The organism is Clostridium sp. YIM B02500 (genome assembly GCF_022324665.1).
GTDB lineage: Bacteria > Bacillota > Clostridia > Clostridiales > Clostridiaceae > Clostridium > Clostridium beijerinckii.
The window spans coordinates 230686-288356 of sequence record NZ_JAKGTE010000001.1 but is presented as its reverse complement, the minus strand read 5'-3'; the positions used below and the strand labels follow the sequence as shown (position 1 = coordinate 288356).

Genomic DNA, 57671 nt, shown 5'->3' with positions numbered 1-57671 from the left:
CTATATATCTATTGAAGCAATGAAAGCTGATAAGAATGTTATGTGTGAAAAACCAATGGCTAAAACATACGCTGAAGCTAAAGCTATGCTTGAAGTAGCGCAAGAAACTGGCAAAATCCTAACTATAGGTTATCAAAATAGATACAGAGCAGATTCAAAATATTTAAAAGCTGCATGCGAAAATGGTGATTTAGGTGAGATTTATTATGCAAAAGGACATGCAATAAGACGTAGAGCTGTTCCAACTTGGGGAGTATTTTTAAATGAAGATGAACAAGGTGGAGGTCCATTAATCGATATAGGTACTCACGCTCTTGATTTAACACTTTGGATGATGGATAATTATGAACCAGAGTGTGTACTAGGATCTGTATACCACAAGTTAGGGGATCAAACATGTACAGGAAATGCTTGGGGCGATTGGGATAAAGAGATGTTTACAGTAGAGGATTCAGCTTTTGGATTTATCAAGATGAAAAATGGCGCTACAATAAATCTAGAATCAAGCTGGGCGCTAAATAGTCTTGATGTTGATGAAGCTAAAACTTCTTTATGTGGTACAAAAGCTGGTGCTGATATGAAAGATGGCTTGAGGATAAATTCTGTTAAGTATAATAAACAATGTATAGAAAAGCCTGAACTAGATGCTACTGGGGTTGCTTTTTATGATGGAGAAGAAGATAATGCTCCTGATATAGAACAAAGTACGTTCTATAATGCAATTATTAATGGTGATGAATTAGTGGTTAGGCCTGAACAAGCTTTAATAGTTACTCAAATATTAGAAGCAATATATGAGTCTGCTAAAACTGGTAAGGCTGTATATTTTAAATAATTAATAATATTATATTTTATGGAGATGAATTTATATGAAATTAGGTGTATTTAATCCAGTTTTACAAGATAGATCTTTTGAAGATGCTTGTTCTTTTTTGGCAAGTAAAGGTGTACAAACAATTGAAATCGGTTGCGGAGGTTATCCAGGGAAACACCATTGTGACCCAGTAATTTTATTAAAAGATGAAGAAAAGTTTGCCGAATTTAAATCTATTTTAGAAAGAAGCGGTTTAGAAATCAGTGGATTTAGTTGTCATGGCAATCCAATTCATCCAAATAAGGAAATAGCAAAAAAATTCGATGATGATTTGACTAATGCAATTTTAATGTGCGAAAAAATGGGAGTAAGAATATTAAACTGTTTCTCTGGCTGTCCTGGTGACAGTGAAACTTCCCAAAAACCAAATTGGGTTACTTGCCCATGGCCAGAGGATTTTATTGAAATATTAGATTATCAATGGAATAAAGTTTTAATTCCTTACTGGAAGGAAAAAGTGAAATTTGCAAAGGCTCATGGTGTAGATAAAATAGCTATTGAAATGCATCCTGGTTTTTGTGTATATAATCCTAAAAGTTTATTAAGATTGCGTGAAGCTGTAGGGCCAGAAATTGGTGCTAATTTTGATCCAAGTCACTTAATTTGGCAAGGAGTTAGTCCAGTGGCAGCAATTAGGGAGCTCGGAAAGCATAATGCTATTTTTCACTTTCATGCAAAGGATACAAAGATAGATGAAATAAATTGTCCAATAAACGGTGTGCTAGATGTAGGCCATTACGGTAAGGAAATTGAACGTTCTTGGATTTTTCGTTCTGTCGGCTATGGACATGATATTGGCTATTGGAAGGACATTGTTTCTGCATTGAGAATGGTTGGATATGATCATGCGTTGAGTATAGAACATGAGGATAGTTTGATGACAACAGAAGAAGGGTTGATAAAAGCAATAAATTGTTTAAAAGATGCAATTATTTTTGAAGCTAAAGGTGATATGTTTTGGGCATAATTATAAAAATTTGATAGGGAGAAATAAAACAATGTGTAATGAGATGTTCAATTTAGCAATAGTTGGATTGGGAGGCATGGGAAATTGGCATCGTGAGCTAATTGAAGGAATTGATAATTTGACTGTTTGCGGTACTTATGATATTAAAGAAGATAGACAAGCATTTGCTAGAGAGCATGAAATAAATCCGTATAATTCTTTTAAAGAGCTTTTAGAAGATGAGAAAGTAGATATTGTTTTATGTGCAACACCAAATGATGTACATAAAGAGATAGTAATCAGTTCATTAAAAGCTGGTAAAAATGTAATTTGTGAAAAACCAGCGGCAATGTCATCTTTAGAATTTAAAGAGATGGTAGATATAGCAGAAGAAATGGATAAAGTTTTGGTTGTTCATCAAAATAGACGTTGGGATGAGGATTTTTTAACTGTAAAAAGGATATATGATGAAGCTATCTTAGGAAATGTCTTTAGAATAGAGTCTAGAGTACATGGATCTCGTGGCATACCAGGTGATTGGAGACAAGAAGAAGAACATGGTGGTGGAATGCTTTTAGATTGGGGTGTTCACATTATTGACCAGGCATGCATGATGATTAATGAAAGGATAAAATCAGTATATGCTAGATTTACTCATGTTACCAATGAACTTGTGGATGATGGATTTACTGCTGAGTTAGAATTTGAAAGCGGATTAATTTACGTTGTAGAAGTTGGAACAAGTAATTTTATAAATTTACCGCGCTGGTATGTGTTAGGTCAAAATGGCACAGCTGTAATAGATGATTGGAATTTAAGAGGCAAAGTCGTTCGTATTACTGATAGCAGTAAAAATGATGCAATTCCTATTAGAACAGCTGCCGGATTAACAAAAACTATGGCGCCTAGGACAGAGGAAACAATTAAAGAAGAAGCACTTAAAATTGTTAATTCTGATGTTAAGGACTTTTATAGAAATGTTATTGGAGCTATAAGAGGAGAAGAAGAAATTCTTGTAAAGAATACAGAGGTAATGAGGGTTATTAAGCTTATGGAGAGTATTCGTGAATCAGTTATCAAGAAGAAAGTGATAGAGTTATAGAAGTTAATCAAGAAGCTTAATTGTAATTATTTTGGAGGAGATATTTATGCATGGGAGTTTTGAAAAAACAGTATTAGAACCTGAATTTCCTTTTAGATTGTTTTTTAATGATGGGTATTCTAATACACCACATCACTGGCATGAAGATATAGAAATTATTTATCTTGTGGAAGGTACACTAAAGGCATGTATTAACAGAGATACTTATGATTTAAAGCAAGGTGACATACTTATAATTGGTGGTGGAGAAATACATTGTTTTTTTAAAGAGAAAAAATTCAGTAATAGAGCTGTAATACAATTTAGAACTTCCATATATGACAATTTTCTTTCTGGAACGAAAGATACTAAAATAATAAAACCTATGTGGAATCAATCAATACATTTAACCATGGGGAATGAAATTCATGCACTAATGGAGAGGCACATAAATGAGATTATCAATGAATATAGTAAGGCTGAGGAAGGATATAAGTTAATAATAAAAGCTAGATTATATGATCTGGCAGGTATACTACTTAGATATATACCTAAGCAAGCATATTCATCTGAAGACTTAAGCCGTGAAAAGGAAAGATTAAAGAAAATGGATAGTGTATTTCAATATGTGGATACTAATTATCAAGAGCGTATTGATTTAGATGACATTTCAAAGTCTATAGGGTTTAGTAAATATTACTTTACAAAGTTTTTCAAAGAAAATACTGGGGTAACATTTTTAGATTATCTAAATAATTATAGAATTAAAAAAGCAGAGTGGCGTATAATTGAGGAAGATGAAACTATTGCAGAGATAGCCTATAACTGTGGATTTAATAGCATTAAAACTTTTAATAGACTATTTAAGAATATAGTAGGTTGCACTCCTATGAAATATAGAAGAGATAATAAAAACTAAATATTAAAGTTGAGAGGGAAAGGGTATGGGTGACAGAAAAATTGTAATTAAAAAAGATATAGTAAATGTGCTGCAACAACTTGGTGTAAAAAATGGACAAAATATTATAGTTCATACTTCAATGAAAAGTTTTGGATTTGTTTGTGGAGGCCCACAAATCATAATTGAAGCGTTAATAGAGTTAGTTGGAAAAGATGGAACTATAATTATGCCTACACAGACATGGAAAAACATGGACCCAGCATATGGTGTACATTGGGAGGAACCAATAGAGTGGTGGGATATTATAAGAGATAATTGGCCAGCATATGATAAGGATATTACTCCAACAAATACTATGGGAGCAGTAGCAGAAATGTTTAGAAAGTGGCCGGGTGTTTTAAGAAGTGATCATCCTGTAAGGTCTTTTGCTGCATGGGGAAAAAATGCACAATATTTAATAAACAACCATGATTTAAGCGATATTTTTGGAGGAAGTTCTCCAATTGGGAAATTATATGATTTAGATGGATATGTATTACTATTGGGAACTGGATATGATAAAAATACATCTATTCATTTAGCAGATGAAAGAGCTGATTATCCATCAAAGCATATGGAGAAAAACAGTTGTGCAATGATGAAAGATGGCGAGCGTAAATGGGTTACGTATTCAACGTTATATGTTGATGGTGAAGATTTTATAGATATAGGAATTGATTTTGAGAAAAAGTATAGAGTTGAAAATACAAAAATAGGGAATGCGGATGTAAGATTCATGAGACAACGAGAAATTGTAGATTTTGCAGTTGAATGGATTGAAAAAAATAGAAAATAATCATATAAAGTAATATTATAATGAGCAAATTAAAAAAATCACGACAATCAATAATCAAATGTCGTGATTTTCTATATTTAAAATAATAGCAGCTAAAATTTCTTATATGTTTAGTTAAATATTATTTCGCTCTCAATAATTATTTAATATCTAAAACAATGTCTCCAGCTTTAACATTACCAGTTTTCTTAAGGAGTATTACTTTTTCATTTTACAAAAAATAGTGCAAGACTAACTTCGGCTAAGATGAATTTATCCTTTCCGACAAGAAATTAACTTTTCATTTTATCAGATTTTTTTACTATATGTATTGACTTAGAGTTAACTCTAAAATCTATAATTAAATTAGTACATTAGCTTATAAATAATTGGGAGGGACTTAGAATGGAAAAATCGAAAGTATATTTTACTAATATGCAAGCAACAGCTAAGGAAAATTTATTGCAGAAGTTAAAACGTTTAATTAAGAGTGCAGGAATTGATCAAATTGATTTTGAGAAGAAATATGCAGCAATTAAGATTCACTTTGGCGAGCCAGGAAATGTAGCATTTTTGCGCCCTAATTTTGCTAAAGTTGTGGTAGATACTATTAAGGAATTAGGAGGAAATCCATTTTTAACAGACTGCAATACTCTATATGTAGGAGGCAGAAAGAATGCTTTAGATCATTTAAATTCAGCATATGAAAATGGATATAGTCCGTTTTCAACAGGTTGCCATATATTAATTGGAGATGGTTTAAAAGGAACTGATGAAGCTTTGGTTCCAGTTACCGGTGGGAAATATGTAAAAGAAGCTAAAATAGGTCATGCGATTATGGATGCAGATATATTCATATCATTAAATCATTTTAAAGGTCATGAGTTAACAGGCTTTGGAGGCGCTTTAAAAAATATAGGTATGGGATGCGGTTCGCGCGCAGGAAAAATGGAAATGCATAGTAGTGGAAAACCTAGCGTTTATGAAGATAAATGTGTTGGATGTGGTATGTGTGCTAAAAACTGTGCACATAGTGCAATAAGTTTAAAAGATAAAAAAGCACTCATCGATCACAGTAAATGTGTTGGGTGTGGTCGTTGCATAGGAATTTGTCCAATGGATGCAGTTATGCCAGCATCAGATGAATCAAATGATATTTTAAATAAAAAAATAGCTGAATATTCATGGGCAGTATTGAATGGAAGACCAAATTTTCATATCAGCTTGGTAATTGATGTATCACCATATTGTGATTGTCATGCGGAAAATGATGTACCGATTGTTCCAGATGTAGGTATGTTTGCATCCTTTGATCCAGTAGCATTAGATGTAGCCTGTGCAGACGCAGTAAATAAGCAGCCAGTTGTGAAAGGTAGCCTTCTTGAAAAGAGCGGTTGTAAGCACAATGATCACTTTACTAATGTTAGTCCAGAAACAGACTGGAAAGTTGCTATTGACTATGCTGTGGAATTAGGCTTAGGCAATAAGGAATATGAGTTGATAACAATTTAGAGATAAACATATTTCTGAAGCTTTAGAAATTATATGCTTTAATTTTAGTAAGCCACAAATAAAAAAATATAAATTTATACCTGCAGAGATGCGGGTATTTTTGTTTAATAAATTAAAAAAATACACATTAAATCAAGTAGAAAAGCGTTATATATTTTGTAATTTAGTTTCAGTATTGTAATTCTACTAAAAGTGATAACGTTCTAGAATACCAAATGTAAATTTATCACAGTTATGTATTTAGAGTTTTGAATAATAAGTATTGGATTATTAAATACTAACTTTGTAAATAATTTTAACTGAGATGAATGGAGGCAAGTACAATGTTTAAACACGAAAAACCATTACTTAGAGATGTAAAAGTAGAGAGACCAAATCCACAATATGCTGTATTAATGCAAGAACAGCTAGGTGGTGCAAATGGCGAGCTAAAGGCAGCACTTCAGTACCTTTCACAGAGTTTTAGGGTAAAAGATCCTGAAATTCATGATTTATTTTTAGATATTGCAGCTGAAGAATTAAGTCATATGGAAATGGTAGCACAAACTATAAATTTACTAAATGGACATGAAGTTGATTATACTAAAACTCCTGGAGGAGAAATAGAAACTCACGTATTGACAGGTCTTGCACCAGGACTTATTAATGCATCAGGACATCCTTGGACTGCAGATTATGTTAATGTTACAGGAGACATTGCAGCAGACTTATTATCTGATATAGCAGCTGAGCAAAGAGCAAAGGTTGTATATGAATATCTATATCGTCAAATTAATGATAAATACGTAAAAGAGACAATAGATTTTCTATTAAACAGAGAGGAAGCACACAATGCACTATTTAGAGAAGCATTAAATAAGGTGCAAGATAGAGCATCAAATAAAGATTTTGGTGTAACAAAGGATTCTAGATTATACTTTGACTTATCAACTCCTGGAAGGTATTTTGACAATCCTGAGCCAACACCTCCTAGCTTTAAAAACCCACGTGAAAATAGTAGGAAAACTACTAGGTCTTAGCAAATATAAAGATCCTATGCCGAAATTATGTATTATTAATTTTGCATAGGATTATTTTATTATATTGAAGTAAATGGATTATATTAAAAAATCCATATGTTGTACTTTGAAAAATTAATATATATTGCGATTAAGCTTATAAATTATATTAATAACGCAGCTTGTAGCTTACCAGAGACATAAATGTAAATTTACTATCACAACATATATAGGATAGTAGAGTTTTATAAAAGCGTATTAAATAATAATATTATTAAGTAAATGACATTACATTTCAAAATAAAAGTTATAAATTATATGGACAAGTGTAATAAGTTTGTGGTAGTCTAGAATTGTAAGTAGTCGTTAATAATAAGGATAGTATTTTGTTGAAAGAATTTTAATAAAGATATAATAGAAAGTTTGTTGGTAGGAGGATAAAGGAATGTATTTTAAAGAAAAGCATGGTTTTCCAGATGATTTTTTATGGGGAAGTGCATCTGCTGCATACCAAGTAGAAGGGGCTGCAGAAGAGGATGGAAAAGGAAGAAGTAATTGGGATGAGTTTGTAAGAATCCCAGGAAAAACATTCAAAGGAACAAATGGTGATGTAGCTGTTGATCATTATCATCGATATAAAGAAGATATTGCATTAATGGCGGAAATGGGATTAAAAACATATAGATTCTCTATATCTTGGCCAAGAATTTACCCAAAAGGAAGAGGCGAAGTTAATGAGAAGGGATTAGAATTCTATGACAATGTAATTGATGAATGTTTAAAATATGGAATAGAGCCAATGGTTACAATATATCATTGGGATTTACCTATAGCTTTACATGAAGAATATAATGGTTGGGAAAGTAGAAATATAATTGATGATTATGAGAATTATGCTATTACTTTATTTAAACGCTATAAAGATAAAGTAAAGTATTGGATAACATTAAATGAACAAAATATATTTACAAGTCTTGGATGGGTAATGGCAGTGCATCCACCAGGAAAGAAGAATGATTTAAAGATGTTCTATCAAGTAAATCATCATGCAAATTTAGCTCATGCAAAAGCAGTGCTTGCTTTTAGAAAAATAGTGCCAGATGGTAAGATAGGGGCAAGCTTTGCGTTTTCACCTAGCTATGCAATAGACTGCAATCCAGTAAATAATATAGCAAAAGTAGATTATGATGATTTACAATCATTTTGGTGGATGGATGTTTATGCATACGGAAGATATCCAAAAGCTGCATTAAAATATCTACAAGGTCAAGGGGTAGCACCTGTATTTGAAGATGGGGATGCGGAACTTATGAAGGCAGCAGCTCAAGTAGATTTTATGGGAGTTAATTACTACCAAACAGCAGTCGTTGAGTATAACCCAATTGATGGCGTTGGAATGGCTGAAATGAATACAACAGGAAAAAAAGGATCAGCACAAGTTAGTGGAACTCCTGGATTATTTAAAAATCCTCCAAACCCATATTTAAAAACTACAGACTGGGATTGGACAATAGATCCTATGGGTATAAGAATGTGCTGTAGAACTATTACAAGTAGATATGATTTACCAATAGTTATTTCTGAAAATGGATTAGGTGCATTTGACAAAAAGACTGAGGATAATAAAATTCATGATGACTATCGTATAGCGTACTTGAAGGCACATATAGAAGAATTAAAAGAAGCTATTAATGAGGGATCAGAAGTGATTGCATATTGTACATGGTCTATAACAGATTTATTAAGTTGGTTGAATGGCTATCAAAAAAGATATGGTTTCATTTACGTAGATCGTGAAGAAGAAGAAGGCGCTTCAATGAATCGTTATAAGAAGGATAGCTATTATTGGTATGAAAATGTCATAAAGACAAATGGAGAAGAATTATAAAATATGTAAGTTTATAGATAAGCTTAAAGGAGTTGTTGATTTTATCAATAACTCCTTTAAACTTATCTATTTTGTTTTATAAATTAATGTTAAAAAGAATTAGCTGATTAATAACTTTATATAAGATTATAAATACTAAATTTTTAAAATAGAATACAAAAATGGAAAGGAATTAGTAAGATTGTGTAGAATTTAATAACTATATTTTATTTCAATAATATTATTGTTGAAAAATAGAAGGAATTTGAAAATAAAAAATAAGAAATTTGTTGTTAAAGGGAGGGGATTTATTGAAGAATTTAAAGATTAGAACAAAATTGATGTTGATGGTAATAATACCATTGATTGCGGTTATATTTTTGTCTATAGAAGGAATACTAAAAATCACAAACACTTATGGAACATTAACAGATATGTATTATGAAAAATTATATAAGGTAAATAGCCTTATACTAAATGCAGATAGAGATATGTATCAGGCTCTTGTTGCTCAGAATAATTTAAGTGATACGAACATAAGTGAACCTGATAAGAATAAGAATATAAAAGATTTAAAAGATAACATAGGTCAGGCAAAAGATAGAACAAGCAATGCTATAAATATGTTACTTCCAATTAAGGCATCTTTACAAGATATTAAACATAATGAAAGCAACAAAAATGTGTTTGAACTTTATGATGAATTTCAAAGCAATTATCAAGGCTGGTTAGATAGTTTTGATGTAGATACAGGAGAGGTAAAAAATAAGGAACAGTTTAATAAAAAGTTTGCTGAATCTAGGGAGGATATAAATCAGATAACAGATGTAATGGAAAAAGCAGCAAGTGAAACTCAGGGCAACATGGAGAGATCTATAGATTTTACTAAAATTCAATTTATTGTGTTGGGAATTTTCTCTGTTTTAATAACTTTGTTTGTTGGAATAGCAATATCAAGAGATTCATCAAAAGTGTTATTTAAAATAAAGAATTTAGCAACTAGACTTTCGAATTACGATTTTTCAGAGGATTTAGTTTTAAAGAGATATGATGAATATGGACAAACAGCAGATACTTTGAATAAGGCACAGCAAAATGTACGTGAACTTATAAGTGCAATAACTGAAAATATACATAATGTAAATTCGTCCAGTGAAAATTTGACTATATCTGTAAATGAAATAAGTAATAATTTAATTGCAGTAAATGAAGAAACAAAGAAAATAAATACGAGTGTTCAAGAAAATAGTGCAATTGCAGAGGAGATATCTGCATCTGTAAAAGAAGTAAACTTGACCGTTAATATATTATCTGAAAAGGCAATGGATGGAACAAGTAATGTCACAAATATAAAAGCACGAGCAAATACCGTAGAGAATAGTAGTAATAAGGCAATTCAATCTATAAGTAAAGTATATCATGAGAAGGAAGAAAAGATTATTAAAGCTATTGAAGAAGGAAAGGTAGTGCATGAGATTGGGATTATGGCCAATGCTATTTCTGCAATAGCTGAGCAAATAAACTTGTTATCATTAAATGCTGCAATAGAAGCTGCGAGGGCAGGAGAACAAGGAAGAGGATTTGCTATAGTGGCAGAAGAAGTTAGAAAACTTGCAGATCAATCTTCAGAAGCAGTTGAAAATGTTAAAAAAGTTATTGGAAAAGTAGAAAAATCTTTCAATGACCTATCTTTAAGTAGTAATGAACTTTTACAGTTCATGGATATGGATGTAAATAAACAGTTTGAGGAATTTTCGCATATAGGAAAGCAGTATTATAAGGATGCAGACTTCGTAAATTCCATGTCCTCCGAATTAGCAAGGATGTCTGAGGAAATTAATGAAGTAATAAGTCAAGTATCAGATGCGGTTCAACATATGGCCCAAATGTCTCAAAGATCTTCTGAGAGCACTAACAGCATAGAAAATAGTTCGAGTAATTCAATCTCTTCTATGAAGAATATTTCAGTTAATGCAAAAGAACAGCTTACTCTAGCAAAGAAATTAGAAGAGACCATAGAGAAATTTAAAATATAATTTCTAGGAATTTTAGTTATTAAATATGAAGAAATAGATGTACAATTCATATAAAAGATTTTAATTGCTTGAAGTGATTATTAACCATAGATGAATTGTACATTAATTTATAATAGGGTAGTAATTAGTGTTTGATGAATTAGTAAAGTGCTCCAATACCTACTTTTTTGTTTAGTAAGGTTTGTAATTGTTTTATATTGAATAAAATTAGTATAGATTTTTAAATAATCCATGTATTAAAGCAGCATTTTTGTATTCATATAACAGAAAGCGAACTCTATTTCGACAATAAAGATAATGCTGATAAATAGATTTTAACTTAAATTTAGCATGTTTAACAAATTAAATGAATAATGGAAAATAAAGATGTGATAAGGTCAGAATATATAGAATTTATGTTATATAATATGTCAAAATATAGTTTTCGATTGTTCAAGATTATGGTATTATAGTTATAGGTTGTAGATTCCAAATGATTAAGAAAAACGACAAAAAATGTAATTATATGTTATATTGCTAATAAAAAGATAACATTTAATCATATGACGTGCGAAGAACAATAAAGGGGGACAAACATGGATATATTTTTAATTTTAGGTCTTATTGGAGGTTTGATAATCGTAGTTGCAGCCATGCTAGAAAAGGGAGCGAGCCTTCAAGTACTTATGAGTCTTGAAGCGTTGCTGGTAATTATTGGAGGTACTGTAATAGCCTTGCTAAATTCTTTTCCAAAAGGAGAATTTACTAAGATTCCTAAGATTTTTGGTGTTCTTTTTAGTGCTAAGGGGCAAGAAGATCCAGCTGAAATTATAGCACAGCTCGTAGAGATGTCTCAAACAACTAGAAGAGATGGATTATTATCTCTAGAAAGTACTATACAAGGCCTAGAAAATAAATTTATGAAAAAAGGATTAGAAATGGTGGTTGACGGTTTAGAACCAGATCTTATAAAAGAAGTTCTAGAAATAGAGATTGAAAGTATGGAAGATAGACACCGTCTTGGTGCTACAGCGTTTACAACAGCAGGTGGTACAGCGCCAACACTTGGAGTTTTAGGAGCTGTTATAGGATTAATAGGTGCTCTTGGAAATCTTAATGATATTGAAAAGCTTGGAGAAAGTATAAAATCAGCCTTTGTTGCAACTGTTTATGGTATCTTTACTGGATATTTAATATGGCATCCATTTGCAAATAGGTTAAAAAGAAAATCTCAAGAAGAAATAAAAAATATGAATATTATGCTTGAAGGAATTCTAGCTATTCAGGCAGGAAATAATCCAAAGAGTATTGAAAGAAAGTTAGTAGGAATGCTTGAACCAAAGCAAAGAGTAAGATTTGAAGAAAATAATAATGATAATTAGTTAAAAGGAGAAAAGTGATGAGTAAGAAAAAGCAACATCATGAAGAGCATGTAGATGAAGCATGGCTTCTTCCATATTCAGACATGTTAACACTTCTACTAGCACTATTTATCGTTATGTTTGCGATGGGACAAACAGATAAGGCAAAACTTCAGTCAATGGCTAAAGAATTTAATATAATATTTGCTGGTGGATCTGGTGTTATGCATCAAGATGGTAACTCTGCAATTCCTATGGAGGAGTCTGGTGTTAGTGATAATAAGGCTGAAGAAGACAAAATGACTGAAGTTAAAAAGATGATAGAAGAAGAAATTAAAAAAGAAGGCTATTCTGATAAAGTTAAAGTTGATCTTAATAGTGAGGGATTAGCAATTTCTATACAAGATGTTGTACTTTTTAATTCAGGTGAAGCAGATGTATTAAATAATGTATCACCATTGCTTCTAAAGATTTCACATATGCTTTATGGATTAGATAATGAAATTAAGGTTGCAGGATATACTGATAATGTGCCAATTAATAATGGGAAGTTTCGTTCCAATTGGGATTTAAGTGCTATGCGTGCTATAAATGTGTTGAATTATATGGTTAGTACAGGAGGTATTAATCAGGAGAAGATATCAATACAGGCTTATGGAGAACATATGCCTAAGGCATCTAATGCAACAGAGGATGGAAGAGCTAAAAATAGAAGAGTAGAAATCTTTGTGGTACGTAAATACCCAGTGCCTACAGAGGAGAAATCAAATTAACTAAATAACAGTTAAGAGATTAATAAGAAATTTTACATATAGATAATTCAGAGCATTTAATCCATAGAGATTGAATGCTCTTTTTATATAGAATTCAAGATATTTTGTGCAATTTGCATTTATATGTAGTATAGTAGTGCATTTTGCATCAAAATCAATGACTTAAGGGACTTAAAAGATTGCAATAAAAAATTTAATATAGAATATAGAGAGATTAACGTTTTATAGGAAATATGTAAAAAAAGGAGGGAATTAAGATGTCGGAAAGCTTTATAAATGAATCTATGTTAGATATGTATATTTTTGAAACAACTCAGCTTATAGAACAATTAGAGCAATTAGTTATTGATGGAGAAAAAGAAAATGGGTTCTCAAATTCGATAGATGAAATATTTAGAATTATGCATACAGTCAAAGGATCATCAGCTATGATGCTTTTTAATAACATTTCTGGACTCTCTCATTCTGTTGAAGATTTATTTTATTATCTTAGAGAAAATAATCCGGATGAAGTTGATAACAATATATTAAGCGATATTGTATTAGATTCAATTGATTTTATCAAAGGCGAAATTTCTAAAATTCAGCAAGGAAATACACCAGATGGAGATTGCGCAAATAAAATTACTAGCATAAAGGAGTTTTTAAATGAACTCAAAGGAATAGAAACAATTGATAGTGATACAGTTCCTAATGAGAATAATTTTGAGCAGCAAAAATTTTTTATAACCAGCGCAAAAAGTAAAAGGGACGCATCTAATCAAAAATACAAAGCTAAAATTCAGTTTTCAGAAGATTGCGGAATGGAAAACATAAGGTGCTTTGGCATTCTTCACAAACTATCAGAAGTAGCTGAAATAATATGTAGTTCACCAGAAAATATAATAGATGATGATGAAAAAGCCTGTGAAGAAATCAAGAAGAATGGGTTTAAAATATTCTTTTCTTCAGACTTAAATCTAGAAGATGTAAAAACAATTTTGAATGAAACTGTTTTTTTAAGTGCACTTGATATTAGATTAATGGGAGAAGATGATGATGAATTTTTAGACAATAAAGAAGTTATAGAAGAAGTAGCTATAGAAAAAGAGTGTAGCAAGAAGGAAGAAGAAAAGAAAGGTGAAAAAATATCTTCTCATCAAGGATTTATAAGTCTAAGTGTAGTTAAAGCGGATAGACTTATGGATCTTATTGGGGAGTTAGTAATTTCGGAATCAATGGTTACACAAAATCCGGATTTAATTGGGCTTGAAATTGATAATTTTCAAAAATCGGCAAGGCAACTTCGTAAGATTATAGCAGAGATGCAGGATACAGTAATGTCAATAAGAATGGTTCCACTTTCTGCAACATTTCAAAAGATGAATAGAATTGTTAGAGATATGAGTAAGAAAATGGATAAGGAAGTCAAATTAACGATCATAGGGGAAGAAACAGAGGTAGATAAAAATATAATTGAACATATATCAGACCCTTTAATGCATTTAGTTCGTAATTCCATTGATCATGGAATAGAGACAGTAGAAGAAAGAATTGATAAAGGAAAACAGCAAGTAGGAAATCTGGTGTTAGAAGCTAAAAATGCAGGTAGCGATGTCTTAATTATGGTAAAAGATGATGGCAAAGGCTTGAATGAAGAAAAGATACTAGAAAAAGCAAGAAAAAATGGATTACTTACTAAAGATGAAAGTGAAATGAGTAAAAAAGAAATATTTAATTTGATATTTTTACCGGGATTCTCCACTAAAGAAGCTGTATCAGAATTTAGTGGCAGAGGAGTAGGGATGGATGTTGTAGTAAAAAATATTGAAAAGATAGGGGGAACGGTTAGTATAGATAGTATGTTGGAATTTGGTACAAGTATCACCATTAAGATACCATTAACTCTTGCAATTATAGACGGAATGAATGTAAGAGTTGGAAATTCTAGATACACTCTTCCAACTAGTTCTATAAAAGAATTTTTTAGACCGAAAGAAAGTGATATTATAAAAGATCCAGATAATAATGAGATTATTATGGTTAGAGGTCAATGCTATCCTATACTTAGATTAAACGAGCATTTTTCTATAAGAACTGATACAGATAAATTGTCAGATGGAATTCTAATAATGATAGAGCAGGATGAAAAGTGGGTATGCATTTTAGTAGATGAGTTATTAGGACAACAACAAGTAGTTGTTAAAGCTCTCCCAGATTATATAAAGAATATTAGAAATATTAAGGATTTAGCTGGATGTACTCTTTTGGGAGATGGGAATATAAGCTTAATAATTGATATGGACGGATTAATGACAACAGTATAGATATTAGAAATTTAAGTTTAATTAAAATAAGTGGTTAATGGAGGGAAAGAATATGAGGTGGTTAAACAATATAAAGGTTGGAACAAAATTAATAATTGGATTTATAGTAGTGGCTTTATTAGCTGGAATAGTCGGTGTTATAGGAATTACAAAAATAAAAAAAGTAGATCAGAACTATACTAGCTTATATTTAGATTATGGAGTATCAATTGCTGATATTGCTAATGTATCTATATCATTTCAAAGACTTAAGATAAATTTGAATAATATTACAATGTATAGAGATGGAAGAGACATGAGTGACTATGTTAATAGAATAAAAAATTACGATGCAAAGATTCAGGAGAGTTTAAAAAAATTTGAAGAGTCAATTCAAGGTGAGGAAGCAAAAACTGAATTTTATAATCTTAATGCGATGTTAGATAAATATGATGGAATAAAAGATAAAATTATAGATTTATCTCTTTCAGGTAAAAATGATGAAGCGCTTGCTTTAATGGGGCAAGATTCAACTTTAAATCTATCTGATGAAATAAATAATTCTGTAGATAATTTATTTCAATTAAAAGAATCAGGGGGATTTAGTAAATCTAGTGAGTATTCAGCAGAGGTTAATAATGCTGTTGTAACTATGATTGTTGTAATAGTAGTAGCTATAATTATAGCCATATCACTTGGCATTATTATTTCAAAAGCTATAAGTAACTCTATAGCGAAGCTTATGACTGTAACAAGTGAAATTAGTAAAGGGAACTTAGATGTAGAGATTATTAATGACTCAAAAGATGAAATTGGAATATTATCAGAATCAATGAAAAGAATGAAATATAGATTAAATGAAGTAATTGGTCAGATAGGCTTTGCGGCAGAGCAAGTTACAGTTGGATCTAGACAAATAGCAGACTCAACTATAGCTTTATCGCAAGGGGCTACAGAGCAAGCAAGTGCTGTTGAAGAATTGACAGCTTCTATCGAAGAAATATCTTCTCAAATATCAGTAAATGCTGAAAATGCTAAAAAGGCCAATATTATAACAGATAGTACTAAAACAAATGCAGGAAAAAGAAATAATGAAATGAAATTAATGCTTAAGGCAATGGATGAAATTAATGTTTCTTCTAATAATATATCAAGAATTATTAAGGTGATTGATGAAATTGCATTTCAAACTAATATACTTGCTTTAAATGCTGCTGTAGAAGCCGCTAGAGCAGGTCAATATGGAAAAGGCTTTACTGTTGTAGCTGAAGAAGTTAGGAACTTAGCAGCAAGATCTGCAAAGGCAGCTAAAGAAACTACAGAAATAATAGAGGAATCAATTGTTAAAATTCAAGATGGAACCAATATAGCAAATCAAACTGCAGATGCGCTCGAAAGTATTGTTAGTGATATAGAAGAGGTTGCAAAAATAATTAATGGTATATCAGATGCATCTGAAGAACAAGCTACAGGAATTTCACAAATATCACAAGGAATAATACAGATATCACAAGTTGTACAAAGCAATTCAGCGACTTCAGAAGAAAGCGCAGCTGCAAGTGAGGAACTAGCAGGTCAGGCAGAAGTTTTAAAGGAACAAGTTCAAATGTTTAAATTAGCAAGTGCTAGAAGTTCAATGACTAGCTTGGACAATAGCTATATGAACCATAGTATTCATGATGATATTAGTAAAAACACAAGAGATTTAAGGGAAACAAGAGATAAAAACTTAGATAGAAAAGTATCAAATTCTAAAAAAATAATACTTAGTGATAACGAATTTGGAAAATATTAGAGATAAGGTGATTATATGATTTCAATTACGGAAAAAGAATTTGCTCAATTATCCAACTATATAAAAGAGAACTATGGGATTAATCTCAGGGAAGAAAAAAAAATGTTGGTAATTGGAAGGCTCCATAATGTGTTAGCAGAGCATAATATAGAAGATTTTTCTCAATATTATCAATATGTAGTTTCTGATAAGAGTGGAAAGGCAGTTAGTACACTGCTCAATAAAATTACAACAAATCATACATATTTTATGCGTGAGAAAACACATTTTGACTACTTGAAGGAGAAAGTACTTCCTTATTTGATTAATTCAGTAAGAGACAAAGATTTAAGAATATGGTCAGCAGGATGTTCCTCTGGAGAAGAGGCATACACCATTGCCATGATATTAAGCGAATTCTTTAAACAAGAAAAGTTATGGTGGGATAAAAAAATACTAGCCACAGATATATCCGAAAAGGTATTAAGCATTGCTAAAAATGGAATATATCATAAAGAACAAATCGCACCATTACCGGAGATGTGGAAGAAGAATTATTTAAAAAAATACGATGAGGAAAATTTCGTATTTTCAGAGAATATTAAAAATGAAATTATATATAGAAAATTTAATTTAATGGAAGATGTATTTCCGTTTAAGAAAAAGTTCCATGTTATTTTCTGTAGAAATGTAATGATTTATTTTGATAATAGAACAAAGAATGAGCTAATCCGTAAATTTTATAACAGCATGGAGTACGGTGGATATCTTTTTATAGGGCATTCGGAATCACTAAGTGGTGATACAGCTGGATTCAAGTATATAATGCCATCTGTATATAGAAAGGAATAGGGCTATCTTAAGATAATTTAAAGGGCTAAGAAGGTGAAGTTAATGAGATCAATTAGAGTTTTAATAGTTGATGACAGTATAGTATTTAGGGAAGCAATATCAAGAGGAATATCGACGGCACCTAATATAGAGGTTGTTGGAAAAGCAGTAGACCCATATGATGCTAGAGATAAACTATTAGAATTAAATCCTGATGTTATGATTTGTGATGTACAAATGCCAAAATTAAATGGTGTAGAATTTATTAAAAGGCTTCTTCCTCAATATAAAATTCCAATAATAGTTGTAAGTTCTATAAGCGATGTAGTCTTCGATGCTATGGATGCAGGAGCAGTAGACTTTTTAAGTAAGCCTGATGCTAGAACTCCTAATGGATTTGAAGTTTTTATTAATGAGCTAATAATTAAAATTAGAGGAGCAGCAAATGTAAATCTATCTGCTAATTTAGGTCAGATTTCAAAGAGTACTAGCAACAGAGGAATGGAAAAGAGCGTAAATGTTAAAAATAAAGTGATTGCTATAGGAGCATCTACTGGAGGAACAGAGGCTATCTATAACCTATTGAAAAATCTTCCAAAAGATATTCCAGGGATAATTATAGTGCAACATATTCCACCAGTGTTTTCTAAAATGTTTGCAGATAGATTAAATTTGCAAACACAATTTACTGTTAAAGAAGCTCAGACTGGAGATACTATTGAGCCAGGTAAGGTTTTGATAGCACCAGGAGATAAACATATGAAACTTAAGAAGGCTGCGGATAAGTACATTGTAGAAACTATTCAAGGTAATAAAGTTAATGGACATTGTCCATCTGTAGATGTGCTTTTCGAATCTGTGGCTAAGGTGGCATCGAAAAATGCTATAGGAGTTATTCTAACAGGAATGGGGCATGATGGAGCAGTGGGGCTTATGTCAATGCGAAGAGCAGGGGCAAGAACTATAGGACAGGATCAGAAATCCTCTGTTGTATATGGTATGCCAAAAGTTGCCTTTGAAATTGGAGCCGTTGAAAAGCAAGTGGCTATTTCAAATATACCTAGTGTTATTTGCGATATGTTAAAATAAAAATGGACTATTTATACTAGTCCATTTTTTACAGCATAAACTGCAAGTTGAGTACGATCTCTCAAACTAAGCTTTGAAATTATTTCTGTAATAATATTTTTAACAGTACCTTCAGCAATAAATAAAGATGATGCAATTTCTTTATTATCTTTTCCATCAACAATCATAGATACTATTTTTAGTTCTCTTTCAGTTAATGATATATTTATACCATTAATATCAATAATTTTTTTCTTAGCTTTTTTATTTTCCTTACGCAGATTTAGTATCATAGGACTTAAGATATCTTTAGTAATTATGCCAAGTCCTAGTGAGGTGCTTTTTATAGATAGTATAAGTTCCTCAGTACTTATATCTTTTAAGATATATCCATCAGCACCATTACTTATAGCATCTGTAACATCAGATTTATCATTAGATGCAGTTAAAACTAGCACCTTAACTGATGGAAGTTCTGCTTTTATTAGTTTTGTAGCTTCCGTACCATTACATATAGGCATAGACAGATCCATTAAAACAACATCAGGCATATATTCTTTACATAGATCATAAGCTTCATTTCCATTAGTAGCGCAAGCTACAACTTTTATATCACTGTTATTTTCAATTATGTTTTTAAAACTTTCTCGTAAAAGTTTCTGGTCTTCTGCAATAATTACTCTTGTCATATACGAACCCTCTCTTTACCCAAATAAGCAATATATTAAATTTTCGTGAAAAATAGACAAATAATATTTATTAAATCTAATGAAAACACAGATTAATCGTTTGTAGACTCTAATATAAATTATAACATTTTACAAATACATGAACAATGTATAAAGCTAATCTTAATAAACTAATAAAATTTTATGTGTAAAACTGTATTAATTTAATTTTTGAATTAAATTATAAAGGTTAGGTTACTATTCGTGGTGAAAATCGCTTATAAATGTCAACTATATGAAGTGGATTCTAAATAAAAATGCAATCAGCATATTTATACAAATTAATTGTGCAATTTGCATGATACTACATGACTTGTGGTACTACAAACCAATTTTAAAAACATTTAAAATAAAATTAAAGGAAAAGTGGTATTTTTATAGCATTTCATGGGGGTAAAATTATATGAAAAGAGTTTTAGTAGTAGATGATGCGGAATTTATGAGACTCGCTTTAAAATCTATTTTACAAAATTGCGGATTTGAGATCATAGGTGAAGCTGATACTGGTATAAAGGCCGTAAAACTATATAATTTATTAAAACCAGATATTGTGACAATGGATTTGACCATGCCAGAACTTGGGGGAGTAGAGGCAATAAAGATCATTAAGTCAATAGATGCAAATGCAAAGATTATAGTAATTTCGTCATTATCGCATGAAATCCAAGTTAAGGAGGCTATGCTAGCAGGAGCTATATCTTTTATAGTAAAACCTTTCAGGGAAGACATTGTATCTAAACAATTATTAAATATTGAAAGAAATATTAGAAAATAAAACTTTAAGATAAGCATGTAATTGAAAGCATTAGGAAATTAACTTGAAATTTAAGATAACATCATAAGAGTAAATTTTGTTAGATGGGATGGATTAAGATGTTTGAGGTAAGTAATCTGAAAATAAAAAATAAAATTGGGTTAATATTTACAGGTATTATAGCTATGGAAATTGCTTTGTTTGCCGCATTTAATATCGGAGTGGGAAACGTGGCAGATATAAAAGAAATGCGAATTAATATGATAATAATATTACTGTTTTCTATAATAATCACAGTAATCATGGGATTATTACTAATAAATTTCATCTACAAACATATAAGAAAAATTAATAATATTACAAGGAAAATTGCTAACGGAGAATTTGATGAAGATATACAGGTGGATTTTATTGATGAATTCGGGGATTTAGCTAATTCACTTAAACAGATACAAAAAAATATAAATAATCTGATCGATGATTCTAATTTAATTGAAGATTGCATTAAAAAAGGTAATTTTGATATAGCTTTAGATTTATCAAAATACTCAGGGGCATGGGGAAATGTACATAGGAAGAGTTTAGCAACAATGAATGTGTTTATAAAGAATATTAGAGCAACTTCACATTACATAGAAAAGATAAGTAAAGGAGAATTCAATGAGAAATACACTAGGGAGGAAATAGGGTCATTTAATGTTATGAAAATAAGCATTAATAAACTTATAGATAATCTCAATAATGTAATGGAAAATATTAATTGGTTCAAAGAAAGCTTTAGATTAGGGAATACAAGAGATAAAATAGATGCTACAAAATTTCAAGGCTCTTATAAAGAAATGTTGGAATGTATTAATGATACTACATGGATATCGATAGAAGTATTTATTAAGCTATTTGCAGTGCTTAAATCATATTCAAAAGGAGATTTTACAGTTGAGCTTGAAAAATTTCCAGGAAGGTATGGATTAGTAAATGAGCATATAGAAGACTTAAGAAATAATTTATTAAATATATCTAAGGAACAGATTAACATAGCCAATGAAATTAAATCAGGAAATTTAGCAAAAAGGATAGATTCATCCAAGTTTAATGGATCATGGGCTAAAATGATTGATGGAATTAATGATGTAATTGATGCGTTTGTTGAACCTATTAATATCACAGCTGATTACGTGAAAAGGATAAGTAATGGGGATGTACCAGAAAAGATTAAAAATGAATACCAAGGTGAATTTAATAAAATAAAGAACAATCTGAATACATTAATTGATACTTTAAATTTATTTGTTAAAGAAGTTAATTGGATGAATGATACATTTAAATTAGGTAATACAAGAGATAGAATAGATGTTTCAAAATTCGATGGGGTATATAGGCAAATGGCTCAAAGTGTTAATGATGGAATGTGGATATCTATAGATGTATTAATAAAAATATTTGCAGTATTAAAATCTTATTCAGAAGGAGATTTCTCAGTTGCGCTTGAAAAATTGCCAGGAAGATATGGAATTGCAAACGAAAGTCTGCATGGATTAAAATCTAATATTCTTAAAGTTGTTGATGAACAAATAATGGTTCTTTCAGCAGCGGCTGAAGGAAATTTAGATATTAGAGGTGAAAGTGAAAAATATACAGGAAGCTTTAAAGAACTCATAAGTATAATAAATAAAGCTGTTGATGCTTTTGCTAAGCCAATAGGAGAAATAAAAAGTATTTTAGAAGAGATGTCAAAAGGTAATCTCAATGTTCGCATTGAGAATTCTTATAAAGGTGATTATGGAAATATAATGAACGCTTTAAATTTATCTGTACAAGAAATTAATCAAGTACTTACTGATATAAATATATCAGCAAATGAGGTGGCTTCAGCATCAATACAAGTCTCAAATGCAAGCCAAAACCTATCGCAAGCATCTGCGGAACAAGCAAGCGCTGTGGAGGAAGTAACTGCTTCACTTTCAGAGATAGGAGAACAAACAAAATTAAATGCTATAAGTGCTAATGAAGCTAATGAGCTGGCTACAAAAGCCACAACTAATGCTATTAATGGAAATACAGAAATGAGTACTATGCTAAAGGCTATGAATGAGATTAATGAAGCATCTGAAAATATTTCTAAAATAATAAAAGTGATAGATGAAATAGCTTTCCAAACTAATATATTGGCTCTTAACGCAGCAGTAGAAGCCGCAAGGGCAGGACAGCATGGAAAGGGATTTGCGGTAGTTGCTGAAGAAGTTAGAAATCTTGCAGGTAGAAGTGCAAATGCGGCTAAAGAAACAACAGCTTTGATAGAAGGGTCAATAAGAAAAGTGAATTCTGGAACTCAAATAGCTAACAATACAGCAGAATCACTAAGTTCAATAGTTAACGATATTAGCAGCACTTCTGAGATAGTAAGAAAAATAGCAGCATCTTGTAATGAACAGGCAACTGCAGTATCACAAATAAATGAAGCGATTGAACAAATATCGAGAGTTACTCAGATAAATTCTGCGACATCAGAAGAAACTGCCTCTTCGAGTGAAGAGATGTCTAGTCAGGCAGAAACTTTGAAACAAAGGGTTGCTCAATTCAACCTAAAAAAGAGAAATTCAAATAAAATATTTTTAGATAGTATAGAAGAAAAGGAAGCATCAAGGCTAGAAAATGCCATAGATGATAGAAAATTTGGACAAGGCCCTAACATAAGAAAAAAAATTAGTATTAATTTAGATGACACAGAGTTTGGAAAGTATTAGTATTGATTTCTAGTAGAAGAGAGGAAGTGTTAGCATGAATACAAATATAATTAATGATAATTCAGATATGGAAGAAGATACTCAGAAGGGGAAATACCTTACATTTATACTTGATGATGAATCTTATGGTATAGGAATTAATAATGTCACAGAGATTATTGGAATACAACCTATAACTTTAGTTCCAGAACTTCCAGATTATATAAGAGGAATTATTAATTTAAGAGGAAAGATAATTCCGGTGATGGATGTGAGATTGAGATTTAAGAAGGATTTCAGGGAGTATAATGATAGGACTTGTATAATAGTAATAGATATTAATGACTTATCAATAGGTCTTATTGTTGATAGTGTTTCTGAGGTTCTAATAATACCAGATCAAGACATTGTACCTCCACCTAATCTAAGCAAAGTTAGCAATAAGTATATAAAGGGAATAGGAAAAATAGATAATCAAGTTAAATTAATTTTAGATTGTAATAAGTTAATAAACGATGAGGATGCTGAAACTCTAAATAACATTGAACAATAGATGGAGGACATTATTATGAAATGGTTCAAAGATATGAAAATAGGTTTAAAAATACTTCTGGGATTCTTATTTGCAGCTTTTATTGCAGGTATTACGGGCATTTATTGTATTTCTAATATAAATAAAATTAGCGATCTTGATACTAAATTATATGATAAAATGACTCAGCCATTGGGAGATGTTATTGAGATTTCTAATAACTTTAATAATATAAGAGCGAATACTAGAGATATCCTACTTACAGATAATGTATCAGAAATTCAAGATTATATGGGTCAAATTAAGGATAATAGTGATAAGTTTGATTATAGCTTAAATAAATTGTCAGAAACGACTTTAACTACTGAAGGAAAAAAGATTATTGAGGATTTAAAATTTTATAAGTCTGATTATATGAATCTCATAAGTAGAATAACTCAACTAAAGAACCAAAATAAAAATCAAGAAGCAATTAATATTTTATATTCAGAAGGAAAGCCAATTTTAGAAAAGCTTCAATCAAATTTAAAAGCATATACAGATATAAAACAAAACTTAGCTAAAGAAACTTCTGATAGTAATAGCAAAACAGCAGATAACACAACATTATTAACAACAATAATTTTAATAATAGAAGTAATTGTATCAGTATTAATAGGAGTATTTATCTCTTTATCAGTAAGTAGACCAGTTAACAAAATAATAAGAGTAGCAGATAAAATTGCTGATGGAGATTTTAATATAAATATTAATGTGGAGAGTAAAGATGAGATTGGATTATTAGCTCTTTCTTTTAGGAGAATGACTGAAAAATTAAACAATACTATCTGCAATATAAATTCAGCAACAGAACAAGTTTCAGCAGGGGCAAAACAAGTTTCTGATTCAAGTGTAGCACTTTCAGAAGGGGCTATGGAACAGGCTAGCTCTATTGAAGAATTAACAGCATCTATTGAAGAGATATCTGCCCAAACAAAAATGAATGCAGAGAACTCCACAAATGCTAATGAAATTGCTGTTAGCGCAAAAATAAATGCTCAAGAAGGCTATGAGCAAATGAAAGCAATGAAAATAGCGGTAGAAGATATAAACAATGCTTCAACAAGTATATATAAGATTATAAAAGTTATTGATGAAATTGCATTTCAAACTAATATTTTAGCTTTAAATGCGGCGGTTGAAGCGGCAAGGGCTGGACAGCATGGAAAAGGTTTTGCAGTGGTTGCAGAGGAAGTTAGAAACCTGGCAGCAAGATCTGCAAAAGCTGCAAAGGAAACTGCAGAGATGATTGAGGGCGCTATTAGAAAGGCAGAAATGGGAACTAAGATAGCAAAACAGACATCTGAAGCACTAAATAAAATTGTAGAAGATACTGTGAAGGTTGCTGAATTCATAAATCAAATAGCAGTAGCTTCAAATGAACAGGCAGAAGGAATATCTCAAATTAATCAAGGGGTTATTCAGATATCAGCAGTAGTGCAAACTAATTCAGCGACAGCAGAAGAAAGTGCATCTGCAAGCGAAGAGTTGGCATCTCAAGCAGAGATGTTGAAAGATCAAGTTTCAAAATTTAAATTAAGGGAAACTAAAAGCTGTTTAGTAAATAATTCAATTAAAAACATAGATTTTGATATGATGTAAAAATATGAATGATTTAAAATTAGTTCCATGGAGTGAAGCCTATGATAAATGATATTAGAGTTTTGATAATAGAAGATTCAAAAGCCTCTTTGAATTTTGAGGTAGCACAGCTTAAAAGAAGTGGTTTCAATGTAGACTATGAGCAAATAGAAAATGCAGAAGATTTAAGAAAGGCGTTAAATTGTAAGGAGTGGGACATAATTCTATCTGATCATGTAATGCCAAATTTTAATTCTATTGAAGCATTGAAAATATTAAATGAAACAAAGTTAGATATACCATTTATTATAGTATCAGGTGAAATTGGGGAGGAGACAGCTGTTGAAGCCATGCGTGCTGGATGCAAGGATTATATCATGAAGGATAAAATGGCACGTCTTGGAATGGTTGTAAAAAGAGAACTTAAGGATTTGCATGAAAGGGTTGAGAGAAAAAGAGTAGAGGAAGAGATGAGAAATCTTCTTATAAGGTCAAAGGAAGAAGCAGAAGCAGCAAATAAAGCAAAAAGTAATTTTCTTGCAAATATGAGTCATGAGATAAGGACGCCACTTAATGGTGTTATAGGGATGATTGAGCTTACATTAATGAATAGTGAGTTAAAAGATGAATTGAGAGAAAATCTTCTAATTGCAAAAGATAGTGCTTATTCATTGATTAATATTGTGAATGCGATACTGAATTTTTCAAAATCAGAAGCAGGAAAAATGGAATTGAGGGAATCGAATTTTAATCTTAAAAATCTAATACATAACACACTTAAAATCTATTCATACGATGTAAGAAAAAAAGGAATTACTTTAGAATATAATGATTCAGATGAAATTCCGGATTTATTGTATGGAGATTCTGAAAAGTTACAACAAATACTTAACAATTTGATAAGTAATGCAATAAAATTCACAGATGGAGGAAGAATTTCATTAATAATTAAGGCTGAGCAAATAATAGGAGAAAAGATTATTTTAAGGTTTTTAGTTAAAGATACCGGGATAGGAATTAATGAAGAAGATAAGAATTTATTATTTAAAAGTTTTAGTCAATTAAATAATTCTTATTCCCGTGAATATAATGGAACTGGATTAGGACTTGCATTGTCAAAACAATTGGTTGAAATATTAGGGGGAGGGATTTACGTTGAAAGTCATATGGGACTAGGAAGCACATTTAGTTTTACAGCGGCTTTCAGACTAGTAAAGAGAGGAAAAGTGAATATTAATTCATATGAATTACAAGAGAAAAGAAATTTCGAAAATTCGAATGAAATAAATAGAAGCACAGATTTAAACACAGAATTAAGAAGATTAGTTGAAAAAATGGACGAGGCAAATAATAATCTAATCAAAATTGAAAAGATAGCAGAGATTATAAATAACTCTATAGTTATTTCTAAATTTGATGAACTAGTGATGATGGGATTTAAGTTGAAAGCAAATGCACGAAGGGGAAATGAGGAAAAAGTAAAAGTGACTTTTGAGCAATTGAGAGAACGCATTATTAGTCTAATGCATATATAAAATTTGGGTGGAAAAGAGGTTGGTATATGAGAATTCTTATTGCGGAAGATGATTATGTAAATAGACGGTTTTTATTTAAGTTTTTTTCACAATATGGTGATTGCGATATGGTAGTTAACGGAGAGGAAGCTGTCCAGGCATTTATGTTTTCAGTGGAGGAGAAAGATCCATATGATGTTGTATGTCTTGACATAATGATGCCAAAGTTAGATGGGTTAAAAGCACTGAAGATGATTAATTCAATTGAGAAAGAAAAACAAATAACCTATGAAAATTTGTCTAAAAAGTTTGTGATTACGGCCTTAGATAATGCAAAAGATGTCCAAAATGCTTTTGAACTAGGGTGTGAAGTGTATGTAACTAAGCCAATAAATACTGATAAATTAATCGAAGTTATGAAGAAATTAAATTTAGATATAGATGATAAAAAATAATTTAAATTATATAGGTATCTGGTATAGGCAAGGGTGTTTTAAATTGTATTCGTACAGAAGATATCTTTATATAAAGAAAGCAACTTATTAAAAGTAATTTATGAGAGGGTGTTTTATTATGAATTTAAATTGGGACAATAATTTAGCAACGGGGATTGTAAATATTGACAATCAACACAAAGAACTATTTGATCGTATTAATAAACTATTGATTGCCATGAAAGAAGGAAAGGGTAAGGATGAGGTTATAGGAACTTTAAATTTCCTTGAAGATTATGTTATAAAGCATTTTACTGAGGAAGAAGAAATTCAAAAGAAAAATAATTATCCTAAATATAGCATTCAACATAAACAGCATGAAGAGTTTAAAGAAGAACTTAAAGAATTGAGAAGGACATTTGAAACTACTGGAACATCTGCATTATTTGTGATAAAGGTACAAAATAGAATGTCAACTTGGTGGAAGAGTCATATACGAGATCTAGATAAGGATTTAGGAAAATTTTTAATAGAAAATTCTAAATAATATTAAGATATTTTGGATAAGGGGGATACATATATGAGAAGTTGGGTTGTAAATTTAAATTTGAAGTTTGTAAATAAATATAATGTTCCATTCAATAGTTTTGTTATTAAGGCAGAAGAAAAGGAAGAATTTCTAGTAAAAATGGATAGGGTATTAATAAAGGTTATGGAGTTAGTCAAATTTGAAATTGATGATATATCACCATTTGATTACAGAGAATTACCAGAAGAAATTGTTAATGAATATATTTGTGTAGATTAATTATGCTAAACATTTAAAATTTTAGGGTGAGGATTATATATAGATAATGATATTTGGGTATAGAAGTATAAATTATGAGAGGGTGTATGAAATATGTATGAAGTATTGAAAAAGGATGAAAGAGGATTAATAAATAATAAAATAGCGTCATCAATGGTAAAGTTTACTCATGAAGATAATGAGTCGGTTATTATGGATATTAGCAGAATCAATATTAGTGGTGAGGTACTTATGCATTTTATGAATTCAAATTGGGATGCTGTGTTATCCACTGGAGTTGATAATATCGATAGACAGCATCAAGAATTATTTAGATTAATTAATAATTTGGTAAGTGCTATGAATGAAGAAAAAAGCAAGATAGAGATTATTAAGGCGTTGGATTCTCTTGAAGAACATGCAATTCGTCATATTAATGAAGAAGAAGCAATTCAAAAGGAAAATAACTATCCAGGATTAGAGATTCAGCAGATGCAGCACGAAGAATTCAAAGATTGCTTAAGGGACATAAGAAGCTTCTTAGAAACCAGAGAAATATCAACATTATTTATTATACATATGCAACAAAAAATATTTAAATGGTGTAGAAAACATATGCTAACCGCAGATAAAGATCTAGGAGAATTCCTAATAAATAGTCGTAGAAATTAGCTGATAATTTAAAAGGATAGTACTAAGAACGAAAATGGAACCTATGAAATAGATGCTCAGAAAAGAGCTATTTCATAGGTTCTATTTAAATAATAATTCTTTAGTACAGTCTTTTTTTATTATATATTTATATTAGTATAGATCTCTGATAAAAGAAGCTTCTGATTTTTTTTAAGGCTATGGAGATGACAGTAAGTAGATTACTTAAATGCGATTCGATATTATTATAATTGCTGTTTTTCAATAAATTATTAATTTTAGTAGTTTCCTCATAGAGATCAGCTATTCTATAATTTCCGGAAAGACCTTTCAAATTATGAATTATTTTTTGAATATTTTCTAAATCACTTCCAATCATGGCGGTCTTTAACTCTGATAGTGCTAGATTAAATTCATTAATCAATTCAGCATAAAGTTCTGACACTTGTTGAAGATTAAGTCCTAAATCATTTGAAAAACCAATTATGTCATAATTTTTGTCGTAATTCATAAATTATATAGCTCCTCTTTCTTAAAATATAGTATGTCCTATTAATTGATATCTTCTTTATTAATTCTAGCCAATAGGATGCATACCTTTTCGATAAAGTTTGGAATATCAATTGGTTTAGTAATATAATCAGAAAATCCTAATGATAATCCTTTTTCTATATCTCTAGGCATTGCATGAGCACTAACAGCGATGATTGGGATATCTTTAGTCTCTTTATGCATTTTGAGTCTTTTGAAGACTTCATAACCGTCTATTCCAGGTAAATTTATATCTAGTAATATAATATCTGGATTATGGGCAATGGCTAAATCTAAACACAGCTCACCAGAATTTGCTGAAAGCATTTTTAAATTACTAATTTGGGATAGAGCACGTTCAACAAGTCGTAAATTAGCAGGATTATCTTCAGCATATAATATTGTACGAAATTTATCGTTAGGGAAATAAGTTCTATTTTCAGATGTCATCATATTTTCAGAAGTTTGCAAAATAGATGATTCGATGCAAGGAAGTTCAATCCAAAAGTGACTGCCAGCACCTTTTTCGCTAGTTACAAATATTTCACCATTCATTAATTCAGTTAGTTGTTTAGCGACTGCAAGCCCAATACCAGTCCCCTCAATTGAATTATTAATTCTGTTTAGACGATAAAATGGTTTAAAAATCAATTCTAAATCAGAATTAGATAAACCAATGCCAGTGTCAATAACATGAAATCTATACTTATCATTGACCTTATCATGATAAAAGATTACTTGGCCATCCTTTTTGTTATACTTAATTGCGTTAGATAGCAAATTAAGCAAAATTTGTTTTAATCGTGTATGGTCTGCCGAAACAAATTCATCTGAATTATCTATAGGGTAATTAATAATTTTTATTTTATGTTTATCTGCAAATGGTTTTATTATGGAAATAGCCTCTTCCATTACATGTTTAATTGGAACAGATTCAATTGAAATGCTAAGTTTTCCTGATTCGATTTTAGCTAAATCCAGTATTTCGTTGATCAATTCTAGTAAGTGATTGCCAGCTTTTGATATTTCCTTAACACTCTGACTCTGAGAAGGAGTTAATGGAGATTCAGGATCTAATTCTAAGATTTGAGAAAATCCTAATATGGCATTTAATGGTGTTCTAAGTTCATGACTCATGCTAGATAAAAATTCGGATTTTGCTTTACTAGCTTTTTCAGCCTCTTCTTTTGCCGTAATAATAGAACGAGCCATTTTCTTTTGTTCTGTAATGTCACGAGTTAGAACTACTACTCTATCGTTATAGTTTAAGTGCGGAGAAATACATGCCTCAAACCATTTTAATCCATCCTTGGATAGGATATTAAAATCCATAGTAGTAGATTTTCTTGCTTTAATAACATAATTTATCTTTTGTTTAGCAACTTTAGCTGTATTTTCATCTAAAATATCATAGATAGAGTTAAGATGCCCGTGCATATGTAGTTTATACAAATAAGTATGGACACTTGACCATAATTTAGTGATATATCCGTTTATATCTATCTCTGAGATTATGTCATTAATTGAATCAACAAGTGACCTGAAATCAACTTCTTTTTTTCTGAGTTCAGATTGGGTAACTAATAAATTTTTATTTGTTTCATCGATATGATGTCCCATTTCGATCAAATTTAATGCTATATCTTCTAATTCTGAGATTTTTAATAGTGGATCGTCTATATCATATTTGCCACTACTAATCTCCTGAACAATATTATTAATATTTAACAAGGAGTCAGAAACAATATAGCTCATATTTTTCACTTTCTTATAAGTGATTAAGAAAAGTAAAAAATATGATAAAATTAATCCTAATACTGTAATTATTCCGATTCCTAACAAATTGTTTTTTAGCATATCAGCATTAGAGTGTATATTTTTTGTTGGAACTACTATTAATAATTTTAAATCCGTATTAGGTATAGCGGACCAACATGCAATTCTAGGTTCTTCTTTAAGTGTAAAATTTGAAAATCCAGTTTCACTAGTTTGAATTTCATCCATTAATGTGGTTAAATCATTGTTGTTATACAAGTTATACTGATAATACCCGTTTCCGTATTTTAAAACGAGTTCATCTAAATTTAAATCATTTTTTCCTGCATCAGAGAGTGAAAGAATATTACCATCTTTTCCAATTAACAAGTTATAACCATTCCAAGGAATATCAATTTCTAAAACCTTATTAACAATTGAATTCATATTTATATCAATACCTACAACACCTTCTAAGAAATTGCCGTTATAAACAGGACATATAGCAGAACTTATAAAATCGTTGTTACTTGAATTAAAATCATGAGTCACCCATTTTACTTTTTTATCTGGATTATGGTTAGCATCAGCTTCATAATAAAATTTGCTAGAAGATGATTCTAAAGAAGAATTATAGCTATTAAAAACATCAACGTATGGGTAAGTTATATTTAAGGAATCAAAGGTGTTAAAATATATGGAATTAACTAATGGACAAGAATTCTTAATATCTGCCATTAATTTTTCTTGTGTTAATACCTTGGCTATTTTCTTTTCTTTATCATCTCTTGTAACAGGTAGAAAATTATTATAAATGATTGCTGCCTCATCAGCTGAATTATTCTCTTTAGTATAGTAAATATTATCATTTGAATATGATAACCTACTATATTCTTTAGGAGTTAAAGAAGCTGGAGTTAATAAAGCATGTCCCATTTGCAAACTGAAAAACATTGTAGAATTTGAAATAGATGATAAGTGCTGATCAATTAAGTTGACTTCTTGTTTAACAATTTCATTAAGTTCACTTTTTGATTGATCTTTGTAAAAAGCAACCGAACTTTTATGAGACCAGTAATTTGAGATGAAATATATACATGTAAAAATTATTTCAATAATTATTAATGGAATTAACGCATTACGAATATAGGACTGCCAAATCCATTTATAAAGAGAAATATTTTTATGAGTATTTGTTTTATCCATAATATCACCTCATCCACTATGCCTAGTAATCATAAACATTGTAAGGTGCTCGCGATTTTGGAAATTATATCATCATAATTAAATGGTTTAGTAATGAAATCAGCAGCACCTTTAGCCAACGCTTTATCATAGTATTCTTTATCGTTTTCAGCAGAGATCATAATTATAGATAGTTCACTATCATCTTTTATAAGATTTAGTTCATCTATAATTTGAAGTCCATCAACAAATGGCATCCTAAAGTCTAATAGTATCAAATTAGGTTTATATGTAGAATATAATCTTAAAATTTCTCTAGAGTCTGTTAATGTTTTTATATTCTTATAACCAGATATGTTAAGCATTCTTTCAAGTAGTAAAACATTAGCAATATTATCATCAACTATCAAAATTTTTGACATTGATTTATCGACATTCATAATTTAATCCCCTCTCAAAAAAACTTAAAAGTCAACACCTAAATACTTACAAAATTAATACCTACTATGAATAATATAACATATTTTAGAAAAAAGTTTAACCAAATTTTAGTTTTTTATTATAATTATTTCAGTATCTAAATATTAAAATAATTATGAGATTAATAAATGAAGTTCAACAACTAAAAAATATGAGAAGTGATAAATATATACAAAAGGAATAAATTATATATTTAAAATATATACATACTATATTTAGAAGATAAGAGATTAGAATATTTATAGTATTCCTAAGTTAATATAGTATTCATATAAAACTTGGGAAAGGGGAATCAAACAGAGTAGTAAGGTCGAGTACATGATGTGATATAATTAAAACTAAATAATCAATTTTTAATGTAGTATTTATTGGAGTAATAAAAATGAATATGATATTAAGAATTATGATATAAATTAAGTATGTACTTGCAAATAATAATAAAATATATAGAATTATGGTATAATTTAGTATATTTATATATATATATGTAGAAAGGAGATAACAAGAGATGCCATTTATAGGATCAAAAGTTAGTGTGAAAATTTCAAAGGAAAAAGAGGAAATTATAAAGAAAAAATTAGGGGAAGCAATAAATTTGATTCCGGGAAAAAGTGAAACCTTTTTGATGGTAGGCTTCGAAGATGACTACTCATTATATTTCGGAGGAGAAAAATTAGAAAAGGGTGCATTTATAGAAGTAAAAATATTTGGAAAATCAAATAAGGATGCATATGATGCTTTAACAGCAGAAATTTGTAACATATATGAAAAGGAATTAGACATACCTCAAGATAAGATATACGTCAAGTATGAGGAAGTTGCAAATTGGGGATGGAATGGAAAGAATTTTTAACCACGGCTGGTAATTAGATATAGGCGACCTAAAGTAAAGGGTACTCTGATGTAACAATGCACATAGTATCCTTTATTTATAATATTGAAGGAGGTACAACTTGATTATAGGAATTGCACAGATGGATATAATCTGGGAGAATATTAATAAAAACATGAAGAAAGTTGAAGAATTCATTGAAAGAGCTTCGAAAAATAAGGTTGATTTAATCCTATTTCCTGAGATGGCTTTAACGGGTTTTACCATGAATATAAACAAGCTTGTATTATCTGAAGATGAAATAATAAAATGGATTGGAAAAAATGCTAAGGATAATAATATAAATATAGGAATTGGTGTTGCGGTAAAAAGTGATAAAATGGGGAGCAATAAATATATTATTATGTCAAGAGAAGGTAAATGCTTAACTAAATATACGAAAATACATCCATTTTCCTACAGTGGTGAGGCTGATAAATATCATAAAGGAGATAAGATACTCACATGTGAGATTGATGGATTAAAAATAGTTCCATTTATTTGCTATGATCTAAGGTTTCCAGAAATATTTCAAATAGCATCTAAAGAAGCGCAAATAATAACTATAGCGGCTAATTGGCCTAAAGAAAGAGAGAAGCATTGGATAACTTTATTGAAAGCTAGGGCTATAGAAAACCAATGCTATATAATAGGGATAAATAGAGTAGGAATTGGAAATGATCTTCATTATAATGGAAAATCAGTTTTTATAAGTCCAGATGGTAATATATTGAACGAGGTAATTGAGAAAGAAACACTAATTATAAAAGAGTTAAAAATAGATATGATAAGAGCGATTAAAGAACAGTTTGATATAAAGAAGGATAGAAGAGAAGATTTATATAAAGCTATAAGTAATTGTAATTCTATTTAACATTAAAGTAATGAATGGTAGGTAAAGCTATGATAAATGATTTTCAAGAAGAAATTGAATATAGAAAGCTCGCATTAAAAAAGGATATTAAAAAAAGTGGCGGAAACTGTGCAAGGATACTTCTTGCGTTAGTATTATCAACATATGGATTAGTGTTCATAATGACATTTTCTATAAAATTTATAGGACCAATGATAGGATTCAATGTAGTAACTAATCTAAAGGAAAATATAATTTTAGGACTTTCAAGTGACGCATATAATTTTTTTGCTGGATATTTCACATGTATAGTTGGGGATCTTATAGCAATTCTAATAGCAATAAAAACTATAAAGGTGAAATTTAGGCAAGAAATATTTTCAAAGAATAAGTCAAATAAGATGTTTGTATTATTAGGAGCAACTTCTTGTATAGGAGTAGGAATGATTTCAAGCATGGTATATATGATATACTCAACAATTTTTAAGATTTTAGGATTAAACATTCCACAGCCAGATTTTAGTTTCCCTAAACAAAACACTTTTTTAATATTATTTTTAATATATGTATGTTTAGTGGGACCAATTTTAGAAGAAATTATATTTAGGGGATTTATACTCAGAAGTATGCAGAAGTATGGGAATCTAACAGCAATGATTGTTTCGTCAATTCTTTTTTCCATGTTTCATCTAAACCTAGTTCAATTCATCAATCCAATACTTATGGGAATTGTTTTAGCATTTATTGCAATTAAATCAAAATCTATTATACCGTCGATGATAGCTCATATATTTAATAATACGATAACTTTTGCTACAACAGGAATATCTTTATTAAAGATGCCTATATTGGAGTATACATTTGGAACTTTGTACTTTTTAGTTGGGGTAGCTGCATTATTGCTATTTATTAGTAAGTATAAAAGCGAATTTTTAGAAATAGTAAAAGAGGATACAAGAATATTAAAGACTCACCAGAAAGTACGATATTCTTTTAGTGGAGCGTGGTCGAGGGCTTATATAGTATTCTATATAATATTTATTGTTGTAACTATGGCAGCAACTAATTTAGCAAAGTGATCTATTATAAAGGGCAAAAGGTTGTTTTATGGAGTGATAAATATTATGTCTTAAACTAAAGATATTAGTGTGGATAGAAGTCGAAATTGTATATTGACACCATGAAAATGGATGCCTATAATTTAAGCATCAATTAAGGCATAATAGGTATGTTGTAAAACATTATTTTATCTGTCTATCTAATATCATGCAGAAGTTAGTAAGTCATATTGCATTATTAAAGAATAATATAATTCTAGGCAGTATATATACTGCATTGATACAAATTCTATTTTATGAATTTAAAGGAGGATTAATATGACAAATAAAATATTGTTATCTATAATAGAGAATTTAAATGATGAGCTTATAGAAGTATATCGCAAACTACATGAGAATCCTGAATTGTCTAATGAGGAATATAAAACTACACAACTAATAAAAGATTTGCTAAAAAGAGCAGATATAGATATTCTTGATTTACCTTTGGATACAGGCCTTGTAGCACAGGTAAAAGGAAATCCTAATGGTCCTGTCGTCGCTATCAGATGTGATATAGATGCATTACCAATCAAAGAAGAGACAAGTCTCTGTTATAAGTCTAAAGTTGATGGTATGATGCATGCTTGTGGTCATGATTTTCATATGGCGGTGATTTTAGGTGCAGCATATTTAGTTAAAAAGCATCAAGGGTCATTAATAGGAACAGTAAAATTTATATTTCAGCCGGGTGAAGAAAGTGCGGATGGAGCTAAAAAAATTTTAGAGACAGGTGTTTTAGATGATGTGGATGCAATTTTTGGAATACACAATGTTTCAGATTCAGAAGTTGGAATAATGGGAATAAAAACTGGAGCAATGACAGCTGCTGTCGATAGGTTTGAAATAAATATTACAGGGATTGGTAGCCATGCTGCTAAGCCGGAAAAAGGAATAGATCCAATTATAATTGCCAGTAACATAGTTACATCACTTCAAACAATTATCAGTCGTAATATAGGTCCAACAGAAAAAGCGCTATTAAGTGTGACTCATATAGAAGGAGGAAATACTTGGAATGTAATTCCAGAATTAGCATATCTTGAAGGTACAGTAAGAACATTAGATGAGAATATACGTCAATTAATAGCTAAGAGAATGAATGAAATGGTATCAGGAATAGCACAATCTTTTGGTGGAAGTGCAGAGCTTATTTGGCATTCAGGTTCTCCGGCAACAAATAATACTGAAGAATGGGTAGAGTTTAGCACTAAAATTGGAAAACGATCTGGATATGATGTTAGAAGAATATCTATGGGTCTAGAGGGTGAAGATTTTGCGTATTATCAAAGAAAAATACCAGGTGCATTTATAATTGTAGGAACAGGAAAATCTTATGCGCACCATCACCCGGAATATAAAGTTGATGAGAAGGCAATTTTAAATAGCTCGAAATATTTTGCACAACTGGCAGAAGGTGCTTTAAAAGAGATAATAGATAAGAAATATAAACATAAGATTAAGTAGATAAAGGTACTTAATTTAAATATTTATTTTGTAATATAGTAAAGAATTAAAAGTTTTAAAGCTACATTACTAGTGATTAAGTTTAATAAAGAAATTGAATTTCAATTTTAAAAATAAGTCCCTAACAAATGATTGCAATGATTGAAAGAAATTACAAAGTGTGATAAGTTGGTTGTAATTAGTAAAATTTGAGGAAATAGTTGCATAAATGCTCCAAATAGTTTATTAGAGATTATTATGATGAATCATTTCTGAGAATTATTACGGCAGATTGGAATTCAAAGGAGGGAAAATGAGGAGATGGAGTACAAGCTATTTAAATCATTAGCAGATAATCTTCCACAGCCTATATGGATAAAAGACCTTGAATTGAGATTTATATATGTAAATAAAGAATACAAAGCTATATATAAAGATATAAATAAAGAATTTATTGGAAAAAATGATGCAGAGATATTTGATGGTGTTGTAAGAGAGGAATGTATTAAATATTGCAATCAAGTTATAAACTCCTTAAAGCCATTAACTGAAGAAGGGTACCTTGATGGAAAGCGCAGAAAAATTACTATAGTTCCGCTAATTGATGAGGGAAAAGTATTTGCTGTAGCTGGCATATATGCAAATTTAGATATTATAAAAGAAAAAGATAAGATTATAGAGAAACAAGAAAACATATTAAAAGTTGTAATGGATACACTTCCAGGAAGAGTATTTTTTAAAGATAAAGAAGGCAGATATGTATATGTAAATAAGCAATTTGATGAATTCTATAATAAGGATGGTATAGGAGAAGTAGTTGGAAAGACAAATATTGATATACATCCAACGGAAGAATTGGCTGCAAAATATTCAAGAGAAGATAATGAAGTAATAAAAAATAAAAGAAGTATAAAAGCTGAAACAATACTTTACTCAGAAGATGGAGAGGAAATATATACAGAAGCAGTAAAAGTACCTGTAATCGATAAGAATGGTGATGTTTCAGGTGTTGTAGGATTAGTATTAGATATAACTGAGAAAAAAGAAGCAGAGAAAAAATTAAGGCAATTAAGTTTTACTGATATTTTAACAGGTTTATACAATAGAACATATTTTGAAGAAAAAGTGAAAGAGTTCCAAGGTGAAGAGTATCTTCCGGTAGGAGTAATAATGGGGGATGCCAATGGACTAAAATTAGTAAATGATACGCTAGGTCATGATCAAGGCGATGAACTTTTAAGATTAATAGCCCAAGCACTTAAAGATGTATGTGGTGAAAAACAGTTGATTTTCAGAACTGGTGGAGATGAATTCGTAATTTTAAGTAAAAATACAACTGAACAGGAATGTGAAATCATTATTAAAAATATATTTGATCGTTGCAAAATGTATAAGCACGATTTAATCAATGTGAGCATATCTTTAGGTGCATCAGTAGCGGATAGCTTGAATAAGAGTATATATCAAGCATTAAAAGAAGCAGATGATAAGGTATATAGGCAAAAGTTGCTACAAAAAACCAGTCTTAATAGTTCTATAATGTATTCTCTGCAAATGGGTTTAGAAGCTAAGAGTTTGGAAACTGAAGAACATACAGATAGAGTATTAGAAAATTCTATTGCGATAGGAGAAAAGTTATCGCTTCCAATGTCGGTAATGGATGAGCTAACAATAGTTGCTAAGCTTCATGATATAGGGAAAATAGGAATAAATGAAGAAATATTACTTAAGAAGGGTGAGCTAACAGAAGATGAGTTCGAGGTAGTTAAAACTCATACAGAAAAAGGATATAGAATAGTAAAAGCATCAAATCAATTAGATAATGTAGCAAAAGGTGTCTTAGCTCATCATGAAAGATGGGATGGAAATGGCTATCCACTTAAATTAGAGGGCGAGAAAATACCGCTAGTATCTAGAATTGTTAGTGTTGCGGATTCATATGATGCTATGACTAACAATGGTATTTATAAGAGATGCTTGGATAAAGAAGAAGCAATCGAAGAATTAAAAAGATGTTCAGGGAAGCAATTTGATCCAATTATAGTTAAGGCATTTATAGAATACTTAGAAGAAACTGAGGAATAATAAAATCTATTGGGAATTTATAATAAGAGAGAAGATATTCATGATGTGAGATATAATTAACTTAATGAAAGCTGCAATTTTTGATTACAATCCCTACGTTAAGGGATTTTTTTATGTATTCATTAAGTAATAAAGATATAAGTATGATATCATATGAAGTAATTACATTATATTGGAGGTGTGATATGAAATTTGATATTTATAAAATAGCTGATAATTACAAGCTCTCAGAAACAGAGAGACAGGTTTTGCAATACATATTGACTAATATTGATTCTGTTTTAACTAAAGGTGTAAGAGATGTTGCAACAATTAATTATACATCGGCGGCAACAATAATAAAGCTATCAAAGAAGCTAGGTTATACAGGCTATGTCGATATGATATATCGACTAAACTTCATAGTAAAAAATCATCAAAACAATCAAGAACATACCTCTGATATTACTAGCTTCATATCAGAAATTGAAAATAAGAAAATAGAAGATTTCATTTCTATGATAATTAAACATAGAGAAGATATAATTTTCATAACAGCCACTGGATTCTCTGATTCGATTGCAGATTTCTTTTGGAGAAAGATGTTAGTGCTTGGGTTTAAATGCATTAAAACAAATTCTTATGGAGTATATGACAGCAATCAAATAGGAGGCGCCTTAGTTATTGGAATATCTAAAAGTGGAGAAACGGAAAGTATAACAAAAGTGATTGATTATGCATCAAAAAATGAATTGGATATTATAACTTTTACTGGTAAGTCAGAGAATCACATGGCTAAAAAGGCAACCTTAAATTTTATGATATTAGATGATAAAGAATTAGATGATAGAAATCTTACCGCGAACTATTTTTATGCTAGGGTAATGATTGTAATGGAATATTTGCTAGATAAGGTAATGAGTAATTTATAAAATATAGATATCCAAACTAATCATACCCATGTGGAAACTTACTGAAATTATATATAGAAAGCTATCTCGATGTTAACTAATGAGATAGCTTTTTTAAAGTGTAAAGGTAAACATGTTTACTTTTGAGTCAACATGTTGCTGAAACGTTTAAAACTATTAACAATATCTATTAATAATGATATCCTATTCTCACAGGTAATTACCCAAAAAAAATTATAAAATAGTGAAGGGGAATATTTAAATGAAAGATAAGATTTTAAATAGTATGCAGAAATTTGCCAAAGCTATGATTGGACCGGTCTTATTCTTACCCATTGTAGGTATGTTGATTGCATTAACAGCAGTTTTCACCAATACAACATTTGTAAAAGAAGGCGGAGCAATTTGGGTAACAGGAAAATTCTTTAATGGAATGTTATCACCGATTATGGGGAACTTAAGCATTTTGTTTTGTGTCGGAATAGCGATGGGGATGTCAAAGAAGAAAAAAGCGGAAGCAGCATTCATTTCCATTATGTCATATATTTTGTTCCTAGGCGCGAATAGTAAGTGGTTAGAGCTATCTGGAAAAATAATTAAAGGTGATACAGCATCAGCTTTATATGGAACTGGGCAGACAATCCAACTAGGATTCCATGTGACAGATATGGGAGTGTTTCTAGGAATGATTCTAGGAGTACTAGTTGCTATAGTTCATAACAAATATATAGATAAAGAATTTAGTGGCGCTATGGCTCCATACGGTAATAGTAAGTTTGTATTCGTTATCATGATTCCTGTAGTGGCTATATTAAGTATTGGTACCACATATGTATGGCCTACAATAGCTGCTGGAATCACAGCTCTTACTGGATTTATGAGTTCTGCAGGGGCGGCTGGAGTGTTTGTTTATGGATTTTTAAATAGATTCTTAGTTCCAACAGGCTTACATCATTTAATTTGGTCTCCATTCCTATATTCAGCAGTTGGGGATCAGATGATAATAAATGGCCAAAATGTAATTGGAGCAAAACCAGTTTTCTTAGCATTGCTTAATGATTCAACAATCTCTATTATGCCTGATTCAGCAAGATTTTTAACATATGGATTAGTTAAAACTTTTGGTGTAATTGGAGTTGCCTTAGCATTTTACTTCACTGCTAAAAAAGCAAAGCGTAGTAATTTAAAGGCACAATTAATACCATCAACTTTAACAGCAGTAATCGCAGGTATCACAGAACCATTAGAATTTACATTTATTTTTGCTGCACCATTACTATGGTTTGTTTATTCAGTGATTGATGGACTATTCCAAATGTTTGTATACCTATTAAATGTAAGAGTATGTGCAACTAATGGAATATTAGATTTTTTAGTAATAAACTTGCCAGCAGGTATAGGTAAAACTCATTGGCCTGTGTATATACTAGTAGGATTAGTTGAAATAGTTGTGATTTTCTTAGTATTCAAATTTATGATTGAGAAGATGAATTTAAGAACACCTGGAAGAGAAGAAAATAATACAGATGCTGTAATTGATTTAAATGAGAATGCAGCAAAAGTTAAGCAAGATATGAAATCAGAAAATAAAAATAATAGTAAAGCTAATAACGATGATGAAAAAGCATTAACAATAATTAGAGCATTAGGTGGAAAAGCAAATATAGTAACAGTAGAAAATTGTTTTTCAAGACTTAGAGTGGATGTTATAGATAACACCTTAATTGATGAAGAAGCTTTAAAAGGAACAGGCGCAGCAGGTGTTGTGAAAAAGGGAAATAATATACAAGTTGTATATGGCCTTTCAATTAATAAAATTAGAACAATAGTAGATGAAGCATTAGACAGAGCAGAATAAAATGAAGGAGGAATCATTAAAATGAAAAAATTTAAATTAGTAATAGTAGGCGGAGGAAGCACATATACACCAGGGATCGTAAAGAGTTTACTTTCAAAGAAAGAGGATTTTAAAATATCAGAATTAAGATTATATGATATAAATGCGGAACGTCAAAATAAAGTAGGAGTGATAGTAAAGAAAGTAGTAGAAATGTTTGATCCAGATGTAAAGCTTGTTCTTACAACTGATCCAGAAGAAGGATTTAAAGATGCAGATTTTGTTTTTGCTCAAATGCGTGTTGGATTATATAAGATGAGAGAACAAGACGAAAAAATTCCACTAAAATATGATGTGGTTGGTCAAGAAACATGTGGTCCTGGAGGCTTAGCATATGGATTAAGAACAATATATCCTATGGTTGAAATGATAGATTTTTGTGAAAAATATGCAAATAAAAATTATTGGATTGTTAATTATTCTAATCCAGCAGCTATTGTAGCAAAAGCTATGTATAAGTTAAGACCAAATGCAAGGATTTTAAATATATGTGATATGCCAGTTGCAATTATGAGAAATATGGCTAATATCTTAGATTGTGATAGACATGATATAGAAGCAGATTATTTTGGATTAAATCACTTTGGGTGGTTTACAAAAATTAGAGTTAGTGGTGAAGATAAAACTGAGGAGTTAAAAGCATATGTAAAGGAACATGGTTATATTCCACCGGATTCAAGAAGTGAAGTAAGACATAATGATGCATCATGGCTTCATACATTTGATAATGCTAAACATATAATGCAAATGTTCCCTAAATATCTTCCAAATACGTATATGCAATATTATCTTTTAGGAGATAGAATTGTAAAGGAAGCAGATAAAAATCATACTAGAGCTAATGAAGTAATGGAAGGAAGAGAGAAGAAGATATTTGATGCTGTAGACCAATATAATGCTACAGGAGAAATTGATCTTACACAATTCTTTACTGGAGTGCATGGAGAATTTATTGTTGAAGTTGCTATGAGCTTAGCTTTTGATTTAAGAAAGAGACACCTAGTTATGGTAGAAAATAATGGGGCAATAAAAAATTTACCTGACGATGCTATGGTAGAAGTACCTGCATATATAACTAAAGATGGACCAGAACCAGTACGTGTAGGAGAAATACCAACTTTCTATAAAGGAATAATTGAACAACAAGAAGCATCAGAAAAACTTGTAGTTGAGGCTGCTATTGAAGGTTCATATGAAAAAGCACTTATGGCATTTACTATGAACAAAACAATTCCATCTGCATTTGTAGCAAAACAGATTTTAGATGATATGATTAAAGCTAATAAAGAATATTGGCCAGAATTGAAGTAGGATAGAGAATGTTTAAAAATATATTAAAAAGAAACAAAAATAAATTATTATATGCTTTTACAGATGGAGTTAGCGTAGATATAAGTGAAGTTAAAGATGAAGTGTTTTCTCAGAAAATGATGGGCGAAGGTATTGCTATTAAACCAAGTATTAATAAAATATTTTCACCATGTGATGGGACTATTGTTACAATAATGAAGGAAAGCAAGCATGCAATAGGAATAAGAACAGAGGATGGAGTAGAAATTCTAATTCACGTGGGACTTGACACTGTAAATTTGAAAGGTGAAGGCTTTAATTTGTATTGTGAAGAAGAAAAATACGTGAAAAAAGGCGAGTTACTTTTAGAATTCGATAAAGAACTCCTAAAAGAAAAAGGAATAGAAGATATAACAATGCTTATTATTCCAAATTTAAATGGCCATGAAATTCTAAATTTTCATATCGGAGAAATTATGAAAGTTAAAGAAAGCCCTATAATTGAATATAAATAGATATTTATAGAAATAAGCTTCATTGTTATATGGAGCTTATTTTTTTAGCAAATTCTACGTTAAAGCCAGCATTTTATATTATCACGGCATTAGGGGAAAGTGGAGTTAAGTGCCTAGAATAAAAAAATGAGTATTCAAGGTGAGTATAAGAATAGATAGAAGAGTGAGATAATCGTAAGAATATATTAGAAATGATATTGACAAAATAATTTATTAATATATAATGAAATTAATAAGACCCCCCTACACAGGGGGAGGGGAGGAAGAAATGAGCGAGGAAAGAAAAAAAGCATTACAATCTTTAAAAACAGCGAAGGGTCAAATAGAAGGAATAATAAAAATGATTGAAGATGATAGATATTGCATAGATGTTGCAAATCAATTGATGGCAGTTCAATCTTTAATAAAAAAAGCAGATTTAATGATTTTGCAAGGCCATTTACGTCATTGTGTAAAAGAGGCTTGCTATAACAATAATCCAGATGAGAAAATAGAAGAATTTAATAAAGTTTTAGAAAAGTTACTTTCAAAATAGAACCGATTATTAAGAAATGACAATATGAAATAAAATATAAAAGCATTATTGCATTAATTAAATATAGAGAAAAGTTGTAAATTGCTTAGTGAAGTTAAAATTAGCTTAATGTAAATTTTTAAAGTATATGCTAAATAAGTAAAGAGGTGAAGTATGAATAAAAAAGCATTTAAAATTGAAGGAATGACATGCTCAGCATGTGCAAATAGAGTTGAAAGATTTGTTAAAAAGTTAGAAGGCGTAAATAGCGCAAATGTTAACTTTGCAACAGAAACGCTGAACGTAGAGTTTGATGAAAACAAACTTAATAATGAAAATATAGAAGCAACCGTAGTTAAAGCCGGTTACGGTGTTAAGAAGAATATGAAGACTTATACTTTTAAAGTTGAAGGAATGACATGCTCGGCTTGTGCAAGTAGAGTAGAGAGAGTTACTAAAAAGCTTAAGGGGGTTCAAGATTCTGTTGTTAATTTAGCAACAGAGAAGTTGACTATAAATATAGATGAAGATGAAATTGGATATAGTGAAATTAAAGCTGCTGTAGATAAAGCAGGGTATAAGCTAATTAAGGAAGAAGAGCAAGTTGAAGAAAAGAAAAAACTAGAGGCAAGTCAATTGTTATTAAGGAGATTTATTATATCTCTAATATTTGCAATTCCGCTTTTAGTAATAACTATGGGACATATGTTAGGTATGCCTCTTCCATATATTATTGATTCTATGATGAATCCATTGAATTTTGCTGTGATTCAATTAGTATTAACAATACCTGTAATGATAGCTGGATATAAGTTCTATCTAATTGGAATAAAGAATTTATTTAAACTAAGTCCTAATATGGATTCGTTGATAGCTATAAGTACTTTAGCAGCAGTTTTATATGGAGTATTTGGAATTTATAAAATACAAACAGGCGAAACTGAATATGCTATGCACTTATATTTTGAGTCAGCAGCAGTCATTTTAACTTTAATAACACTTGGAAAATATCTGGAGGCAGTTTCAAAAGGAAGAACATCACAAGCTATTAAAGCACTAATGGGGTTAGCACCTAAAACTGCAACAATAATAAGAAATAATGCTGAAATTACAATACCTATAGAAGAAGTAATTGTCGGTGATATAGTCTTAGTTAAACCAGGTGAAAAGGTACCTGTAGATGGAGAAATTATTGATGGTAGTACATCTATTGATGAGTCAATGCTTACAGGGGAAAGTATTCCTGTAGAAAAGATAGTAGGAAGCAGCGTAATTGGAGCAAGTATCAATAAAACTGGCTTTATAAAGTATAAAGCAACTAAGGTTGGAAAAGATACTGCACTTGCACAAATAGTTAGGTTAGTTGAAGAAGCACAAGGATCTAAAGCTCCAATAGCTAAACTTGCAGATGTTATATCAGCATATTTTGTGCCAATAGTTATAATGCTAGCAATAATAGCTTCAATAGGATGGTTAATTTCAGGAGAAACAACAATATTCTCTCTAACAATATTTATTGCAGTACTAGTTATAGCCTGCCCATGCGCATTAGGCCTTGCAACTCCAACTGCAATAATGGTTGGAACAGGTAAAGGCGCAGAGAATGGTGTGTTAATTAAAGGCGGTGAAGCGTTAGAAACTACTCATAGTATAAAAACTATAGTATTTGATAAAACTGGGACTATAACAGAAGGAAAACCAGTGGTTACAGATATAATAACAAATGGAATTTCGGAGGATGAGATATTAATTTTAGCTGCAAGTAGCGAAAAAGGTTCAGAGCATCCGTTAGGAGAAGCAATAGTTAAAGAAGCGAATGATAAAAACTTGGAACTTAAAGAAATTCAACAATTCAATGCAATTCCAGGACATGGAATAGAAGTTAAGATAGAAGAAAAAAATATTTTACTTGGAAATAAAAAATTAATGATAGAAAAAAATATTGATATTGCTATGTTCGCGGATGAAAGTGATAGATTAGCAGCTGAAGGTAAGACTCCTATGTATGTAGCAGTTGATAATACTTTAAGTGGAATAGTAGCTGTTGCAGATACTGTTAAGCCAAGTAGCAAAAAAGCTATAGAAGCTCTTCATAACATGGGAATAAAGGTAGCTATGATTACTGGAGATAACAAAAAAACTGCAGATGCAATAGCAAAACAAGTTGGAATTGATATAGTGCTAGCTGAAGTATTGCCTGAAGACAAGGCTAATGAAGTCAAAAAGCTTCAAGGAGAGAACATGAAGGTAGCTATGGTTGGGGATGGAATAAATGATGCACCAGCATTAGCTCAATCTAATGTTGGAATTGCAATAGGATCAGGTACTGATGTTGCAATAGAATCAGCAGATATAGTTCTTATGAAAAGCGATTTGATGGATGTTATAACAGCAATAAAACTAAGTAAAGCAACCATTAAAAATATAAAACAAAATTTATTCTGGGCATTTGGATATAATGTACTAGGAATACCAGTTGCTATGGGAATACTTCATGTTTTTGGAGGTCCATTGTTAAATCCTATGATAGCAGCTGCAGCAATGAGCTTAAGTTCTGTTTCAGTACTTACAAATGCATTAAGACTTAAAAATTTTAAAGCCTAATCAATAAGATATGATGATAAGCAAAAATAGAATATTAGGACATTTCTTAGGTAGTAGATAATTACATCTAGATGCTTGAAGAAAAGTATTTCAAATATCTATATTTTGATTTCTAAATTTTAATCATTAATAAACGGGAGGTAATAGATATGAAAAAGAAAATATTAATTGAAGGAATGAGTTGTGAACATTGTGTTGCTCATGTAAAGGAAGCACTAGAAAATTTGGATAAGGTAACTTCAGTTGAAGTTAGTCTTAAGGACAATTGTGCAACAGTTGAAACTGAAAATAGTAATGAAGAAATAAAAGAAGCTATTGAAGAAGAAGGCTATGATGTAGTTAAAATAGAAGAATAAGACAAATAATATTCTTTCAAAAAATCTGGTTAAACGTAAAATTTCTAAATTTAATGAATTTAAAGAATAGATTAAACAATTTTTATAGATAGTTAACAACAAGGATTTATTTTCCGTGTTGTTAACTATTTATTTTTATTAATTTGAGCTATCTGTTTAACAGTTATAGAAAAAAATAATATGCATATAAAATACTACTACTTATTAATACGTATTAAAACATTATTATAATGTATTGACATTTTTATCTTATAGCAATATTATTCAATTAGTAGAAAAATACTAAAGAATAATACTTCGATAAAATTTAAAGGGGGACAATATATGAAAAAATTTTTATTAAAAAAGTTAATAGTATTTGTGGCAATTAGCAGTATAGCGTTTGGAATTATAGGATGTAGTAGTAACACTAATAGTTCTGGCAAAAATTCAGATGTTAAGTCATCATCATTAAGTGATATAAAATCAAAAGGCAAAATTGTAGTTGGAACGAGTGCTGATTACCCACCATATGAATTTCATAAAGAAATAGATGGTAAGGATCAAATTGTAGGTATTGACGTAAGTATTGCAAAAGAAGTTGCTAAAGATTTAGGTGTAGAACTTGAAATTAAGGATATGGATTTTGATGGACTTCTTGTATCGCTTCAGGCAGGAAAGTCCGATTTAGTATTTGCTGCAATGAATCCAACTGATGAAAGAAGAGAAAATGCTGATTTTTCAGATATATACAATAAAGAGAAAAATATATTTATAGTAAGAAAAGGTGAAGCAGATTCAGTAAAATCAATGGATGATTTGAAAAATAAGAAAATTGGGGTTCAAAAGGGATCAGTTCAAGAAGGCTTAGTAAAAGATAACTTACCAAGTGCGGAAGTGAAAGGATTAGGAAAAGCTACTGACTTAGTACTTGATTTAAAGAATAAAAAAGTTGATGCGATATTACTTGACTCACCAGTGGCTAAGTTTAATTGTGAGAAAAACAATGATATAGAATTGACTTCAGTAACTATTGCGGCGCAAGAAGATGGAGCAGCGATAGCAATGAGGAAAGGTTCTACTGAATTGCAGACAGAAATCAATAAAACAATAAAAAGATTAAAGGATGAAGGAAAAATTGATGAATTTGTTGTAGAGGCAAATAAATTAATGGATTAGGTTCGAATAAAGTTTGATCATTTACATAATTATTGATGTAAGGAAGTTACTGATACCTTACATCAATAATTTTATATTTTAAAGGGAGATGTTTTTGTAATAGGTCAATCAGGTTCGAGAAAAAGTATCTATATAATATACTCAAATAATTGGCGAATAATATTTCTAGCAAATTACACTGTTTAATCAGAAAAGATATACTTACTATTTAAGTTTAAAATAAGTTGCATAACATTATACAATACGTTATAATACGTATCAACAAGTTCGATTAAGAAAAATATTTATTCCAAGATTAGTAGTAACGTTATTATGATACAGTTACGCAAGGTAAAAAGAGATAAATCGCTTATTAGTTGCAGTAAGTAATGTACTTATTAAAAAAGTAAAAATGCTATATGCTTATACGTTACTATTTGGGTTAATGATCTTAAGCATTTGCCAATGTAAAAAATATAAATTCGTAGAATTAGATTATAAATATATAGGAGGAATAACAATGAATACTAGGGAAATCGTAGGGAAAATTAGATCAAGTAAGGAAGATGGAATAAAGGAAGTGTTTTTAGTAGCATGTGGAGGGTCTTTAGTAGATATGTATGCATCACAATATTTTTTACAAAGTGAAGCAAGAGAATTAAGGGCTTTATCATATACAAGTAATGAATTTGTACATGCAACACCAAAATCATTAGGAAAAAGTTCGGTAGTAATAGTATGCTCACACGGTGGAAATACTCCTGAAACAGTCGAAGCAGCTAAAGTAGCTAGAGAGAAAGGGGCAGCGACTATAACATTAACACATAATAAAGATGCAGATTTAATTAAGTATGCAGATTACAATATCCTTTACGAATGGGGAAATGATACAAGCGTAGAAGACAATCCAATGGCAATAATTCTAAATATAGCAGTCGAAATATTAAATCAAACAGAAGTTTATGAAGGATATAATAAATTTATGGAAGGTTTAAAGATTGTAAATGATGTTGTAAAAAGAGGCCAAGGTTTAGTTGCAGAAAGAGCAAAGAAATATGCAGAAAAATATAAAGATGAGCCAATAACATATGTATTAGGAAGCGGAGCATCATATGGTCATGCCTATGGATTCTCAATATGTTCACTAATGGAAATGCAATGGATGAACGCATCAGCAGTGCACTCAGGTGAGTACTTCCATGGACCATTTGAAGTAACTGATAAGGAAACACTATATTTATTATTAATGAATGAAGGTAGAACTAGAGAATTAGATGAAAGAGCACTTAAATTCCTAAATAAATATGGTGCAAAAGTTGAAGTTGTTGATTGCAAAGAACTTGGAATTAGTGTAATTGATAGTTCAGTAGTTGAATTCTTTAATCCTATAGTATTCTATAGCATCTTATGTGTGTATAGGGAAGAATTAGCAAAACTTAGAAACCATGATTTAGATACCAGAAGATATATGGGAAAAGTTGAATATTAAAATATTTAAGTGTAGGAGAAGATATTATGGTAAAAGTTATTGGGTTAGGAGATAACGTTGTAGATAAATATGAGCATATTAGAACAATGTATCCAGGTGGAAATGCATTGAATTTTGCAGCTTATGCAAAAAAAATAGGAATAAATTCAGCATTTTTAGGTGCATTTGGATCAGATGCTGAAGCAGATCATGTTCAAAATACAATTCATGAACTTGGCTTAGATATTTCAAAGTGCAGACATTTTAATGGAGAAAATGGATGCGCAAGAGTAACTTTAGAAGATGGTGATAGAGTTTTTCTTGGAAGCAATGAAGGTGGAGTTTTAAGAGAAAATGGATTAAATCTTACGCAAGATGATTTAGAATACATTAAAACTTTTGATTTACTACATGCAGGTTTATACGGATATACGGAACCAGAGCTTGATAAAATAAGAGCATTAAGCATTCCAATATCTTTTGATTTCTCTGATGATTTTACAATTGAAGAAGTCGAAAGAATTGCGCCTAAAGTAGATTTTAGTTTCTTCTCATGTAGCCATTTAAAGACCGATGAAATGCTTAATTTAGTGATGAAAGCTCATAAGCTTGGAAGTGAAATAGTAGTAGTTACTATGGGAGAAAAAGGTGCATTATTATATGATGGAACTAAGTTTTATTCACAAGAGCCAGAGCTTGTTGAAGCTGTAGATACAATGGGAGCAGGAGATTCATTCATAACAGCATTCTTGATAAATTACATAAGCAAAATTAAAGAAAATGAATTGGATAGGGAAAATATAATTAAAGAAAGTCTAAATGAAGGTGCTATATTTTCAGCTAAAACATGTCTAGTAGAAGGCTCATTTGGATATGGTAAAAAATATTAATTAAAAGTATAGTGGCTGTTGAATAGTTATTATTTAATGAGCAATATCAAACAGCTATTTTAAGATTACTGTAATAAATCAAAGAATTGATATTATCACAACAATAGATTAATTGAAGTTTCAAAAATGTTGTGATAGTATATAGTTAATATTATAGATGTTTAAAAGGAGTCTTTATATGCTAATACAAGATAATATTATTCCTTTATATCAACAATTAGCGGATATTATACGTAATTCAATAACGAGCGGAGAATTAAAATATGGAGATAAGATTCCAACAGAAGTTGAGTTAAGTGAAAAATATAATGTTAGTAGGATAACAGTACGTGCAGCTATAAATGAATTAGTTGAGTCAGGTTTTATTATAAAAAAACAAGGAAAAGGAACATTTGTAAGTAAGCCAAAAGTTCAGAGGAAAATTGAATATTTATCTAGTTTTACTGCTGCCTGTGAGGCCAGTGGCTTAAAAGTAACTAATGAAATCATTAAAAGAGAGGTAATGGAGCCCAAAATAGAAGACAAGAAAGCTCTAGAACTAGATGATGATGATAAGTTAATATATATTCAAAGAGTTAGATTTGCAGGTGGAGATCCATTAATGCTAGAAAATAATTATTTTTCTTTTAAAAGGTTTAATTTTTTACTAACAGAAGATTTAAGTGGTTCACTATATGAATTATTAAGAGATAAATATGATATAAATCCATCTGATTCGCCTAACTCAGGAAATGATCATACCACAATAGAAATTGCAAAAGCTATGGATGAAGAGGCTGCGCTATTGATGGTGCAAAAGGGTGAACCTTTGTTTTATATAAAGACTGTTATTTATGATGATAAGAATAGACCGGTACATATAGGAAAACAGTACGTTATAGGCGAAAGATATAAATTCGTAATATCATAGTATATAAATTCTTAAATGTAAAATATTGAGAAGTACTAGATACCTAAAGTTATATATAAAAACCGAAAGAAAGGTCATGCATTTGTTCCAGGTTGCTGGAGTATTTAGCTGTGAATTTCCAATAGCAAAAATTGCACCATTCCTGCATGCTCCCGAGGCAAGCTCGTGACAAGCAAAAATGGAACAACTTCTACTAAGGAAATATCTACAGCTAAATGCTCAATGCAACACTTCCATAAAAGTATGACCTTTCTTTCTGGTATATACTACAATTAAAATTATATGTTTGGGTTTGGGTTAGATATCTAGGCGCGAAATAATTAGAAATCAATATGGTGGATTGTGCTCTTAGAACACTTAAGCAAAATCTTCAAAGGACCGAAACAAACGCATATTCCCTTCCGAAGGTTTAGCAGTAAACTTAAAATTTCCTCATATTGTAAGTGCTTTTATATTTCACCTAGTTCGCAACACTTATAATTTGAGATACTTTATTAAATGCATAGTCCATTGCACTTTCTAAATTTGAATTATTTTTTCCTGCTCCTTGAGCTTGGAAAGGACTTCCGCCGCCTTTTCCATCAATAAGAGATATAGCATCTTTTAAAAGTTCATTCATTTTGATATCTTTAATGTCTTTAGAACAAGCAAATAATAGATTTACTTTTTCATCAGATTTTACTGCCATTAGAGCTATTGTGTTCTCATTTTCGATAAGCTTAGAAGTAAGGTTATTCACATACTTTAGGTTTTCACCATCAAATATTTGTTTAATTACTTTAACATTATTTATTTTAGCTGCATTTTCAAGAATTTCCTTAACTTGATATTTAGCTAGTAGAATGTTAAGATTTTTATTTGTTTCATTAGCTTCACGAAGATTTTGATTTAAGTTCTTTATACCATTTATAGCTTCATTTTCATTACAACTTAAATATCTGCATATAGAAGTTTGAAATTCATCTTTCTTAAATGAATCAGAAATAGCACGTTCGCCAGCTAGAAATTCTATTCTTGTTCCCTCTTTATGTTTCTCGAATTTTTTTATTTTAATAAGTCTTAAGTCAAGAGTAGATGTAGGGTGGAGTCCGCAGCAAGCATTAATATCAAAATCTCCTATTTTTACGATTCTAATATCCTCTTCAGTATTTGGAAGAGCACGTCTAAGAGATAACTTTTTAAGTTCGGCTTTAGTTGGAACAAAAGATTCTACAGGTAAGGCATCCCCTATAACTTTATTAGCAAGTCTTTCTGCGTCTCTAACTTGTTCTTCAGTTAAGACACCATAAATATCTACTGTGCTTATATCAGAACCTAGGTGAATAGCAAAAGTATTAGCGTTAAAAAGGTTGAAGAAAGATCCTGATAAAACATGTTGACCTAAATGCTGATGCATACCGTCTTGTCTTCTATCCCAATCAATTGAACATTTAACCTTATGTATCTTGAGTGGTTTCTTTTCAACCACATGATAAACAATTTCCTCTTTTTCGTATACATCAATAACTTTTTGATCTTCTAGAGTTCCAATATCACAGCTTTGTCCGCCACCTCCTGGGAAAAATGCTGTTTTATCCAATATGACATGAAATTTATTATCAATTTCTTTTATATCAACAATTTCAGCAGTAAATTCTTTAAGGTATCGATTATCATAATATAATTTTTCCATATGTAAATTAGCCTCCTAAAATATAATAATATCTAAGGCTCAGCTATAAATAATTTTTATAGTTTGTTTAACCTGAGTCTAAGAAAAGTTCAATAATATCATTATAGCAGATAGTTCATTAATATTGCATTTTTAAGAATCAAGAAATAGGTACAAAATTTCCTTAAAAATTATTATTACCCTATAGTAGAAGTTTTTTACGGGATAAAAGAGTTAAGCCCTACAAATAATATTAGTACTTTAGGTGTACAAAAAGATATGTATCTTTTATGCATTGATATTTAGAAGAGGTGATTAATATGAATGTAGTGTTTTATCTGGTATTTAATTTTATATTTTATTCATTTATAGGGTGGATATTAGAGGAAGGTTATAGCTTTTCAACTACAAGAAAGTTTCAAGAAGATGGTTTCTTAATAGGACCATTTAAGCCGATGTACGGAATGGCAGTTATGTTTCTCATAATATGCAATGAACTGTTAGAGATTTCTGGAATTCCATTAATATTATTATGTTTCTTAATACCAACGACAGTAGAATATATAAGTGGGTATATACTTAAGCACTCTTTTAACAAAGTATACTGGGATTATTCTGAATTTAGGTATAATATTCATGGATTTGTCACTCTTAGATTCTCTATATATTGGATGGTGCTTAGCCTTATTGGTCTTTATTATTTGCAACCCAGTTTATATGAGTTATATATGGAGAATATGAAAATTATTAATATCTTTGTAGTTTTAGGAGGCTCTATATTATTAATAGACCTATATATAACTGTAAAGAAATTAGAATATGAGAAGCTTAGAATGATACAGTAATTTTATTGAAAAAATAATAGAAATCATATTTTTATAAAAAATAGATATAAATATTATTTGAGTAATATTTATATCTACCTAAATTATATAATTTATTATTTTAAATTATATAGAGAAGCTAACTTATCAAAAGCGGGCAAAGATTTTTCTATTTTCTCATATGAAGTGCAGTAAGCTAATCTTACGTGTCCAGGGCATCCAAACGAAGAGCCTGGAACAAGTAATAAATTAAATTGTTTTGCATCTTCGCAGAACTTTTTATCATCATCGATTGGTGATTTTGGAAATAAGTAAAATGCACCTTGTGGTTTAACACAAGTGAAACCAAGAGATATCAAATGATTATATAAAAGATCACGATTTTTCTTATAAATATTTACATCCACTTCAGCATCTAAGGATTTTGCAATTACCCTCTGGAATAAAGATGGAGCATTTACAAATCCTAAAATTCTAGTTGCAATATTTAGTGAAGCCATCATATCTGTAAAATCAGCCATAGATGAGTTGGCAACTACATAACCAATACGTTCACCAGGCAAAGATAAAGATTTACTATAAGAGTACCCAATGAAAGTATTATCATAATATTTTAAAATACAAGGGACTTCAATATCATCATAAACAATTTCTCTGTATGGTTCATCAGAGATCAAATATATTGATGTATTAAATTCTTCTTGCTTATTATTAAGTAACGTTGCTAAGTCTTTTATTATTTTCTCTGAGTAAATAACACCGGTAGGATTATTTGGGTTGTTTATTATTAAAGCTTTTGTTCTAGGAGTAATAACCTCACTTAAAGCCTTTAAGTCAGGCTCAAAAGTTTCAGTATTAGTAGGACAAGTTACTAGTTTACCATCAAAATTTTTTACATAGTTCCCGTATTCTCCAAAGTAAGGAGAAAAAGTAATAACTTCGTCATCTGGATTTAATATAGATTTTAGGATTATATTTAATCCGCCTGCAGCCCCACAAGTCATAACAATATTATCTTTAGAAAGTGTTAAATTATGTTTTCTGTTTATAAAATTACTTATATTTGTTCTAACATCATCATAGCCAGAATTGTTCATATAACCATGTACTAAATTTGGTGTTTCTTCATTCAAGATTTCAAAGATAACTTCCTTTACTTTACTTGGAGGTTCAACATTTGGATTCCCTATACTATAATCGAAAACATTTTCTTCTCCATATATTTCTGATAATCTTTTTCCTTCTTCAAACATAGCTCTTATAATGGAATTATTTGCAACAAGAGATTTCATTTTATTTGATATCATTTCTAGCCCCCCGATTTATATTTAAATTTTATTCTAATTTTTGAAAGTACATTCAATTTGATTGATATATATAGTTTATCACATTTTGTAATAATAATTAATAACACAGTGATTTATTTAGGAATATATTACAATTAAATTTACATAATTTTAGTTTTAATTTGGAACTCAACTTGTAAGATTTATGTATATATTGCAAAAATAAACCTTCATCATAATTCTAAAAATATTAAAAAGGTTTTACCCAAAATTGTGAATTGTGAAATGTGCATTGTGAATTACAATATGTATAAATTTATTTCTAAAATATAATATGTATCTTAGTGAGCGCTTAGAAATTATATTATATGTTCCAATATTAAATTAAGTTTAGTGAAGCTTAAAATAACGTGAAACTTTAATCAATGTGGTTGAAAATAAAAAAATCGCATGATATGCTAATATGTGTACAAAAAAGTAGAAATTTTACATTAGGTATTGAGATATGGTAGAACGGTTTCAGTGGATAATAGTTATTATAGATTAATATAACACTATATTAATTATCTAATAATGCTAATCATGTCAGAGAAGCTTTTAGATATTAGGTAATTATAGTCGTTAAAAATCAAAGTATATATGATTTTAATAAAATTAAGTATAAGTATTAATTAGATGACAAAGTAGAAAGAAGGGGTGTTTTAAATGAACGAAGACAAAAAAATTAGTTTATTACAGTCTGTTGGAGTGAAAATTTTCTCTGGATATTTCATAATGGCATTAGTTGGAATTGGGATAGGAATAGGGATAAAAACTAGTACGACACTTACGGCTATAGCTGTAGGAATTGCCGTTATATTAGGGGGTGTATTTGTAGTTACAACATTAGGTAAAATAATTACACCACTACATGAAATAAAGAAGTTAGCAGAAAGAATGAGCGAATATGATATTTCAACTAATATTACAATTACAAGAAAAGATGAATTTGGATTTATAGGACAAGCTTTAAATAAAGCTCAGGATAATTTAAGGCATATGATAGAAGTGTGTGCAGATAACGCAACAAATGTGTCCGCTTTAAGTGAAGAAGCATCTGCGGTTGTTCAAGAAATATCAACTAGTTTGGAAAATATAAATTTAGAGTTTGAAAAAATCGATTCAAAAACACAAGATAATAGTAGCAATGTTGAAGAAGTATATGCATCAATTCAACAAGTAAATGCCAATATGGAAGAATTAGAAGCACAAGCGGAAAAAGGTAATGATAATTCAAATGGTATAAAGGAAAGAGCTAAGGCTGTAGAAAAAAATAGCAGAAGAGCAATTGAAAGTACAGCACTTGTATATAACCAAAAGGAAGAACATATAAAGAAAGCAATAGAAGAATCAAAGGTAGTAGAAGAGATAAAAGTAATGGCGGACTCAATAGCTAGTATAGCAGAGCAAACTAATTTGTTAGCATTGAATGCAGCAATCGAGGCTGCTAGAGCGGGTGAATCAGGTAAGGGGTTTGCAGTTGTTGCGGAGGAAGTGAGAAAGCTTGCAGAGGAGTCAGCATCATCTGTAATTACTATACAAAATACTATAGAAAGAGTAGAAAAAGCATTTAATAATCTTTCAGAGAATAGTAAAGAAATAATTGGTTTCATTAAAACTAATGTAAAAGAAGATTTAGAAGGATACGGAAGTATCGCTTTACAATATACTAAAGATGGTGAGTTTGTAAGTGCAATGTCTAAAAAAATAGCTGAGATGTCTGAACATGTAAATGTATCAATTGAACAGGTTAGTGCAGCTATATCAAATACTGCAAAAAATTCTGAGGAGGTTTCCGGTAGTACACATAGCATACAACAGGGAATAGATGATACATCAACTGCTATGAAACAAGTAGTTGAAACAATAAGTAAGGAAGCTATTAAGGCAGAAGAACTAAGCAGTATTATTTCAAAGTTTAAACTATAGGATATATAACATAATGCACAATGAACAATTAGTATAAGATTGTCATTGTGCATTAAAATTTTACTTTATATTAAGATTTCCACTTTCAGTAGTAATATTTATAAGAGAACTTTCATCGCCGGAAGATAATTTATCGTTAGGAGAATTTAAGCTTCCAGATTTCGTTTCGTAGTTTATTTTATAGCCTGAGCCTTCTGGTATAGATAAGTGTATGGATCCAGAATGAGAGCTTAAAGACATATTGTTCAAGGAATCAATTATTCTCAAATTGATATCTCCAGATAAAGTATTTCCATTTATACTTCCTAAGTTACCATTTCCAATA

At 30.2% G+C, this 57671-nt stretch carries 49 protein-coding genes (2 of these 49 only partly in view); 42 read left to right on the top strand and 7 right to left on the bottom strand.

Features of this window, described 5'->3' with window-relative positions; translation table 11 throughout:
- The 15 genes from L1S46_RS01035 to L1S46_RS00965 all read left to right on the top strand — a co-directional run.
- A protein-coding gene (locus L1S46_RS01035) for a Gfo/Idh/MocA family oxidoreductase (RefSeq protein WP_238898902.1) crosses the window boundary here: on the top strand, nucleotides 1–835 show its 3' portion. Its footprint begins 266 nt before the window's first position; only the last 835 of its 1101 coding nucleotides appear in the window; its start codon lies off the left edge, out of view; the stop codon is at nucleotides 833–835.
- 34 nt (nucleotides 836–869) lie between these two features.
- Nucleotides 870–1841, top strand: coding sequence for a sugar phosphate isomerase/epimerase (locus L1S46_RS01030; RefSeq protein WP_238898899.1), 972 nt, complete (start codon nucleotides 870–872; stop codon nucleotides 1839–1841).
- A 31-nt stretch (nucleotides 1842–1872) separates the two neighbouring features.
- Nucleotides 1873–2922 (top strand): Gfo/Idh/MocA family oxidoreductase, encoded by a 1050-nt coding sequence (locus L1S46_RS01025; protein ID WP_238898897.1) that lies wholly within the window; start codon nucleotides 1873–1875, stop codon nucleotides 2920–2922.
- 46 nt (nucleotides 2923–2968) lie between these two features.
- Nucleotides 2969–3820: an AraC family transcriptional regulator gene (locus tag L1S46_RS01020; RefSeq protein WP_238898896.1), complete on the top strand. Its 852-nt coding sequence runs from the start codon at nucleotides 2969–2971 to the stop codon at nucleotides 3818–3820.
- Between the two features lie 25 nt (nucleotides 3821–3845).
- Nucleotides 3846–4637: an AAC(3) family N-acetyltransferase gene (locus L1S46_RS01015; protein ID WP_238898893.1), complete on the top strand. Its 792-nt coding sequence runs from the start codon at nucleotides 3846–3848 to the stop codon at nucleotides 4635–4637.
- 384 nt (nucleotides 4638–5021) lie between these two features.
- A complete protein-coding gene (locus tag L1S46_RS01010) occupies nucleotides 5022–6128 on the top strand; it encodes a DUF362 domain-containing protein (protein ID WP_238898891.1) in 1107 nt (368 codons plus the stop codon).
- 323 nt (nucleotides 6129–6451) lie between these two features.
- Nucleotides 6452–7147: a manganese catalase family protein gene (locus tag L1S46_RS01005; protein WP_105411629.1), complete on the top strand. Its 696-nt coding sequence runs from the start codon at nucleotides 6452–6454 to the stop codon at nucleotides 7145–7147.
- Nucleotides 7148–7571: 424 nt separating this feature from the next.
- Nucleotides 7572–9014 (top strand): glycoside hydrolase family 1 protein, encoded by a 1443-nt coding sequence (locus L1S46_RS01000; protein ID WP_238898889.1) that lies wholly within the window; start codon nucleotides 7572–7574, stop codon nucleotides 9012–9014.
- Nucleotides 9015–9304: 290 nt separating this feature from the next.
- Nucleotides 9305–11029, top strand: coding sequence for a methyl-accepting chemotaxis protein (locus tag L1S46_RS00995; RefSeq protein WP_238898887.1), 1725 nt, complete (start codon nucleotides 9305–9307; stop codon nucleotides 11027–11029).
- A gap of 575 nt (nucleotides 11030–11604) precedes the next feature.
- Nucleotides 11605–12390, top strand: a complete 786-nt coding sequence (motA, locus tag L1S46_RS00990) for a flagellar motor stator protein MotA (protein ID WP_023975979.1) — start codon at nucleotides 11605–11607, stop codon at nucleotides 12388–12390.
- A 17-nt stretch (nucleotides 12391–12407) separates the two neighbouring features.
- Complete coding sequence (locus tag L1S46_RS00985; RefSeq protein WP_238898885.1) at nucleotides 12408–13142, top strand: flagellar motor protein MotB; 735 nt, start codon at nucleotides 12408–12410, stop codon at nucleotides 13140–13142.
- A gap of 257 nt (nucleotides 13143–13399) precedes the next feature.
- Nucleotides 13400–15448 (top strand): chemotaxis protein CheA, encoded by a 2049-nt coding sequence (locus L1S46_RS00980; RefSeq protein WP_238898883.1) that lies wholly within the window; start codon nucleotides 13400–13402, stop codon nucleotides 15446–15448.
- A gap of 52 nt (nucleotides 15449–15500) precedes the next feature.
- Nucleotides 15501–17222 carry a methyl-accepting chemotaxis protein gene (locus tag L1S46_RS00975; protein ID WP_238898881.1) on the top strand — a complete coding sequence of 574 codons (1722 nt, stop codon included), beginning with the start codon at nucleotides 15501–15503 and terminating at the stop codon, nucleotides 17220–17222.
- Between the two features lie 15 nt (nucleotides 17223–17237).
- Nucleotides 17238–18053: a protein-glutamate O-methyltransferase CheR gene (locus L1S46_RS00970; RefSeq protein WP_238898879.1), complete on the top strand. Its 816-nt coding sequence runs from the start codon at nucleotides 17238–17240 to the stop codon at nucleotides 18051–18053.
- A gap of 42 nt (nucleotides 18054–18095) precedes the next feature.
- Nucleotides 18096–19121 carry a chemotaxis response regulator protein-glutamate methylesterase gene (locus tag L1S46_RS00965; RefSeq protein ID WP_065418538.1) on the top strand — a complete coding sequence of 342 codons (1026 nt, stop codon included), beginning with the start codon at nucleotides 18096–18098 and terminating at the stop codon, nucleotides 19119–19121.
- A gap of 11 nt (nucleotides 19122–19132) precedes the next feature.
- On the opposite strand, the gene L1S46_RS00960 is transcribed toward L1S46_RS00965, so the two are convergent.
- Nucleotides 19133–19789 carry a response regulator transcription factor gene (locus L1S46_RS00960; RefSeq protein ID WP_039773002.1) on the bottom strand — a complete coding sequence of 219 codons (657 nt, stop codon included), beginning with the start codon at nucleotides 19787–19789 and terminating at the stop codon, nucleotides 19133–19135.
- Nucleotides 19790–20231: 442 nt separating this feature from the next.
- Between L1S46_RS00960 and L1S46_RS00955 the strand changes: the two genes are divergently transcribed.
- From L1S46_RS00955 to L1S46_RS00915, 9 genes are all read left to right on the top strand, one after another.
- Nucleotides 20232–20603, top strand: coding sequence for a response regulator (locus tag L1S46_RS00955; protein ID WP_238898877.1), 372 nt, complete (start codon nucleotides 20232–20234; stop codon nucleotides 20601–20603).
- 98 nt (nucleotides 20604–20701) lie between these two features.
- Nucleotides 20702–23326: a methyl-accepting chemotaxis protein gene (locus L1S46_RS00950; RefSeq protein WP_238898875.1), complete on the top strand. Its 2625-nt coding sequence runs from the start codon at nucleotides 20702–20704 to the stop codon at nucleotides 23324–23326.
- A gap of 34 nt (nucleotides 23327–23360) precedes the next feature.
- Nucleotides 23361–23858, top strand: coding sequence for a chemotaxis protein CheW (locus L1S46_RS00945; RefSeq protein WP_023975970.1), 498 nt, complete (start codon nucleotides 23361–23363; stop codon nucleotides 23856–23858).
- A 15-nt stretch (nucleotides 23859–23873) separates the two neighbouring features.
- Entirely contained in the window at nucleotides 23874–25478 is a 1605-nt protein-coding gene (locus L1S46_RS00940; RefSeq protein WP_238898873.1) for a methyl-accepting chemotaxis protein, read from the top strand.
- Nucleotides 25479–25519: 41 nt separating this feature from the next.
- Complete coding sequence (locus tag L1S46_RS00935) at nucleotides 25520–26992, top strand: hybrid sensor histidine kinase/response regulator (RefSeq protein ID WP_238898870.1); 1473 nt, start codon at nucleotides 25520–25522, stop codon at nucleotides 26990–26992.
- Nucleotides 26993–27018: 26 nt separating this feature from the next.
- Nucleotides 27019–27426 carry a response regulator gene (locus L1S46_RS00930; protein ID WP_012060971.1) on the top strand — a complete coding sequence of 136 codons (408 nt, stop codon included), beginning with the start codon at nucleotides 27019–27021 and terminating at the stop codon, nucleotides 27424–27426.
- A 118-nt stretch (nucleotides 27427–27544) separates the two neighbouring features.
- Nucleotides 27545–27952, top strand: a complete 408-nt coding sequence (locus tag L1S46_RS00925) for a bacteriohemerythrin (protein ID WP_012060970.1) — start codon at nucleotides 27545–27547, stop codon at nucleotides 27950–27952.
- Nucleotides 27953–27985: 33 nt separating this feature from the next.
- Nucleotides 27986–28213 (top strand): hypothetical protein, encoded by a 228-nt coding sequence (locus L1S46_RS00920; protein WP_012060969.1) that lies wholly within the window; start codon nucleotides 27986–27988, stop codon nucleotides 28211–28213.
- 93 nt (nucleotides 28214–28306) lie between these two features.
- A complete protein-coding gene (locus tag L1S46_RS00915; protein WP_238898867.1) occupies nucleotides 28307–28864 on the top strand; it encodes a hemerythrin family protein in 558 nt (185 codons plus the stop codon).
- 127 nt (nucleotides 28865–28991) lie between these two features.
- On the opposite strand, the gene L1S46_RS00910 is transcribed toward L1S46_RS00915, so the two are convergent.
- From L1S46_RS00910 to L1S46_RS00900, 3 genes are read right to left on the bottom strand one after another with little or no spacing between them, the layout of a single operon-like run.
- Nucleotides 28992–29354 carry an Hpt domain-containing protein gene (locus L1S46_RS00910; protein WP_077829069.1) on the bottom strand — a complete coding sequence of 121 codons (363 nt, stop codon included), beginning with the start codon at nucleotides 29352–29354 and terminating at the stop codon, nucleotides 28992–28994.
- A gap of 41 nt (nucleotides 29355–29395) precedes the next feature.
- Nucleotides 29396–32335, bottom strand: coding sequence for an ATP-binding protein (locus L1S46_RS00905; RefSeq protein ID WP_238898865.1), 2940 nt, complete (start codon nucleotides 32333–32335; stop codon nucleotides 29396–29398).
- 29 nt (nucleotides 32336–32364) lie between these two features.
- On the bottom strand, nucleotides 32365–32754 hold the full coding sequence (locus L1S46_RS00900; protein ID WP_238898863.1) for a response regulator: 390 nt from the start codon (nucleotides 32752–32754) through the stop codon (nucleotides 32365–32367).
- A 548-nt stretch (nucleotides 32755–33302) separates the two neighbouring features.
- On the opposite strand from L1S46_RS00900, the gene L1S46_RS00895 reads away from it, so the two are divergent.
- The 16 genes from L1S46_RS00895 (at nucleotide 33303) to L1S46_RS00820 (ending at nucleotide 51617) form a co-directional block, all read left to right on the top strand.
- A complete protein-coding gene (locus L1S46_RS00895) occupies nucleotides 33303–33647 on the top strand; it encodes a phenylpyruvate tautomerase MIF-related protein (RefSeq protein ID WP_077854546.1) in 345 nt (114 codons plus the stop codon).
- Between the two features lie 100 nt (nucleotides 33648–33747).
- On the top strand, nucleotides 33748–34539 hold the full coding sequence (locus tag L1S46_RS00890; protein ID WP_238898861.1) for a carbon-nitrogen family hydrolase: 792 nt from the start codon (nucleotides 33748–33750) through the stop codon (nucleotides 34537–34539).
- 29 nt (nucleotides 34540–34568) lie between these two features.
- On the top strand, nucleotides 34569–35597 hold the full coding sequence (locus L1S46_RS00885) for a type II CAAX endopeptidase family protein (RefSeq protein ID WP_238898859.1): 1029 nt from the start codon (nucleotides 34569–34571) through the stop codon (nucleotides 35595–35597).
- A gap of 297 nt (nucleotides 35598–35894) precedes the next feature.
- On the top strand, nucleotides 35895–37082 hold the full coding sequence (locus L1S46_RS00880) for an amidohydrolase (RefSeq protein ID WP_238898857.1): 1188 nt from the start codon (nucleotides 35895–35897) through the stop codon (nucleotides 37080–37082).
- Between the two features lie 300 nt (nucleotides 37083–37382).
- Nucleotides 37383–39146 (top strand): HD domain-containing phosphohydrolase, encoded by a 1764-nt coding sequence (locus L1S46_RS00875; RefSeq protein WP_077829072.1) that lies wholly within the window; start codon nucleotides 37383–37385, stop codon nucleotides 39144–39146.
- Between the two features lie 185 nt (nucleotides 39147–39331).
- Nucleotides 39332–40057 carry a MurR/RpiR family transcriptional regulator gene (locus tag L1S46_RS00870; RefSeq protein WP_038458635.1) on the top strand — a complete coding sequence of 242 codons (726 nt, stop codon included), beginning with the start codon at nucleotides 39332–39334 and terminating at the stop codon, nucleotides 40055–40057.
- A 241-nt stretch (nucleotides 40058–40298) separates the two neighbouring features.
- Nucleotides 40299–41894: a PTS transporter subunit EIIC gene (locus tag L1S46_RS00865; protein WP_077829073.1), complete on the top strand. Its 1596-nt coding sequence runs from the start codon at nucleotides 40299–40301 to the stop codon at nucleotides 41892–41894.
- Between the two features lie 21 nt (nucleotides 41895–41915).
- Nucleotides 41916–43244 (top strand): 6-phospho-alpha-glucosidase, encoded by a 1329-nt coding sequence (locus tag L1S46_RS00860; RefSeq protein WP_171787421.1) that lies wholly within the window; start codon nucleotides 41916–41918, stop codon nucleotides 43242–43244.
- 8 nt (nucleotides 43245–43252) lie between these two features.
- Nucleotides 43253–43738, top strand: a complete 486-nt coding sequence (locus L1S46_RS00855; RefSeq protein WP_023976999.1) for a PTS glucose transporter subunit IIA — start codon at nucleotides 43253–43255, stop codon at nucleotides 43736–43738.
- 268 nt (nucleotides 43739–44006) lie between these two features.
- Complete coding sequence (locus tag L1S46_RS00850; RefSeq protein ID WP_012060955.1) at nucleotides 44007–44273, top strand: metal-sensing transcriptional repressor; 267 nt, start codon at nucleotides 44007–44009, stop codon at nucleotides 44271–44273.
- 153 nt (nucleotides 44274–44426) lie between these two features.
- Nucleotides 44427–46856, top strand: coding sequence for a heavy metal translocating P-type ATPase (locus L1S46_RS00845; protein WP_171787422.1), 2430 nt, complete (start codon nucleotides 44427–44429; stop codon nucleotides 46854–46856).
- Nucleotides 46857–47005: 149 nt separating this feature from the next.
- A complete protein-coding gene (locus L1S46_RS00840; protein ID WP_012060953.1) occupies nucleotides 47006–47212 on the top strand; it encodes a cation transporter in 207 nt (68 codons plus the stop codon).
- A gap of 324 nt (nucleotides 47213–47536) precedes the next feature.
- A complete protein-coding gene (locus tag L1S46_RS00835) occupies nucleotides 47537–48370 on the top strand; it encodes a transporter substrate-binding domain-containing protein (protein ID WP_077829075.1) in 834 nt (277 codons plus the stop codon).
- A gap of 499 nt (nucleotides 48371–48869) precedes the next feature.
- The gene (locus L1S46_RS00830) at nucleotides 48870–49838 is read left to right on the top strand and encodes an SIS domain-containing protein (protein WP_238898855.1); all 969 of its coding nucleotides are present in this window, start codon (nucleotides 48870–48872) and stop codon (nucleotides 49836–49838) included.
- Nucleotides 49832–50707 (top strand): fructoselysine 6-kinase, encoded by an 876-nt coding sequence (locus L1S46_RS00825; protein WP_343217236.1) that lies wholly within the window; start codon nucleotides 49832–49834, stop codon nucleotides 50705–50707. The genes L1S46_RS00830 and L1S46_RS00825 overlap by 7 nt, the downstream gene beginning before the upstream one ends.
- Nucleotides 50708–50885: 178 nt before the next feature.
- On the top strand, nucleotides 50886–51617 hold the full coding sequence (locus L1S46_RS00820; protein WP_023974380.1) for a GntR family transcriptional regulator: 732 nt from the start codon (nucleotides 50886–50888) through the stop codon (nucleotides 51615–51617).
- A gap of 460 nt (nucleotides 51618–52077) precedes the next feature.
- Here the strand turns inward: L1S46_RS00820 and L1S46_RS00815 are convergent, their stop codons facing one another.
- Nucleotides 52078–53289: a DHHA1 domain-containing protein gene (locus tag L1S46_RS00815; protein WP_236895856.1), complete on the bottom strand. Its 1212-nt coding sequence runs from the start codon at nucleotides 53287–53289 to the stop codon at nucleotides 52078–52080.
- Nucleotides 53290–53588: 299 nt separating this feature from the next.
- On the opposite strand from L1S46_RS00815, the gene L1S46_RS00810 reads away from it, so the two are divergent.
- Nucleotides 53589–54113: a putative ABC transporter permease gene (locus tag L1S46_RS00810; RefSeq protein WP_236895858.1), complete on the top strand. Its 525-nt coding sequence runs from the start codon at nucleotides 53589–53591 to the stop codon at nucleotides 54111–54113.
- A gap of 95 nt (nucleotides 54114–54208) precedes the next feature.
- On the opposite strand, the gene L1S46_RS00805 is transcribed toward L1S46_RS00810, so the two are convergent.
- The gene (locus L1S46_RS00805; RefSeq protein ID WP_161222767.1) at nucleotides 54209–55399 is read right to left on the bottom strand and encodes a pyridoxal phosphate-dependent aminotransferase; all 1191 of its coding nucleotides are present in this window, start codon (nucleotides 55397–55399) and stop codon (nucleotides 54209–54211) included.
- Between the two features lie 684 nt (nucleotides 55400–56083).
- Here L1S46_RS00805 and L1S46_RS00800 point away from each other — a divergent pair.
- Nucleotides 56084–57346, top strand: coding sequence for a methyl-accepting chemotaxis protein (locus L1S46_RS00800; protein WP_012060944.1), 1263 nt, complete (start codon nucleotides 56084–56086; stop codon nucleotides 57344–57346).
- A 60-nt stretch (nucleotides 57347–57406) separates the two neighbouring features.
- On the opposite strand, the gene L1S46_RS00795 is transcribed toward L1S46_RS00800, so the two are convergent.
- On the bottom strand, nucleotides 57407–57671 hold the end of the coding sequence (locus L1S46_RS00795; RefSeq protein WP_012060943.1) for a DUF4097 family beta strand repeat-containing protein. Its footprint extends 662 nt past the window's final position; 265 of the gene's 927 nt are visible here — the last part of the coding sequence; its start codon lies off the right edge, out of view — the gene reads right to left on this strand; it ends in the stop codon at nucleotides 57407–57409.

Excerpts from the sequence above, each read along its gene's own strand:
- L1S46_RS00805 (WP_161222767.1), bottom strand. The coding sequence starts at position 55,399 with ATGATATCAAATAAAATGAAATCTCTTGTTGCAAATAATTCCATTATA.
- L1S46_RS00875 (WP_077829072.1), top strand. The coding sequence starts at position 37,383 with ATGGAGTACAAGCTATTTAAATCATTAGCAGATAATCTTCCACAGCCT.
- L1S46_RS00965 (WP_065418538.1), top strand. The coding sequence starts at position 18,096 with ATGAGATCAATTAGAGTTTTAATAGTTGATGACAGTATAGTATTTAGG.
- L1S46_RS00900 (WP_238898863.1), bottom strand. The coding sequence starts at position 32,754 with ATGAATGTCGATAAATCAATGTCAAAAATTTTGATAGTTGATGATAAT.
- L1S46_RS00940 (WP_238898873.1), top strand. The coding sequence starts at position 23,874 with ATGAAATGGTTCAAAGATATGAAAATAGGTTTAAAAATACTTCTGGGA.
- L1S46_RS01020 (WP_238898896.1), top strand. The coding sequence starts at position 2,969 with ATGCATGGGAGTTTTGAAAAAACAGTATTAGAACCTGAATTTCCTTTT.
- L1S46_RS00830 (WP_238898855.1), top strand. The coding sequence starts at position 48,870 with ATGAATACTAGGGAAATCGTAGGGAAAATTAGATCAAGTAAGGAAGAT.
- L1S46_RS00895 (WP_077854546.1), top strand. The coding sequence starts at position 33,303 with ATGCCATTTATAGGATCAAAAGTTAGTGTGAAAATTTCAAAGGAAAAA.
- L1S46_RS00880 (WP_238898857.1), top strand. The coding sequence starts at position 35,895 with ATGACAAATAAAATATTGTTATCTATAATAGAGAATTTAAATGATGAG.
- L1S46_RS00910 (WP_077829069.1), bottom strand. The coding sequence starts at position 29,354 with ATGAATTACGACAAAAATTATGACATAATTGGTTTTTCAAATGATTTA.
- L1S46_RS01005 (WP_105411629.1), top strand. The coding sequence starts at position 6,452 with ATGTTTAAACACGAAAAACCATTACTTAGAGATGTAAAAGTAGAGAGA.
- L1S46_RS00970 (WP_238898879.1), top strand. The coding sequence starts at position 17,238 with ATGATTTCAATTACGGAAAAAGAATTTGCTCAATTATCCAACTATATA.
- L1S46_RS00930 (WP_012060971.1), top strand. The coding sequence starts at position 27,019 with ATGAGAATTCTTATTGCGGAAGATGATTATGTAAATAGACGGTTTTTA.
- L1S46_RS00810 (WP_236895858.1), top strand. The coding sequence starts at position 53,589 with ATGAATGTAGTGTTTTATCTGGTATTTAATTTTATATTTTATTCATTT.
- L1S46_RS00925 (WP_012060970.1), top strand. The coding sequence starts at position 27,545 with ATGAATTTAAATTGGGACAATAATTTAGCAACGGGGATTGTAAATATT.
- L1S46_RS00835 (WP_077829075.1), top strand. The coding sequence starts at position 47,537 with ATGAAAAAATTTTTATTAAAAAAGTTAATAGTATTTGTGGCAATTAGC.
- L1S46_RS01030 (WP_238898899.1), top strand. The coding sequence starts at position 870 with ATGAAATTAGGTGTATTTAATCCAGTTTTACAAGATAGATCTTTTGAA.
- motA (WP_023975979.1), top strand. The coding sequence starts at position 11,605 with ATGGATATATTTTTAATTTTAGGTCTTATTGGAGGTTTGATAATCGTA.
- L1S46_RS00905 (WP_238898865.1), bottom strand. The coding sequence starts at position 32,335 with ATGGATAAAACAAATACTCATAAAAATATTTCTCTTTATAAATGGATT.
- L1S46_RS00840 (WP_012060953.1), top strand. The coding sequence starts at position 47,006 with ATGAAAAAGAAAATATTAATTGAAGGAATGAGTTGTGAACATTGTGTT.
- L1S46_RS00985 (WP_238898885.1), top strand. The coding sequence starts at position 12,408 with ATGAGTAAGAAAAAGCAACATCATGAAGAGCATGTAGATGAAGCATGG.
- L1S46_RS00950 (WP_238898875.1), top strand. The coding sequence starts at position 20,702 with ATGTTTGAGGTAAGTAATCTGAAAATAAAAAATAAAATTGGGTTAATA.
- L1S46_RS00980 (WP_238898883.1), top strand. The coding sequence starts at position 13,400 with ATGTCGGAAAGCTTTATAAATGAATCTATGTTAGATATGTATATTTTT.
- L1S46_RS00865 (WP_077829073.1), top strand. The coding sequence starts at position 40,299 with ATGAAAGATAAGATTTTAAATAGTATGCAGAAATTTGCCAAAGCTATG.
- L1S46_RS00935 (WP_238898870.1), top strand. The coding sequence starts at position 25,520 with ATGATAAATGATATTAGAGTTTTGATAATAGAAGATTCAAAAGCCTCT.
- L1S46_RS00975 (WP_238898881.1), top strand. The coding sequence starts at position 15,501 with ATGAGGTGGTTAAACAATATAAAGGTTGGAACAAAATTAATAATTGGA.
- L1S46_RS00815 (WP_236895856.1), bottom strand. The coding sequence starts at position 53,289 with ATGGAAAAATTATATTATGATAATCGATACCTTAAAGAATTTACTGCT.
- L1S46_RS00885 (WP_238898859.1), top strand. The coding sequence starts at position 34,569 with ATGATAAATGATTTTCAAGAAGAAATTGAATATAGAAAGCTCGCATTA.
- L1S46_RS00870 (WP_038458635.1), top strand. The coding sequence starts at position 39,332 with ATGAAATTTGATATTTATAAAATAGCTGATAATTACAAGCTCTCAGAA.
- L1S46_RS00845 (WP_171787422.1), top strand. The coding sequence starts at position 44,427 with ATGAATAAAAAAGCATTTAAAATTGAAGGAATGACATGCTCAGCATGT.
- L1S46_RS00850 (WP_012060955.1), top strand. The coding sequence starts at position 44,007 with ATGAGCGAGGAAAGAAAAAAAGCATTACAATCTTTAAAAACAGCGAAG.
- L1S46_RS00855 (WP_023976999.1), top strand. The coding sequence starts at position 43,253 with ATGTTTAAAAATATATTAAAAAGAAACAAAAATAAATTATTATATGCT.
- L1S46_RS00955 (WP_238898877.1), top strand. The coding sequence starts at position 20,232 with ATGAAAAGAGTTTTAGTAGTAGATGATGCGGAATTTATGAGACTCGCT.
- L1S46_RS00820 (WP_023974380.1), top strand. The coding sequence starts at position 50,886 with ATGCTAATACAAGATAATATTATTCCTTTATATCAACAATTAGCGGAT.
- L1S46_RS00860 (WP_171787421.1), top strand. The coding sequence starts at position 41,916 with ATGAAAAAATTTAAATTAGTAATAGTAGGCGGAGGAAGCACATATACA.
- L1S46_RS01025 (WP_238898897.1), top strand. The coding sequence starts at position 1,873 with ATGTGTAATGAGATGTTCAATTTAGCAATAGTTGGATTGGGAGGCATG.
- L1S46_RS00920 (WP_012060969.1), top strand. The coding sequence starts at position 27,986 with ATGAGAAGTTGGGTTGTAAATTTAAATTTGAAGTTTGTAAATAAATAT.
- L1S46_RS00960 (WP_039773002.1), bottom strand. The coding sequence starts at position 19,789 with ATGACAAGAGTAATTATTGCAGAAGACCAGAAACTTTTACGAGAAAGT.
- L1S46_RS01010 (WP_238898891.1), top strand. The coding sequence starts at position 5,022 with ATGGAAAAATCGAAAGTATATTTTACTAATATGCAAGCAACAGCTAAG.
- L1S46_RS00915 (WP_238898867.1), top strand. The coding sequence starts at position 28,307 with ATGTATGAAGTATTGAAAAAGGATGAAAGAGGATTAATAAATAATAAA.
- L1S46_RS01000 (WP_238898889.1), top strand. The coding sequence starts at position 7,572 with ATGTATTTTAAAGAAAAGCATGGTTTTCCAGATGATTTTTTATGGGGA.
- L1S46_RS00800 (WP_012060944.1), top strand. The coding sequence starts at position 56,084 with ATGAACGAAGACAAAAAAATTAGTTTATTACAGTCTGTTGGAGTGAAA.
- L1S46_RS01015 (WP_238898893.1), top strand. The coding sequence starts at position 3,846 with ATGGGTGACAGAAAAATTGTAATTAAAAAAGATATAGTAAATGTGCTG.
- L1S46_RS00945 (WP_023975970.1), top strand. The coding sequence starts at position 23,361 with ATGAATACAAATATAATTAATGATAATTCAGATATGGAAGAAGATACT.